43 protein-coding genes and 2 pseudogenes are annotated in these 57671 nt (G+C 72.8%); 20 read left to right on the plus strand and 25 right to left on the minus strand.

The window, feature by feature from the left end:
- Positions 1–490 (plus strand): hypothetical protein (locus ACTYVM_RS30410; protein ID WP_445529046.1); only part of this gene is annotated, 490 nt, incomplete at its 5' end.
- A 91-nt stretch (positions 491–581) separates the two neighbouring features.
- Here ACTYVM_RS30410 and ACTYVM_RS30415 read toward each other — a convergent pair.
- The 3 genes from ACTYVM_RS30415 to ACTYVM_RS30425 form a co-directional block, all read right to left on the minus strand.
- Positions 582–1049 carry a nuclear transport factor 2 family protein gene (locus tag ACTYVM_RS30415; protein ID WP_445529047.1) on the minus strand — a complete coding sequence of 156 codons (468 nt, stop codon included), beginning with the start codon at positions 1047–1049 and terminating at the stop codon, positions 582–584.
- Positions 1050–1089: 40 nt separating this feature from the next.
- On the minus strand, positions 1090–1965 hold the full coding sequence (locus tag ACTYVM_RS30420; RefSeq protein ID WP_445529048.1) for an alpha/beta fold hydrolase: 876 nt from the start codon (positions 1963–1965) through the stop codon (positions 1090–1092).
- A gap of 168 nt (positions 1966–2133) precedes the next feature.
- Positions 2134–2538 carry a hypothetical protein gene (locus ACTYVM_RS30425; protein WP_445529049.1) on the minus strand — a complete coding sequence of 135 codons (405 nt, stop codon included), beginning with the start codon at positions 2536–2538 and terminating at the stop codon, positions 2134–2136.
- 100 nt (positions 2539–2638) lie between these two features.
- Between ACTYVM_RS30425 and ACTYVM_RS30430 the strand changes: the two genes are divergently transcribed.
- Positions 2639–3025 (plus strand): hypothetical protein, encoded by a 387-nt coding sequence (locus ACTYVM_RS30430; RefSeq protein ID WP_445529050.1) that lies wholly within the window; start codon positions 2639–2641, stop codon positions 3023–3025.
- On the opposite strand, the gene ACTYVM_RS30435 is transcribed toward ACTYVM_RS30430, so the two are convergent.
- Positions 3003–4058: an ADP-ribosylglycohydrolase family protein gene (locus ACTYVM_RS30435; protein WP_445529051.1), complete on the minus strand. Its 1056-nt coding sequence runs from the start codon at positions 4056–4058 to the stop codon at positions 3003–3005. The genes ACTYVM_RS30430 and ACTYVM_RS30435 overlap by 23 nt on opposite strands.
- Before the next feature lie 289 nt (positions 4059–4347).
- Between ACTYVM_RS30435 and ACTYVM_RS30440 the strand changes: the two genes are divergently transcribed.
- Complete coding sequence (locus ACTYVM_RS30440) at positions 4348–4731, plus strand: VOC family protein (RefSeq protein ID WP_445529052.1); 384 nt, start codon at positions 4348–4350, stop codon at positions 4729–4731.
- A 55-nt stretch (positions 4732–4786) separates the two neighbouring features.
- Here ACTYVM_RS30440 and ACTYVM_RS30445 read toward each other — a convergent pair whose 3' ends face one another.
- Both ACTYVM_RS30445 and ACTYVM_RS30450 read right to left on the minus strand, forming a co-directional pair.
- Positions 4787–5695 carry a carbon-nitrogen hydrolase family protein gene (locus tag ACTYVM_RS30445; protein WP_445529053.1) on the minus strand — a complete coding sequence of 303 codons (909 nt, stop codon included), beginning with the start codon at positions 5693–5695 and terminating at the stop codon, positions 4787–4789.
- Positions 5696–5697: 2 nt separating this feature from the next.
- The gene (locus ACTYVM_RS30450) at positions 5698–7197 is read right to left on the minus strand and encodes an APC family permease (protein ID WP_445529054.1); all 1500 of its coding nucleotides are present in this window, start codon (positions 7195–7197) and stop codon (positions 5698–5700) included.
- A 188-nt stretch (positions 7198–7385) separates the two neighbouring features.
- Between ACTYVM_RS30450 and ACTYVM_RS30455 the strand changes: the two genes are divergently transcribed.
- The 5 genes from ACTYVM_RS30455 to ACTYVM_RS30475 all read left to right on the plus strand — a co-directional run bounded on the left by ACTYVM_RS30455 (position 7386) and on the right by ACTYVM_RS30475 (position 12118).
- Positions 7386–8021: a TetR/AcrR family transcriptional regulator gene (locus tag ACTYVM_RS30455; protein ID WP_445529055.1), complete on the plus strand. Its 636-nt coding sequence runs from the start codon at positions 7386–7388 to the stop codon at positions 8019–8021.
- Positions 8022–8162: 141 nt separating this feature from the next.
- The gene (locus ACTYVM_RS30460) at positions 8163–8681 is read left to right on the plus strand and encodes an HAD domain-containing protein (protein WP_445529056.1); all 519 of its coding nucleotides are present in this window, start codon (positions 8163–8165) and stop codon (positions 8679–8681) included.
- A 555-nt stretch (positions 8682–9236) separates the two neighbouring features.
- The gene (locus tag ACTYVM_RS30465) at positions 9237–10055 is read left to right on the plus strand and encodes an SAM-dependent methyltransferase (protein WP_445529057.1); all 819 of its coding nucleotides are present in this window, start codon (positions 9237–9239) and stop codon (positions 10053–10055) included.
- A 198-nt stretch (positions 10056–10253) separates the two neighbouring features.
- Complete coding sequence (locus ACTYVM_RS30470) at positions 10254–10856, plus strand: winged helix-turn-helix domain-containing protein (RefSeq protein WP_445529058.1); 603 nt, start codon at positions 10254–10256, stop codon at positions 10854–10856.
- 2 nt (positions 10857–10858) lie between these two features.
- Complete coding sequence (locus tag ACTYVM_RS30475; RefSeq protein WP_445529059.1) at positions 10859–12118, plus strand: MFS transporter; 1260 nt, start codon at positions 10859–10861, stop codon at positions 12116–12118.
- A 368-nt stretch (positions 12119–12486) separates the two neighbouring features.
- Here ACTYVM_RS30475 and ACTYVM_RS30480 read toward each other — a convergent pair whose 3' ends face one another.
- From ACTYVM_RS30480 to ACTYVM_RS30490, 3 genes are read right to left on the minus strand one after another with little or no spacing between them, the layout of a single operon-like run.
- On the minus strand, positions 12487–13011 hold the full coding sequence (locus tag ACTYVM_RS30480; protein WP_445529060.1) for a hypothetical protein: 525 nt from the start codon (positions 13009–13011) through the stop codon (positions 12487–12489).
- 43 nt (positions 13012–13054) lie between these two features.
- Positions 13055–13876, minus strand: coding sequence for an ABC transporter permease (locus tag ACTYVM_RS30485; protein ID WP_445529061.1), 822 nt, complete (start codon positions 13874–13876; stop codon positions 13055–13057).
- Complete coding sequence (locus tag ACTYVM_RS30490) at positions 13873–14487, minus strand: ABC transporter ATP-binding protein (protein ID WP_445529062.1); 615 nt, start codon at positions 14485–14487, stop codon at positions 13873–13875. Before ACTYVM_RS30490 ends, ACTYVM_RS30485 begins: the two co-directional genes overlap by 4 nt.
- 296 nt (positions 14488–14783) lie before the next feature.
- On the opposite strand from ACTYVM_RS30490, the gene ACTYVM_RS30495 reads away from it, so the two are divergent.
- Complete coding sequence (locus tag ACTYVM_RS30495; protein WP_445529063.1) at positions 14784–16160, plus strand: flavin-containing monooxygenase; 1377 nt, start codon at positions 14784–14786, stop codon at positions 16158–16160.
- 115 nt (positions 16161–16275) lie between these two features.
- Here the strand turns inward: ACTYVM_RS30495 and ACTYVM_RS30500 are convergent, their stop codons facing one another.
- Complete coding sequence (locus ACTYVM_RS30500) at positions 16276–16911, minus strand: TetR/AcrR family transcriptional regulator (RefSeq protein WP_445529064.1); 636 nt, start codon at positions 16909–16911, stop codon at positions 16276–16278.
- 120 nt (positions 16912–17031) lie between these two features.
- Between ACTYVM_RS30500 and ACTYVM_RS30505 the strand changes: the two genes are divergently transcribed.
- A complete protein-coding gene (locus ACTYVM_RS30505; RefSeq protein WP_445529065.1) occupies positions 17032–17943 on the plus strand; it encodes an alpha/beta fold hydrolase in 912 nt (303 codons plus the stop codon).
- A 28-nt stretch (positions 17944–17971) separates the two neighbouring features.
- Here ACTYVM_RS30505 and ACTYVM_RS30510 read toward each other — a convergent pair whose 3' ends face one another.
- Entirely contained in the window at positions 17972–19276 is a 1305-nt protein-coding gene (locus ACTYVM_RS30510; RefSeq protein ID WP_445529066.1) for a wax ester/triacylglycerol synthase domain-containing protein, read from the minus strand.
- A gap of 690 nt (positions 19277–19966) precedes the next feature.
- On the opposite strand from ACTYVM_RS30510, the gene ACTYVM_RS30515 reads away from it, so the two are divergent.
- From ACTYVM_RS30515 to ACTYVM_RS30530, 4 genes are read left to right on the plus strand one after another with little or no spacing between them, the layout of a single operon-like run.
- A complete protein-coding gene (locus ACTYVM_RS30515) occupies positions 19967–21190 on the plus strand; it encodes an SDR family oxidoreductase (RefSeq protein WP_445529067.1) in 1224 nt (407 codons plus the stop codon).
- Positions 21191–21229: 39 nt separating this feature from the next.
- Positions 21230–22813 carry a PfaD family polyunsaturated fatty acid/polyketide biosynthesis protein gene (locus ACTYVM_RS30520; protein ID WP_445529068.1) on the plus strand — a complete coding sequence of 528 codons (1584 nt, stop codon included), beginning with the start codon at positions 21230–21232 and terminating at the stop codon, positions 22811–22813.
- A 56-nt stretch (positions 22814–22869) separates the two neighbouring features.
- Positions 22870–29061 (plus strand): SDR family NAD(P)-dependent oxidoreductase, encoded by a 6192-nt coding sequence (locus tag ACTYVM_RS30525; RefSeq protein WP_445529069.1) that lies wholly within the window; start codon positions 22870–22872, stop codon positions 29059–29061.
- 56 nt (positions 29062–29117) lie between these two features.
- Positions 29118–35909, plus strand: a complete 6792-nt coding sequence (locus ACTYVM_RS30530) for a beta-ketoacyl synthase N-terminal-like domain-containing protein (RefSeq protein ID WP_445529070.1) — start codon at positions 29118–29120, stop codon at positions 35907–35909.
- Between the two features lie 84 nt (positions 35910–35993).
- Here ACTYVM_RS30530 and ACTYVM_RS30535 read toward each other — a convergent pair whose 3' ends face one another.
- The 6 genes and pseudogenes from ACTYVM_RS30535 to ACTYVM_RS30560 all read right to left on the minus strand — a co-directional run bounded on the left by ACTYVM_RS30535 (position 35994) and on the right by ACTYVM_RS30560 (position 43679).
- Complete coding sequence (locus ACTYVM_RS30535; protein WP_445529071.1) at positions 35994–37364, minus strand: ATP-binding protein; 1371 nt, start codon at positions 37362–37364, stop codon at positions 35994–35996.
- Between the two features lie 3 nt (positions 37365–37367).
- Entirely contained in the window at positions 37368–38045 is a 678-nt protein-coding gene (locus ACTYVM_RS30540; protein ID WP_445529072.1) for a response regulator transcription factor, read from the minus strand.
- A gap of 135 nt (positions 38046–38180) precedes the next feature.
- Positions 38181–38870, minus strand: a complete 690-nt coding sequence (locus tag ACTYVM_RS30545; protein ID WP_445529073.1) for a BPL-N domain-containing protein — start codon at positions 38868–38870, stop codon at positions 38181–38183.
- A 7-nt stretch (positions 38871–38877) separates the two neighbouring features.
- Positions 38878–41115 (minus strand): Pls/PosA family non-ribosomal peptide synthetase, encoded by a 2238-nt coding sequence (locus ACTYVM_RS30550; protein ID WP_445529107.1) that lies wholly within the window; start codon positions 41113–41115, stop codon positions 38878–38880.
- Positions 41104–42930 (minus strand): annotated as a pseudogene (locus ACTYVM_RS30555) (non-ribosomal peptide synthetase); the annotation flags it as partial. The pseudogene ACTYVM_RS30555 and the gene ACTYVM_RS30550, both read right to left, overlap by 12 nt.
- Positions 42931–43094: 164 nt before the next feature.
- A complete protein-coding gene (locus tag ACTYVM_RS30560) occupies positions 43095–43679 on the minus strand; it encodes a HutD/Ves family protein (protein WP_445529074.1) in 585 nt (194 codons plus the stop codon).
- Between the two features lie 222 nt (positions 43680–43901).
- Here ACTYVM_RS30560 and ACTYVM_RS30565 point away from each other — a divergent pair, with 222 nt between their 5' ends.
- Complete coding sequence (locus ACTYVM_RS30565) at positions 43902–46250, plus strand: SCO7613 C-terminal domain-containing membrane protein (RefSeq protein ID WP_445529075.1); 2349 nt, start codon at positions 43902–43904, stop codon at positions 46248–46250.
- A gap of 51 nt (positions 46251–46301) precedes the next feature.
- On the opposite strand, the gene ACTYVM_RS30570 is transcribed toward ACTYVM_RS30565, so the two are convergent.
- The 5 genes from ACTYVM_RS30570 to ACTYVM_RS30590 form a co-directional block, all read right to left on the minus strand.
- Positions 46302–46784, minus strand: a complete 483-nt coding sequence (locus tag ACTYVM_RS30570) for an amidohydrolase family protein (RefSeq protein WP_445529076.1) — start codon at positions 46782–46784, stop codon at positions 46302–46304.
- 150 nt (positions 46785–46934) lie between these two features.
- Positions 46935–47450 (minus strand): GNAT family N-acetyltransferase, encoded by a 516-nt coding sequence (locus ACTYVM_RS30575; RefSeq protein ID WP_445529077.1) that lies wholly within the window; start codon positions 47448–47450, stop codon positions 46935–46937.
- A 185-nt stretch (positions 47451–47635) separates the two neighbouring features.
- A complete protein-coding gene (locus ACTYVM_RS30580) occupies positions 47636–48586 on the minus strand; it encodes a polysaccharide deacetylase family protein (protein WP_445529078.1) in 951 nt (316 codons plus the stop codon).
- Positions 48587–48614: 28 nt separating this feature from the next.
- Complete coding sequence (locus tag ACTYVM_RS30585) at positions 48615–49844, minus strand: maleate cis-trans isomerase family protein (RefSeq protein ID WP_445529079.1); 1230 nt, start codon at positions 49842–49844, stop codon at positions 48615–48617.
- Positions 49841–51082, minus strand: a complete 1242-nt coding sequence (locus ACTYVM_RS30590) for an MFS transporter (RefSeq protein WP_445529080.1) — start codon at positions 51080–51082, stop codon at positions 49841–49843. Before ACTYVM_RS30590 ends, ACTYVM_RS30585 begins: the two co-directional genes overlap by 4 nt.
- Positions 51083–51414: 332 nt before the next feature.
- On the opposite strand from ACTYVM_RS30590, the gene ACTYVM_RS30595 reads away from it, so the two are divergent.
- Positions 51415–52143: a GntR family transcriptional regulator gene (locus ACTYVM_RS30595; RefSeq protein ID WP_445529081.1), complete on the plus strand. Its 729-nt coding sequence runs from the start codon at positions 51415–51417 to the stop codon at positions 52141–52143.
- Positions 52144–52165: 22 nt separating this feature from the next.
- Here ACTYVM_RS30595 and ACTYVM_RS30600 read toward each other — a convergent pair whose 3' ends face one another.
- Positions 52166–52879, minus strand: a complete 714-nt coding sequence (locus ACTYVM_RS30600) for an SDR family oxidoreductase (RefSeq protein WP_445529082.1) — start codon at positions 52877–52879, stop codon at positions 52166–52168.
- Between ACTYVM_RS30600 and ACTYVM_RS30605 the strand changes: the two are divergent.
- The 3 genes and pseudogenes from ACTYVM_RS30605 to ACTYVM_RS30615 all read left to right on the plus strand — a co-directional run.
- A pseudogene (locus ACTYVM_RS30605) lies at positions 52870–53031 on the plus strand (helix-turn-helix domain-containing protein); the annotation flags it as partial. The gene ACTYVM_RS30600 and the pseudogene ACTYVM_RS30605 overlap by 10 nt on opposite strands.
- Positions 53032–53173: 142 nt before the next feature.
- A complete protein-coding gene (locus tag ACTYVM_RS30610; protein ID WP_445529083.1) occupies positions 53174–54352 on the plus strand; it encodes a GDSL-type esterase/lipase family protein in 1179 nt (392 codons plus the stop codon).
- Between the two features lie 43 nt (positions 54353–54395).
- Complete coding sequence (locus tag ACTYVM_RS30615) at positions 54396–55166, plus strand: class I SAM-dependent methyltransferase (protein WP_445529084.1); 771 nt, start codon at positions 54396–54398, stop codon at positions 55164–55166.
- Between the two features lie 56 nt (positions 55167–55222).
- Here ACTYVM_RS30615 and ACTYVM_RS30620 read toward each other — a convergent pair whose 3' ends face one another.
- Together ACTYVM_RS30620 and ACTYVM_RS30625 are read right to left on the minus strand one after the other, a co-directional pair.
- Positions 55223–55756: a hypothetical protein gene (locus tag ACTYVM_RS30620; protein ID WP_445529085.1), complete on the minus strand. Its 534-nt coding sequence runs from the start codon at positions 55754–55756 to the stop codon at positions 55223–55225.
- 49 nt (positions 55757–55805) lie between these two features.
- Positions 55806–56567, minus strand: a complete 762-nt coding sequence (locus tag ACTYVM_RS30625) for a sulfite exporter TauE/SafE family protein (RefSeq protein ID WP_445529086.1) — start codon at positions 56565–56567, stop codon at positions 55806–55808.
- Between the two features lie 83 nt (positions 56568–56650).
- Between ACTYVM_RS30625 and ACTYVM_RS30630 the strand changes: the two genes are divergently transcribed.
- The gene (locus ACTYVM_RS30630) at positions 56651–57568 is read left to right on the plus strand and encodes a LysR family transcriptional regulator (protein ID WP_445529087.1); all 918 of its coding nucleotides are present in this window, start codon (positions 56651–56653) and stop codon (positions 57566–57568) included.
- The last annotated feature ends 103 nt before the right edge of the window (positions 57569–57671 follow it).

Genomic DNA, 57671 nt, shown 5'->3' on the forward strand with positions numbered 1-57671 from the left:
GACTGATATGAACAATCGCCTGGTGGAGGACGCGAGCGACGACAACTACGTCATGGACATCCTCGACATCACCTGCACCCCCGCGCTACCGCGCCTCGGACACCCGGTCCGCTGGGAAATGGACAGCTACCTCAAAGAGACCGTCGACCTGACCCAGGTCACCTGCAGGGTCATCATGAAGATCGGCCCCATGAAAATACTGGACAAGAGCTACAAGCTGCCCGACCTGCTCGCACACATGGGCACACACCTCTCCGGCGACACCCACCCACCCGCCGGCCCCTGGAAACAGACCTGGGACCTGCAGATCCCCAGGACAGTACCCGTGGCCAGACACCGACTCCACCTACGCGCCCGAACAGAAGACGGGAAGAACTTCCTCGCCCTCGACATCCCCGTCGCCTTCACCCACAGCTGGACCACCACCAGCGACAACATCAACCCGCCACACCGCCACGCACTCGACAGAGACCTCACCGGAGCACTCTGACCGGTCCCGGCAGCAGGCGGTGCTCCGGCGCCGTACGCGGTACGGGAAGGCGGTCGCCCGCGCCTTTGGGGCGCGGGCGGTGGCTGACGTGCTAGAACCCCAGGTCACTGAGCCCCGGGTGGTCGTCGGGACGACGGCCGAGGGGCCAGTGATACTGACGTTCCTCTTCCTTGATCGGGAGGTCGTTGATGCAGGCCAGGCGGACCCGCATCAGGCCCTCCTCGTCGAACTCCCAGTTCTCGTTCCCGTAGGAGCGGAACCAGTTGCCCGAGTCGTCGTGGCACTCGTAGGCGAAGCGTACGGCGATGTGGTTCCCGTCGTAGGCCCACAGCTCCTTGATGAGCCGGTAGTCCAGCTCCCTGGCCCACTTCCTGGTGAGAAAGGCGACGATCTCCTCGCGTCCGTTGATGAATTCAGCACGGTTGCGCCAGCGACTGCCGACGGTATAGGCGAGGGCCACACGCTCAGGGTCCCGGGTGTTCCATGCGTCCTCGGCGAGACGGACCTTCTCGATCGCGCTCTCCCGGGTGAACGGCGGAACAGGGGGCTTCGGTGCCATGGATTCTCCCAGAACGGTGCGAGCAGGGGTCTTCTGGTTCTCAGCCGCCGCCCGCGGTGGAGGCCACCCGCGATGTGTGGGCGGAACCAGCCGCGGTGGCGGCTTGGAGGACGAGGTCGGTGACCGCGTCGGGATGCGAGATCATGGCCACGTGGGAGGAGTCGATCTCCACGGTGTGAGAACCGGCGCGCCTCGCCTCGAAGCGTTCCTGATCCGGGTTGATGCTCTTGTCCTGCTTGGCGACGAGGGCCCAGGACGGAATGGACCGCCATGCTGCCGCCTTGGCCTTCTCGGAGAACGCGGCCACCGCGGCGGGCCGTTGGGTCGCTGCCATCAGATTCGTCATGCTCTGCGGCAGGTCGGCGGCGAAGACCTCGTGGAGCTTGTCCGGCCGAATGTACATGTCCGTTCCGCTGATGCCGCCGGCACGGTAGGGGACCGACGTGGTGGCGTTGGCGAGGGCGGAGGGGAATCGGGCGGCCAGGGCTGCGGGGCTCTCTCCCTTGTCGGGCATCTGGGCCGCCACGTACACCAGGGACTTGACCCGTGGGTTGCCGGCTGCCGCCGAGCTGATGACGGCGCCACCGTACGAGTGGCCCACCAGGACGATCGGGCCCTTGATGCTGTCCAGCACCGAGGCGATGTAGTCGGAGTCGCTGGACAGGCTCCGCAGCGGGTTGGCGGGCGCCACGACTCTGTAGCCGCGGCGTTGGAGTCGCGCGATGACACCGTTCCAGCTGGAGGCGTCCGCGAACGCTCCGTGCACCAGGACCACGGTGGGTTTGCCGCCGCTCGTGTCACCGGCGGCGGCGACCGGGGTTGCCGCGGACGTGCACAGAGCCACCGCGCATCCGGCGACCATGAAGGGTTTCCGACTCGTACGGCGTATGAAGCCGAGTACCAGGGATGCCGTCATGCAGGCCTTCCTTCCCATGGACCCCCACCTCTCGAGCTTTGCGCCATCCGCGTCACGCGGCCCGACGGCAGGGGCCGACGGAGTGAGAACGGCTGAGCATTCGGGTGCAAGAACGCGCCACAGGTTTCCGAGGCGTCGCCGAGGTCGCCGCCGGCTCGCCTTTGGCGATCAGCCGGGGAAGCGCACCGACTCCAGCACCCGGGTTGTCTCAGCGTGCCCCGTGTAGTCCAGAAACAGCACCCGGGAGACGGGCAGGTACCACGCCTGGGGTGAGAAGCCGTAGCCGCTCGCGCAGGCGGCCGTCCAGCGGTCGTAGGCCGCCGTGCGGTCGCCCACCGGACGCAGGCCCGATTCGACCGGCGGCGACGACGTGCCGCTGGTGATGCCGTTGAAGGACCCGTCCGCGAGGGTCGGCCGGACCGGGCAGGGCTGGACGTCGGCAGCCGCGTACCAGCCGCCGGGCTGACGAGCCGCGTAGGGCCGCAGTTCGTTGCCGGCGATGGCGCCGGACTTGACGGCGATTCCGGCGCAGCCGAGCACCGTGGGCAGCCCGGCCCGGTGTACGGGCTGCACGCAGGCATCGTTGCCGTACTGCGTCAGCGTCCAGCCCGGGGGTATCTCGAACGTCAGCCGGGCGAAGGCGCCACGGGGCCAGACGGCGCGCGTGCGGGGCGTGGCCGTGCTCTTGACGGGTGCTGGTTCCGGTGTGGGGCTGGACGTGGTGCGCGCGGGGGCGGGGCTCGGCGATGCGCTCGGCGAGGGGCTTGCCGAGGGGCTCGCCGGTGAACTCGCCGATGTCTTCGGGGTCGTGGAGGCCCCGGCCGTCGGCTCTGCGCCGGCGGCCGCGGGCTTCACCGACGCGGCCCCCTCATCGGCCGGGCCGCACGCGCTCGCGGCGACGGCCACGGTCAGGCTCGCGCCGGCCAGCAGCAGGGGTCTGAGGCGCTTCTTCATGGCGTATCCCTTCATCGCAGGCAGGAGTGTGCCATTCCTCGGCCGGGAGGCATCTCACACGTACGTAACGAAGTCCCGCCTCGTCATGGATGGTTGCCGCGGATGAACGTGCTCCCCTGTGCGTCCCAGAGTGCTCCCAGCGCCAGCAGCTCGGCCCGGTACTCGATCCGGTCGACCCACTGGGCGGGCCAGGCCTCCGCGCCCAGCCAGGCGCCCGCGAAGGCGCCGGTGAGGCAGGCGATCGAGTCCGAGTCGCCGGAGGAGCAGGCGGCTCGGCGCAGGGCGGTGACCGGCTCGTCGGGGAAGAGCAGGAAGCACAGAAGACCGGTGGCGAAGGCCTCTTCGGCGACCCAGCCCGCACCGGTGGCCAGGCACGGGTCGGCCTCCGGTGAGACGGTGCGCACGGCCTCCTGGAGCCGGTCGAGGATCTCCAGGCACTCGTCCCAGCCGCGCGCGATGAAGTGCTCGGGGGTGGGGTCCTGGGAGCGGGTCCACAGGTCGCCGAGCCAGGTGTGGTGGTAGCGGGTGCGGTTGTCGTGGGCGTATGTGCGCAGTCGGGCGACGAGTCCGGCGGGGTCGGCGCCCTGGGCGAGCAGCCGCACGGCGCGGGCAGTGAGGTCCGAGGCCGCCAGCGCCGTCGGATGGCCGTGGGTGAGCGCGGACTGCAACTGGGCCGCGCCGGCGCGCTGTTCGTCGCTGAGCCCGGGTGCGAGTCCGATGGGGGCCACACGCATGTTGGCGCCGCAGCCCTTGGAGCCGATCTGGCTGGCCTCCTGCCAGGCCCGTCCGTCCGCCTTCAGCAGGGAGCAGGCGGTCAGGCAGGTCCTGCCCGGGGCCCGGTTGTTCTGCGGCGACTGGTACCAGTCGACGAACTCCTCGCGCAGCGGCCGCACCAGCCGTTTCGGGGTGAGCACGCCCCGGTCCATGGCGGTCCTGAGCCCGTGTCCGAGCGCGAGGGTCATCTGCGTGTCGTCGGAGACGAACGCGCGCTGCGGGAGTTCCATCTCCCGCCATGGACCGCACTTGGCGAGGATCGAGGGCACGTCGTTGAACTCGGTCGGGAAGCCGAGGGCGTCCCCGAGGGCGAGTCCGGTCAGTGCTCCGGTCGCGGCGCGCTTGCCCACCGTCGTCGTGGTCATCCAGGAAGCCCCTTCCCCCGATTATCGTCAGGACGACCATAAGCCGGGGAAGAGGCTCCTCACAACCCCCGAAGCCGATCCGACCTGGCCCGACCTGACCTGGCCCGACCCGGCCCCGCGGTCGACGATGCCCTGTCGAAGTCGTGCCGTCGGCCTCGACGGCGACGGGCATGGCGCCCCACATAGTGGCGTGCGGCACGGCTCTTCCAGTACGGCGGGCGAAGCCGCCGTCTGATCTCGGTGAGAACGCGCTCGCGTGGCACGTCGTCCCCTACCTACACTGACGGGCATGGCATGCCGCATCAGTGAGCTGGTCCTCGATGCCGCCGACCCCGAACGCCTCGCCGCGTTCTGGAGCCAGGTCCTCGGCTATGTCGAACTCGGCCGGGAAGACGACGGAAGCATCGAGATCGGGCCGCCCGACACCGGCTTCGGCGGCCCGCGGCCCACACTCGTCGTCAGCCCCAGCAGCGACCCGCGGACCGCGAAGCTCCCCCTGCACATCGACGTCAGCCCCACCGACCGCGACCAGGACGCCGAGCTGGAGCGGCTGCTCGTTCTCGGCGCCAGGCCCGTCGACGTGGGCCAGACCGGCGCGGAGACTTGGCACGTCCTGGCCGATCCGGAAGGCAACGAATTCTGCCTCCTGCGCACCCGGCTCCAGCCCCTCTGACCGCGTTCGGCCGCGGCACCGCCGCCGGGCGCCCCGGTGTCCTACCCGTCGGAGGTCAGGCTCCCCCACTCGTGGTGCCCGGCTGCTCATCGGCCCAGTGCGGGGTGCGGAAGGTGCCGCCCTCGTAGGCGGGGAGCTTGATGGTGCCACCGTAGTGGGCCAGTTGGGCCCAGGGGCGGTTGAGTCCGTTGCTGCCCAGGGCGCGTACGCGGTCGACGGTGCCGAGGTCCAGGGTGTCGACCAGGATCTCCTCGCCGGGTCCGGCCTGCTGGCGGACGACGCCCTCGGGGTCGACGATCAGACTCTGGCCCGTGCCCGCCGGGTCCGCCGCGTTGACGTTGACGACGTACACCTGGTTGGTCCAGGCGTTCGCGCGGGCCATGACGAGTTCCATCTCGCGGTCGCGTGTCGTGGTCAGGGTGGGCTGAAGGATGATCTCGGCGCCGAGCCAGGCGAGTTGGCGCGCGGTCTCCGGGAAGGAGCCGTCGTAGCAGATCGCCAGGCCGATCCGGGCCACGCCGGGAATGTCGAAGACGGTGAACTCCCCGCCGGGCGCGGCCTGTTCGTACGGCTGCCAGGGGAAGACCTTGCGGTAGGCCGCGACGATCTCTCCCTCGGAGGACACGGCGAGGGCGGTGTTGTGGACGGTGCCGTCCTCGGCTCGCTCGTAGAGGGTCCCGGGTACCAGCCACAGCCCGGTCTCGACGGCCAGGTCGCGGATGCGGTCGGTCAGCGGTCCGGGCACGGTGACCGCGGCCCGGTCCATCCAGTTCTCGGCGGCCTGGAGCAGGGGGGCCTCGGCGGCGAGCATCAACTCGGGGACGACGACGAGCTGGACGTGCGGGAAGAGGCTCCGGGTGGCGCGAACCCGCTCGGCGTAGCGCTGCCAGGTGGCTTCCGGGTCGTGCGGGACCGGCGTGGTCTGAAGGGCGGCGACGGTCAGGGCACGCGGGGGCGTGGGCATGATCAGTCCTCGGTGACGATGAGCTGGGTGACAGTGGTACGTCCGTCGCTGAAGAAGCGGCGGTAGCGGGAGCGCAGGGCGAGAGCCAGGACGGCACCGAGCACGATCGAGCCGATGCCGAGCAGGAAGACGCCGCCGACACCGCCGATCGAGGTGCTTCCGTAGTGGGGGTCGATCATGTCGACGGCGCTGCGGACGAAGGCGGCAAGCATCATCAGCGCGCCGATGACGGGCAGGACGCCCTTGAGGAACAGGTCGCGCACCGAGGTGCGCAGTTCGGCGCGGAAGTGCCAGGCGCAGGCGAAGCCCGTGACGCCGTAGTAGAAGGCGATCAGCAGGCCGAGGCAGCTGATGGCGTCGCCGAGGAAGTCGGTGGACAGCGCGGTCAGGCCGACCAGGACGAACCCGGCGGCCACCGCCCAGCAGACGGTGCCGAAGGCCGGGGTGCCGAAGCGGGGGTGGATCCGGGTGAGGGCCGGTGGCAGAGCGCCGTGGGCGGCCATGGACAGGGCGCTGCGTGGACTGGCCACCAGGCAGGTGAGCAGCGCCGCGATCGCGGAGACGCAGACGGCGAGTTCGACGACCTTGGCGAGCGCACTGCCGAGCACGGGCGGGGCGAGTGCGGCCAGGGCGTCGGAGGCGGTCTGCGGATTGCCCAGGCCCAGGTTGTCCGTGCCGGTCCCGGCGAAGGCCACGGCGGAGTAGGCGGTGAACACGTAGACGCCGAGGAGTAGCACGGTGGAGAGCAGCGCGGCCCGGCCCGGGGTGCGGGTGCTGTCCTTGGTCTCCTCGTTGACGGTGATCAGGCTGTCCCAGCCCCAGTAGATGAACAGGCACAGCAGCACGCCCTCGGCCATGCGGCCCATGTCGGGGAAGGCGAAGGGGTTGATCCAGGACAGGGAGGGCGTGGCGGCGCCGTCCCGGGCGAGGGCGACGGCCCCGAAGCCGACCAGGGCCACCAGTTGCAGCCCCAGCATGAGGTACTGGGCGCTCGCCGCGAGCTGGATGCCCCGGTAGGCCAGGACGGAGACCGACGCGATGAGCAGCACGGCGGTGGCGGTGACCGCGGCGGGCCGGGCAGCCAGGGAGTCCAGGCCGAGCAGGGTGAGCAGATAGGTCGCGCCGACCTGGGACAGCGCGGCCATCGCGAGCAGCGTGGCGAACTGGGGGACCCACCCACCCGCTATCCATCCGGCGGACGGTCCGAAGGCCCGGGTGTTCCATACGAAGGTGGTTCCGCAGTCGGGCATCTCGCGGTTGAGTTCGCGGAACGCGAACGCCGTCAGCACGATCGGCACGAAGCCGAGCAGGAGTGCGGCCGGGGCCAGTTTGCCCACGGCGAGCGTGACGAAGCCCAGTGTGACGGCGATGCTGTAGGCCGGCGCGGCGGACGACAGGCCCAGGGCCATCGAGGCCATCAGGCCCACGGAGCCGTGGCGCAGTCCCTTGTCGGCGGTGGTGGAGGCGTCGGATGCGACGCCGGTCGGCGGAGCGGTACTCAAGGTGCCTCCCGGAGTGAGGGGTGTGCGACGGTGCGACGCGTCCCCCTTTCGTTAAACGCAGATTTAAGGAACCCTTCGGCTGCAACGTCAAGGGATGAGCGGGTATCTTTTTGGTCAGGTTCAGACTTCCATCACGTCGAACGGTCCGGTCGAGCGGTCCGGTCGGGCAATCCAGGGGGTACGGTTCGGTGGCACGGTCGAAGGATCAGCAGGCGCGACGGACCCAACTGAGCCAGGCGGCCCAGCGGGCGCTGCTCAGAAAGGGGCTGGAGGGGCTGCGGCTGCGCGACGTGGCCGAGGAGGCGGGCGTGACGCCGGCCGCGGTGCTGTACTACTACGACGATCTCGATCAGCTGATGCAGGAGACCTACCAGCAGGCGATCGAGCGCTTCGGCACCGAGCGGGAGTCCCTGGCGGACGCCTTCGACGACGCCCGCGACCAGTTGCGCTCCTGTATCGCCTCAGGGGTGGCCGCCGGCCCCGAGGATGAACTGCCCCGGCTGCTGTTCGAATACTGGCCGCGCAGCCTGCGCGACCCTCGGGCGGCGGCACTCGACAGCAGCCTGACGGAGCGTCAGGTCTCCGCCTACAACGGCATCCTGGTCCTCGGCCGGGCGCAGGGCCACTTCAGCCTCACCACGCCGCCCCGGGTCATCGCGGCCTGCCTCGTCGCCATGGAAGACGGCTTCCAGATGGATATCCTGGCCGGCCGCCGAACCCGCCCCGAGGTCATTTCGGCCCTGTACTCCTACGTGCACGCCGTCACCGGCTGCGACCTCACCGCCGACGAGCAGGGGTCCGGTCTCCACGCCGACCGACCATGACCAGCACCTGACCGCCGGCAGGATGTGCCCCGTGTGCGGGGCGGGCCACTCCCCGAAATCCTCCGGCGCCCACCGGGGAGAACGGACCGCCCAGGGCGGAGAGTGTCACTCACTCCCCCGCCACGCCGCTATCGTGCCACCGTGACAAGCGCAGCGGAGCGCCCCTTCCTCTTCCTCGACGTTGACGGTCCACTCATCCCGTTCGGGTCGTCGTCCGATCCCCTGCCGGCCCCTGCTTCCGGCTTCCACCCGTCCCTCGACGAGGGGAACCCGCTGCTGGCGCGGCTCGATCCCGGTCTTGGGCCGCGCCTCATGGCCCTGGGTTGCCACCTCGTGTGGGCCTCCACATGGATGGAGGAAGCGAACGAGGTCGTCGCCCCACGCCTCGGGCTGCCGAGGCTGCCCGTCGTGGAGTGGCCGGACATCTGCGCCGACGACAGCCCGCACGGCCTGCACTGGAAGACCCGCCGCCTTGTCGAGTGGGCCGACCGCCGGCCGTTCATCTGGGTCGACGACGAGATCAGCACCATGGACCGCCTCTGGGTCGCTGCCCAACATCCCGGGCCGTCGCTCCTGCATCGCGTCGCCCCGACCAGAGGTCTCGTGGACGCCGACTTCCGCGCGCTCACCGATTGGCTCCGTACCGCTGCGCCAAGCTGAGTGCCGGGTCGCAGTCGTCCGGGAGATCGGCGCCGGTCGCATGGCGCCAGGCCGTGTCCTCTCCAGTGGGACCGGACCAGGCTGGGAGAAGGCCGACGTCGTCAGGGGTGGTGGCCGCGTGAAGTCGGGCCAGCGTCTCGGCATAGCCAACGGCCCAGTCGTCGGGCGGCGGTTGACCGTCCAAGTGCTCCACCGTTCGACGGGGTCGGCGCCAAGGAGCTTTGGCACGACGGGCGGGCCAACCCGGCAGGCGAGCCGCAGCGCAGCCACCTCGCGGGCATCTCTCCCAGCGGCCTCCGGGCCCTCGACGAGCTGCTTGACCACCACCAGCGTGCCGGACAGATCGGCCCGTCACACCCGTGATCGCGGACTGCCGGCCAGCCTGCGAGCCCGGCGCGGCGAACCCAGGTCAGCCCGCAGCCCTTCCCCGAACGGCAGCCGTGCTCACATGGCCACATGTTCCCACGCGCACGCGAACAGGTGGAGGAGCGCGATCGGCCGCGGGCTGACGGAAAGTGATGATCGGCGGGCCGCGTCGCGGGCAGGATGGTCGCCATGACCGTTGACGGCTCCTCCATCGACTCCACCAAGCCCAGCATCGCCCGCGTCTACGACTACCTGCTCGGCGGCAAGGACAACTACGCCGCTGACCGGGAGATCGGCGACGTGTTCAAACGCGACCTTCCCGGTTCGGTGGCCATCGCCTTCGCCAACCGCGCGGCGCTGACCCGGGCGGTCGAGGAGATGGCGACGACCACCGGTGTACGGCAGTTCATCGACCTGGGCAGTGGTCTTCCGACCGCCGACAACGTCCACCAGGTCGCGCAACGCCACGCTCCCGAGTCCCGGGTCGTGTACGTCGACACCGACCCCCAGGTGCTGGTCCACGGCCGGGCACTGCTGGAGGAGAACGAGCGGACCCGGGTCGTCCCCCTCGATGTGCGGAACCCCGAGGACATCCGCACCCACCCGGACACCCTGGACCTGATCGACTTCGAACGCCCCGTCGCCGTCGTCTTCAGCGCCATCCTCCACCACGTCAACGACGAGGAGGACCCGGCCTCAATCGTCCGCTACTGGCGCGACCAGGTGCCCTCCGGGAGCTACTTCTTCGTCAGCCACTTCCGTTCCGGCAACAACCCGGAGACGGCGGAGGCCGAGAGAGTCCTCCAGCAGACCTTCGGCCGCGGCCGGTGGCGCACCGACGAGGAGATCGCCTCCCTGCTGGACGGTCTGGAGATCCTGGAACCCGGGATCGTTCCCGCGCCGTTGTGGCGTCCGGACGTGGTGGAGGGCCCGTGGCACGGCGGCGGCGAACGGGAACTCACCGTCTGGGAGCGACTCATCGCCGCCGGGCTGGCCCGGAAAGCGTAGCCCCGTCGCACTACCGCCTCGTGTGCGGTGCTCGGCCGTCGGTCCGCCCGACGTTGCCGACCCGGAGATGCCTGCCGAACACCCGCGGCACAGCACGTGGGGTCAGTCCCCGCAGACCAGTCACGTGATGGTCGCTTCCTGCGCGACCGGAGCACAGCACCTTTCGAAAGACACGTTTCGAGCGTAGAGTCTCGAAACATGTCTTTCGACGCTGCAGGCGCTGCTCCACGTGAGCATCGCAAGCTCACCGACCCAAAGGCCATGCGGGCCGTTGCACACCCCACCCGCCTCGCTCTGCTCGAAGCGCTGAACCGGCGCGAGCCGCTGACCGCGACCGAAGCCGCCGAGATGGTGGGAGAGTCCCCGACGAACTGTGCCTTCCACTTGCGCACCCTCGCGAAGTACGGCTTCGTCGAGGAAGCGGGAGGCGGCACCGGTCGCAGTCGCCCCTGGCGGCGTGCCCACATCGGCTTCACGGTCGACGATTCCGGCCCGGAAGGGGCGATCGCCGCGGCTGCGCTCGGCACCATGCTGTGGGACTCCTGGCTGGAACGGATCCGCAAGATCGGCGCCATGCGGTACGCGTTCCCCGAGCATTGGAGCAAGATCACCAGTGCTGCCGAGTCGGTCTTCTATCTGACCCCTGAGGAAGCCGAATCCTTCAAGGAAGAGCTGACTGCCCTTACCTTTCGCTACCGCGAGCGCCTTGACGATCCGTCGCTGCGCCCCGAGGGCTCCCTTGCAATGGAGCTGATCCAGTTCACGTTCCCCGCCGACGCCCCGCGAACGCTGGAGGATTGACCGTGCGTGCACTACTCGCTCGCCGCGACGTCCGCCTGTTCCTCCTTGCCAGGCTGATCGACACCGCCGGGAGCAATGCCCTGTGGATCGCCCTCGGCGTCCACGTCAAGGAACTCACCGGCAGCAACTCGGCGGCCGGCCTTACCTTCTTCGCCTTCATTCTCGGCACCCTGGGGGCACCTCTGGGCGGCGTGCTGGTGGACCGACTGCGTCGTCGGCCGCTCCTGATCGTCCTGAACCTGGTCTCCGCGGTGCTGGTCCTGCCGCTGTTACTGGTGCACGACCGCCACGGCGTCTGGATCTGCTACGTCGTCATGACTCTGTACGGGCTGGCCAACGGCGCTACCAGTTCGGCCATGACCGCACTCACCCAGACGCTGATCCCGCCGAAGCACCTGGGCGATGTCAACGGCCTCCTGCAGACCTTGCTGCAGGGTCTGCGGCTGATCGCGCCGCTCTTGGGTGCGGGCGTGTTGTCCGCGTTCGGCCTGGGTCCGTTGGTCGTGGGCGACGCGGCGACCTTCGCTCTCGCAGCCCTGCTGATTGCACGGATCCGACAGCAGGAGGATCGCCCGCAGCCGGCTCAGCACGAGGAAACCGGCGCCCAGATCGCCGCCGGCTTCCGTTACATCGCACGGGCCCCCGTCCTGCGCCAGTTGACCGTCGCCGTCGTGCTCGCCATTGTCGCCTTCGGCTTCTCCGAGTCAGTGCTCTTCGCCGTCGTCGACGCGGGGCTGCACCGCCCACCGGCCTTCCTCGGTGTCCTCAGTTCCTTGCAAGGTGCGGGGGCGATAGGAGCCGGGGTTGCCGCCGCAGTGCTCATGCGGCGTGCGGGGGAAGCGCTGACGGTGGTGTTCGGCCTGGCCTTCGCCGCCGCGGGCTTCCTGCTGAGTGCCGTCCCCTCTTTGCTCGCGGTCGCGCCGGGCACCGTGTTCATCGGCGCCAGCCTGCCTTTGATCATTGCGGGCGCCATGACCGCCTTCCAACGGCGCACGCCCGCCTCGCTGATGGGGCGAACCGATGCCGCGTTGAACGTGCTGATAGGGATACCGCAGACGGCGGCCATCGCCGCCGGAGCGGCTTTGATCGCGCTGGTGGACTATCGCGTCATGCTCGCCGTGATGGCGGTCCTGATGGCCTCTTCGGCGCTCTACCTGGCCACGCGCAGCATCCGCCGTCCGACCGAGTCCGTAGTCACCGCGAAACCGGCACAAGAGCCGGGCGAAGCAGCGCCGGAAGCTTCACCACCGCATCGTGGGTGAAGTCAGCGCCCCTCGGCGGCGGCTGCCCGGGGCATCTCCTTGACGCGGCGGGACGCCAGATGCGCCGGGTTGCAGGGCCGGTGGACGCAGGTGTCGCACAGGGTGGCGCACTGGCGTACGACACCGGTGCGCCGGTCGGCGCGAGTTCCTCCAACTGCTTCGCCGTCTGCCGCTTGCGTTCTTCCGAGGCGGCGATCTCCACGGCCACGTCCGGGATGCCGTCTGTCACGGCCGCCTCCCGGACACCTACTTCGACTTCCCCGTCACCAGGCGGTCCCTCACGGCGAGGGGCTGAACCGCCCGGCGCAACCGGGGCGCCGGGGCGCTTCCGTGCCGTCGGCGACGGGGGCGTCGTCCGCCGGGTCCTGCTACCAGCCGGCCTTGACCCCGTTGTAGGCCTTGCGGCAGTCGGTGTTGGTGGCCTCCGTCGAGAGCTTCTGCATGGTGTTCTGCCAGACCTTCTTGGCCACCTTCTCCAACTCCCGCGTCTGGGCGGGGATGTTCGGGGCGTACTTCTTGATCGTCCCGATGGCGGAGGCGGTGAACTTGTTGCACGCGGGTCCGGCGGCGTTCCGGTAGCGGGTGTCCAGGTCCGTGGCCACCGCCTGGCCGTTCTTGGTGGCCCAGTCGTTCCAGGCCGCGCACGCCTCCTGGGTGAAGGCCTGCTGGTCGGCGTCGCTCAGGTTCATGACCTCGACCAGCATGGCGTTCTGGACCTTGTCGGGGACCGTGAAGTCCGTGACGGGGAACTTGTCGAGGGTGGTAAGCAGCGCCTCCTGACACGCGGGCGGCAGCGGGGCCGCCGCCTGCGCGGAGGCGGGGCAGACCAGGGCCGAGGCGGACAGGAAGGCCGTGGTGAGGACCGTGCGCCGGACGGTACGCGACAGCGTCATGGGGGTGCTCCTTGCGTGAAGAATGTGACGGTTCGAGGGGGAATCAACTCCCGGTTGGAGAACGATCATTGGGACCGCAGGACACGGCGGCCCGTGCCCGTACCGGCGGGAGCGCGTCACGGGTGCGGCGGCGGAAGACCATGAGCCCGGCCAGCGCCGCCCCGGTGAGCCAGAGCGACTGGATCGCGAGGCCTTGGGCCACCGGCGCGGTGGAGAAGGCCGCGGACATACTGGCCTGCACGGCTCCGTACGACGGCAGGAAGCGCACGACGGCGCTGTCCGACCCCGAACTCGACAGGGGGTTCTGCAGGGCGACGTCGATGACGCTGATCATCAGGATGGCGAACATGCCCTCCACCTCGCGGCGGAGCACCGAGCCGAAGACCACTCCGAGCGCGCCGTAGGTCAGGGCGGCGCAGAACAGCGCGGCGGTGAGCATGAGGGGCTGCCGGGGGGACCAGGCGAAGCCGGCGGCGGCCGTGGCGTATGCGGCGACGGCGGCGCAGACCAGGGTGAGCGCGGAGAGCTTGGCGAGGACGAGGTGGTGGCGCGGGTACCCCGCCATGGCCAGGCGCCGGTCGAAGGCACCGCCCGTGAAGGTGGCGGCGAACATCATGAACCCGGCGATCAGCGTCACCGCGTTCAGGGCGCCGGTGATCTGGGTGAGGTGGTTGCCCGGTGGGGTCAGGACCTCGCCCGTGGCCCGAAGCCGGAACGGTGCCGGCCGGTCGGGAATGGTCACGTAGGCCAGGGCGATCCACACGGGGATGTACACCACCACCAGCAGCATCGCGAACCGGTTGCGGGCGTGGCCGATCAGCGCGTACCGGGAGGCCGTGGTGAACAGCGACCAGTGCCGCCTCATGCCGCCGCCTCCGCGCACCGGTCCCGGTGGTTCAGGCGCCCGTACTCCAGGCGCCACAGCTGGTCCAGCCGGTCGATGTCGTACGCCAGGTGCGAGACGACCAGCACCGAGCGCCCGGCGTCGCGCAGCCTCGTCGCCAGCTCCCAGAAGCGCAGGTACGTCTCCCAGTCGAAGCCCTGGTAGGGCTCGTCCAGCAGCAGTACGTCCGGGTCGTGCATAAGCGCGAGGGTCAGGTTCAGCTTCTGCCGTGAGCCGCCGCTGAGCAGACCCGCACGCTGGTCGAGGTATTCGGTGAAGGCCAGGGTCTCCATCACCTCCTCGGCCCGCCGCAGGTCCGCGAGCCCGAAGGCGTGCCGGAAGAAGTCCAGGTGCTGGCGGACGGTGAACGCGTCGTCGAGGACGACGGACTGCGGGCAGTAGCCGAACCGGCCGCTGTGGCGCACCGAGCCCCGGTCCGGCCTGAGTTCACCGGAGAGGATCTTCAGCAGCGTCGTCTTGCCGGCGCCGTTCTCCCCGACGATCCCGGCGAGGACGCCGGGCCGCAGCCGGAGGTCGACTCCCCGTAGAACGGCGTGCTGCCGGTAGGAGTGGTGCACATCTGAGACGTCCATCGCGCTGCTCCGTCGTGCCAAGGTCTTCCGGATGGCCACGGAACCGGTCCGCGTCGTCCGAGTCGGCGGCGGAACCGGCCCGCTGGTTCCCAACGAGCAGGCGGCGCAGGGGAAACGGCGCCGGGAACGGCCCGGTTCCACGGCGTCAATCCGGTGCGCACCACGTCACGCGTGCGGCGCTCTCACCGGCGGAGGCGGGTCTCACGGCGACTGGGGGCGACTAGCGTGACCGGGACCGGGGGGCCGGCTGGTCCGCGCGCCCGGGTTCCACTCCGGTCCAGGAAGGTCGGTCAGTCGTGCGGAGAACATGTGTGATCGGCGCCGGCCCGTCCGGCCTGGCCGCGAGCAAGGTCCTCGCCTCGCGGAACGTTCCGTTCGACTGCTTCGAGGCGGGGTCGGGCATCGGCGGACTGTGGCGGTACGGCAACGACAACGGTATGTCGGGGGTGTACGCGTCGCTGCACGCGAACATCTCGAAGGAAAGCATGTCCTTCTCCTCCCTCGCCATGCCCGGGACCTGCCCGGTCTTTCCGCACCACAGCGCGGTCCTGGCCTATCTGGAGGACTACGCCGCGTCGTTCGGCCTGCACCGCCACATCGTGTGCGGCACGGAGGTCACCTCGGTGCGGCCCCTGGACGACGGCTGCTGGGAGGTGGTCTGCCGGCGCCGCGGCGCCGCGGCCGGGGAGCCGCGGCGCTACTCCGCTGTGGTGGTGGCCAACGGGCACCACTGGGATCCGCGCCTCCCGGCACCGGCCGTGCCTGGTGCGGAGGGGTTCGAGGGGACCGCGATCCACTCGCACGACTACCGCACCCCCGCCCCGTACGCCGGTCGGCGGGTGCTGGTGATCGGCATGGGCAACTCCGGGTGCGAGATCGCGGCGGAGATCTCGCGCACGGCGGCGCGGACGTTCCTCTCCGCGCGCGACCCGGCGCACCTCTTCCCCAAGATGCTGCTCGGCCGTCCGGCGGACCATCTGGTGTGGAGTCCGCTGTCCGATGTCCCGAGGTTTCTGAAGGACCCGGGGCTGCGGCTCCTCCTGCGACTCACCCGTGGCGCCCCGGCTCGGTACGGGCTCCCCGAACCGGACCGCGGGCCCCTCGCCCGCCACCCCTCGACCTCCGACGAACTCCTCGTCCAACTGGCCCGGGGCGCGGTCACACCGAAGCCCGGTGTCCGTTCGTTCGGCCGGGACACGGCGGTGTTCACGGACGGCAGCCGTGAACCGGTGGACGCGGTCGTGTACGCCACGGGCTACAAGATCTCGTTCCCCTTCCTGGAGCCCTCCGTGTTCGCCGCCCCCGACGGCCGCACGGAGCTGTATCTGCGGACGGTCCCGCCCCGCGTTCCCGGGCTCTATTTCATGGGGCTCGCGCAGCCCTCCGGTGCGGCCTTCCCGCTGCTCGAACCGCAGGCGGAGTGGATCGCCGAGCTGATCGAGGGCGCGGTCGCCCTGCCGTCACCCGCGGACATGACGCGGGCGATCGCGCGCGAGTGGCGCCGCCATCGCAGGACGTACGTGTCCTCCTACCGCCACGGGATCGAAATCGACTTCCGCTCCTACCGAAGGGCCCTGCGCCTCGAACGGCGAGCAGGCAGACGGCGCGCACGCCGCACCGTCCCGGCTCCTTCCGCGGTGACCGGCGGCGCCCCGGCGGCCGACGCCCTGTGATCCGCTGCGGCTGAGCGCTTCCCTGCGCGCCGAGGCCAGGCAGGCCCTGGCCTGGCGAGTGCAGGCTCTGCGGCAGGCCCCCTCAACAGACGGGGCGTTGTTCCGAGAAGCGACCTCACTCCCGCGTCCGCGTCTTCGCGCCGGCAAGGGTTCCTCGGAAGATTCGGTCCAGGTGATGGTCCAGAACCGCGGCGGCCGACTCCGGGCTGCGCTGGCCGACAAGGATGCTGGTCCCGAGTCCCGCAGACATGGCGAGCAGGCTGACGGCTTCCAGAGGCGCGTCCACGCCGGGCTGGACGAGATCGCCCTCCTGCGCCTGCTGGAGGAGAGCGACCAGGGCGCTCTCGGCCGCATCGGGGTTCGCGATGAAGGGCTGGGCGGCGAGCACCTTGTCGGTGACGGACAGAACGGCGTACGAGGTGTAGACGAGGTGGAAGGTGCGGCTCTCCTCGTCGGTCGGCAAGGCCGCCGTCAGTATCGCCTCGATCACCGCGCGCGGTCCCGGATGGTCGCCGACGGCCCGAACCCGGGCGGTGACCCGCTCCCCAAACCTCTCGGCCAAATGCTGCAGCCCGTAGAGCAGCAGCTTCTCCTTGGTCTCGAAGTAGTACTGCACGAGTCGCAGCGAGACGCCCGCCTCCGCTGCCACATCGCGCATACCCACGGCATGCAGCCCGCGTCGCGCCGCCACCCGAAGAAGCGCCTCGGCGATCTCGGTGCGCCGCTCTGTGTGGTCCACGCGCTTGGGCATCGACCGCCCCTCCGCTCGCTGTTTCCACTGGACGGGTCCGCCCCGTCCCAGCTTGATGATACATCCGTACCATCAAGGTGATACGTTCGTACCACAAAGAATCGACACCCGGAGGTGGACATGCCCCCGACCCCGACCCGCTCCCAGGCCGATGTCGGCCGTTATGTGAGCGACGCCTGGCGCGACCGCTACCTTGCGGCCTGCGACGCGGTCTATGCGCTGGGAGCTCCCGCTCACGCCGAAACGGACGTGGAGACTTCCTTCGGCACCACGCACGTCTACCGGTACGGCCCCACGGACCCGGCCGCCCAGTCACGCACCCCCGTCGTCCTGGTGCACGGAGCGGGCTCCTGCTCTGCCATGTGGTACCCGAACACCCCCGCCCTCAGCGCCGCCCGCCCGGTCTACGCGATCGACACCCCGGGCGATCCCGGCCGCAGTGTCCAGAGCGCGCCCATCCATCAACCCGAACGCGCCGCTCAGTGGCTGGACGAGACGCTTGCCGCGCTGGGGCTTGAACGCGCGCACCTGGTCGGCTCCTCCTACGGCGGATGGCTCGCTCTCAACCAAGCGCAGCGCAGGCCCGACCGCCTCGCCTCGGTCTCACTCCTCGACCCCGGCGGCCTGGAGAGAGTAGGTCTGCGCTTCTTCGTGTGGATCTTCGCCAGCCTGTTCGCGACCTTCGCACCCAAGGCGCTGCGCCCACGACTGGCAGCGTGGCTGGAACAGCCGGTCCTCGTCGTGCCAGAGCTGCGCGCCATGATCAGGCTGGGCGTTCGCGCGTACCGCATACGCCGTCCCGCCCCACTGCCTCTGACCGAGGACGAACTGTCCACCCTCCACACCCCGCTCTACCTGGCGCTCGGCAAGCGAAGCCTCCTCGTGCACCCGCACAGGCAAGTCGAGCGCGTCCCACGCCTGATACCCGGCGCCCGGGCCGAAATCATCTCCGACACCGGCCACGGACCCCAGATCGACCACGCGGACGAGATCAACCGCAGGATGCTGAGCTTCATGGACTCCGTCGACTGACAATGACGTAACCCCCGTGCCGCCCCGGTCACTCCGGTGCCGTGGCCCCTTCCAGCTCGCCCACGGCCTGCTCCCACAGTTCCGGAAGCAGTTCCCCGTGCGGAAGGGCACGGTCGGACACGAAGGCCACCTCGGCCCAGTCGCCGAAGAACGACAGGCCCACTCCGAAGAGGTTCCCGGGCACGAGCAGGGGGAGCAGGGCGACGCCCGTCACCTGGGTGTTCCCCAGGCTGCCCTTGTCGGCGACCGGCATGGACGTGGCCATGACCTGGGTGACGCGCGGGGAGAGCATCCTTCGCAGGTACCACTCGGTCGGGCGGTCGGGCATGTGGCGGACCAGGTCCTGGATGGCCTGCCGCCATGCCTCGCCCCGCAGTTTCCGGGTCGTCCCCATAACGTGCTCCAGGCGCCGCAGGGGCGCGTCGCCCTCCTGGGGCCTGGTCCCGCGTTCCGGGACGGGCCGGACGGGCAGCTCCAGCGGCAGGGCGAAGCAGCGGTTGCCCCAGGTCTGTTCCTCGTCCGGGCGGCGCGCGTCGACGGGCAGCAGTGCCGTCACCCGCGCAAGCGGTACGCCGGACTCGGCCGACCAGGCCGACAACGCCCCGGCGAGAGCGGCCAGATGGGCGTCGTGGGCCGATCCGCCACGCGCCGCGCCGATCCTGCGGAGCGTGTCCGCCGACACGCGGCCCCGCCACAGCCGCCGCTCTCCCGCGGGGACGAAGGGGACGGCCGAACGACGGCCTCGGACGACGAAGGAGCCGGCCATGAACATCGCCGCCAGCCCCACGGCCGTGCCCACCCGCCGGGGCAGACCGGTCAGCCGGCCCTTCCCCGGCACCGGGCGGGCCGAGGGCTCCCCCTCGCCCAGCATGGCCCGGAACGTCATCGCGGCAGCCGAACCGTCCTGGCAGGCGTGGTGGAAGCGGTAGCACAGGGCGTACTCGTCGGGCGCGTGGCCGTGGACCAGCCAGACCCCCCAGTAGGCGCCGGGCGCGAACGACGCGTTGAGGGCGGTGTGCAGGGCGCCGTCCCACCCCTCGGGTCCCTCCGCGACCACCTCGTGGACGTGCCGGTCGACGGCGAAGTCCGCGTCCGGCCGCCACCGGGAGCGCCGTGGGCCGCCCTCGACCCGGCTCGTCAGCAGGGGCAGTTCGCTCAGGCGGAAGCCCACGTACGCGCGGAGGTCCGCCAGGGCCGGGGGCGGCCCGCTCATGTAGGCGACGCCGCCGGCGTCCCAGCGGAGGTCGGGGTGGCGGCGTTCCATGCCGAGGAACGCGCGATCGACCGCGTGGGTGGGGTGGCCGGACCGGGCCGGGGGAACGGACACGGGCATCGGGGAACTTCCAATCGTGCCGACGGGCGGGCGGGGCGAGGCCGGGCACTCGACCGTCCCGACCGACCGGGACGGAACACCGGCCGGAAGGGCCGTCGGCCCGTGCGGATCCGCGGCGGTACCGAACGCGTCACCTCGGCCTGGATCACCACGGTTTATATCCGGCCGCGGTGAGCGGTCGTACGCGCCGGCGGGCGCCGCAGAGCACCGAATTCCCCTGCGCCCGGAGTACGCGCCCTCCCCCGCCCCACCGGGCTCGACGCCCCGCACCGCCCGCCGGCACAGAGGCGGAACCGCCCCGAACCGCCTCCCCGTTGCCGTCGGCGAGATCACCCGAAGGGAGGACAGGCCGTCGAGCGGCCTGCTCCGTCCAGCGGCGACGGTCGCGCCCGTAGGACCGGGCGCCCTGGCTCGCGACCGGGGCTTCGAAGAGCGGTCCGGGGCACCCGCAGAGAGTGGCGTGAGTCATCCGTTCAGGTGAGCCGGCGGGATCGAAGGCGCTGTCGCCGTCCACCATCTGACACTGTGTGACGTGCGCCGACGATCATCAGGCCGCTCCCGTCGGTGTCACGCCACGCCGTGGGACGGTCGGCTGCGTCCCGCTCCCCGGCCGCCGCAGCGACCCGGCCTTCGCCGCCCTCGCCCGCGGTCGCGGTCCTGTCCCTCTTCGGAGCCCTTGGAGCCAAGGTCATGCACGTCGCCCTCACCGGCGCCACCGGATTCCTCGGACTGCGTCTGCTGCGCCGTCTGCTCGACACACACCGGTCGGTGACGGTCCTGGTCCACGCGGGGTCGGGCGACGCGCTGCACCGCATCACCCGGTTCTTCGCACTGACCGGTGCGCCGGAGCCGTTCGTCGCCGGGCTCCCCGGCCGGCTGCGGGTGGTGGAGACCGAGTTGGAGGAGCCCGGGCTGGGGCTGTCCAGGGGCGCGTTCCAGGAGCTGGCCGACGGTCTCGGCACGATCTGGCACAGCGCGGGCAGCATCAACCTGGAGGGAGAGCTTCCCGAGCTGCGCCGGACCAACGTCGAAGGGACCAGGCACGTCCTGGAGTTGGCTGCCGCCGGACACCACAGACCCGTGGTCCACCACGTGAGTACCGCTTTCGTGGCCGGGAGCCGGCGTACCGGGGTGGTGTACGAGGACGAGCTGGACGACGCGTACGGCTTCGAGAACGCCTACGAGCGCTCCAAGTACGAGGCGGAGACGCTGATCCACGGGTGGGCGCGGGAGCACCGCCTTCCGGTCGTGGTGCTGCGGCCGAGCATCCTGGTCACGGACCTGCCGCCGCACCCGGACCTGCCCTCGCATCCGCTTCAGGTCGTCGAGCGGATCCTGCGCGACGCGGGACGCACCGCCGCTGCCGGGAGCGAGAGCGACGCCGGCGGCGGGCCCGACGGCCCCCACGGCTCCGGGCGGGGCGGCCGTCCCTGCGTCCGGATGGTGGGTCATCCGCACGGCCGGCTGAACCTGGTGCCGGTGGAGCACGCGGCCGAGGTCATGGTGCGACTGGCCGGCCGGACCCCCTCGGGCGGAGTCGACACGTACCACGTCGTCCATGACCGCGACGTGCCGCTGCCGACGATCGTGACCCTCCTGGAGCGGGCGGTCCAGCGGTCGATCGACCTGGTCGCCATGAAGCCGGACGACCCGTCGGCGCTGGAGGCGCTGCTGGACTTCTACCCGGGTCTGACGGCCTACCTGACCCACCGGCGGCGCTTCGACGACACCCGGGTGCGGGCCCTGTTCGGGCCGCCGACGGCCTCCGGACGGGTGGACGTCGACTACCTGTGGTCGGGCCTCGCCCCGAGGGACCGGGTTCCCTCCGGGCCGCCGCCCACGCCCGCGCTCACGCCCGCGCTCACGCCCGCGCTCACGCCCGACGCCGTCGTCCCGTCCGCCCCGTACGCCTGACCCGCGCGTCCTCCTCTCCCTCTCCGCTGGAGTCGCTCCGTGCCCGTCCTCCGCGCCCCCGGCGCCCCCGCCGCGCCCCCGCCGGTCTTCACTCTCGGGGAGATCGCCGCCCGTGCCCGACGGATCCGGGAGCCCGTACACGTCGTCAGCGGGCCGAGCGGCCGTGAGCTGGGGCTCGCGACCGGTCCCGTACCGGAAGGCCCGGTGCTCGGCACGCTGCCGCCGCTGTACCCCGAGTGGCTCGGCGGGCGCACCTTCTGCGAGGCGCACGGCGTCCGTTTCCCCTATGTGGCGGGCGAGATGGCGAACGGCATCGCCACCACCGCGATGGTGTCCGCGATGGCCCGGGCGGAGATGCTCGGGTTCTTCGGCGCCGGCGGCCTGGACCACGCCGAGGTGGAGCGGGCCGTGCACGCGCTGGCCCGGGAGTTGCGGTCCCGGCCGAACTGGGGCGTGAACCTCATCCACTCACCGGCCGAACCCGCGCTGGAGTTCCGCGTCGCCGAGCTGCTGCTGCGCTGTGGTGTGCCCCGGATCTCGGCGTCGGCGTTCATGGAGCTGACCCCGGCCGTCGTGTTGTGCTCGGCCCGGGGGCTGCGCCGGGGCGCCGACGGCGGGATCGTCCGGCGCACGCGGATGCTCGCCAAGGTCTCCCGGCCCGAGGTGGCCGAGAGGTTCCTCTCCCCCGCCCCGGCCGCGCTCCTTGACCGGCTCGTCCATGAAGGGAAGCTGACCTCGGAGGAGGCCGCTCTGGCGGCGCTGGTGCCGGTGGCCGAGGACATCACCGTGGAGGCCGACAGCGGAGGTCACACCGACAACCGGCCGTTGTCGGCCCTGCTGCCGAGGATCCTCCTGCTGCGCGACACGCTGTGCCGGCGGTTCGGCTACCCCAAGCCGGTCGGGATCGGCGCGGCCGGCGGGCTCGGCACGCCGGCCGCGGTGGCCGCCGCCTTCGCCCTCGGCGCGTCCTACGTGGTTGTCGGATCGGTGAACCAGACGACCGTCGAGGCGGGCCTGTCCGACGAGGCCAAGGCGATGCTCTGCGAGGCGGACGTCGCCGACGTGGCGATGGCACCGGCGGCGGACATGTTCGAGCTGGGCGTCACCCTGCAAGTGCTGTCCAGAGGGACGATGTTCGCCCAGCGGGCCGCCCGGCTCCACGCGGCCTACCGGGCGCACGGCGCACTCGAGGAGATCCCGCCCGCGGTGCGCGCCGCGATCGAACGGGACGTGCTGCGCGCCTCGTTCGAGGAGGTCTGGCAGCGCACGCGCGCGTTCTGGGAGCGGCGCGACCCCACGGAGATCACGCGCGCGGAGGCCGATCCGAAGCACCGTATGGCGCTGGTCTTCCGCTGGTACCTGGGCAGTTCCAGCCGGTGGGCGATCACCGGCGAGTCCGCCCGGCGTGCCGACTACCAGATCTGGTGCGGTCCGGCGATGGGCGCGTTCAACTGCTGGGTCGCGGGCACGTTCCTGGCCGACCCGGCGAACCGGTCCGTGGTGCAGATCGCCCTCAACCTGCTCGAGGGCGCCGCGGTGCTCACCCGCGCCCACCAACTGCGAACCTACGGAGTCCCGTTGCCGCCCGAGGCATTCACCTACACCCCGTGCGGGCTGGCGTGAGCGGCTCCGGCGCCCCGGAGGCGTCAGCAGCGGCCGGCCGGCCCCGAGAAAACGCCGTGTCCGCCTCCGCCACCGGGCAGGCCACCTCCCGGCAGGTGCCCGTCGCCGTGGTCGGTGTCGGCGCCCTGGTGCCCGGCGCGACGGACGCGGCCGGCTACTGGCGGATCGTGACCGGCGGCCGGGACCAGTTCACCGAGGTACCCGCCTCCCGCTGGCTGGTGGCGGACCACTACGACCCGGACCCGGCCGCCCCCGACAAGACGTACGCCCGCCGGGGCGCCTTCCTGCCGGAGGTGGACTTCGACCCGTTGGCGTACGGTGTGCCGCCCGCCAACCTGTCGGCGACGGACACCTCCCAACTGCTCGCCCTGCTGGTCGCCGACCAGGTGCTGGCCGACGCCGGCGGCCTGTCGGGGGTGGACCGGGACCGGGTGGGCGTCGTCCTCGGCGCGGCCGCCCTGGAGCTGCTCCCGCACATGTACGGGCGCGCCCATCGCCCGGTGTGGCTGAAGGCGTTGCGGGAGAGCGGTCTCGCCGAGGCCGAGGCGCGGGCCGTGTGCGACCGCATCGCGGCGCACTTCAGCCCGTGGCAGGAGTCGACCTTCCCGGGCCTGCTCGGCAATGTCGTCGCGGGCCGGATCGCCAACCGGTTCGACCTGCACGGCACCAACCACACCACCGACGCCGCCTGTGCCAGCTCCCTGGCGGCCCTGTCCACGGCGGTCGGTGAACTGGCGCTCGGGCGGGCCGACCTGGTGATCAGCGGAGGTGTGGACACCGGGAACGACATCGGCATGTTCCTGTGCTTCTCCAAGACGCCCGCCCTCTCCCGTACGGGTGACTGCCGTCCGTTCTCGGAGACGGCGGACGGGACCATGCTCGGCGAAGCGGTCGTCATGTACGCACTGAAGCGGCTGTCCGACGCGGAGCGGGACGGCGACCGGATCCACGCGGTGATCCGGGGCATCGGCACCTCGTCCGACGGCAGGAGTACGGCGATCTACGCGCCGCTTCCCGACGGTCAGGCACGGGCTCTGCGGCGCGCGTACGAACAGGCGGGCTACGGTCCGCAGACCGTGGAGCTGGTCGAGGCGCACGGGACCGGCACGAGGGCCGGGGACACCGCCGAACTGACCGCGCTGCGCGAGGTGTTCGAGACGTCGGGCCGTACGGACGGGCAGTGGTGCGCGATCGGCTCGGTCAAGTCGCAGATCGGCCACACCAAGTGCGCGGCGGGCGCGGCGGGGCTGCTCAAGGCGGTCATGGCCCTGCACCACAAGGTGCTGCCGCCGACCATCAAGGTCGACCGGCCGATCCCGGCGGCCGCCGCCCCGGACGGCCCGTTCTACGTCAACACCGAGACCCGGCCGTGGGTGCGGCCCGCCGGTCATCCGCGCCGGGCGTCGGTGTCGAGCTTCGGCTTCGGGGGCAGCAACTTCCACGCAACGCTGGAGGAGTACGTACCCTCGGGCAGCCCGGCCCGGGTGCCGCCGCGCCATCGCTCAGCGCCCAGCGAACTGGTCCTGTTCAGCGGCGCGTCACCGGCCGACCTGGTGCCGCTCGCGCCAACGGGACCAGGCGGTGACCGTCCGCTGGCCGCGCTCGCCCGGGAGAGCCAGAACGCGTTCTCGCCCACCGACCCGGTGCGGCTGGCCGTCGTCGCCACCAGCACCGAGGACCTGCGGGAGAAGTACGCGCGGGCGCTCACGCTGATCCGGCAGCGGCCCGGCACGACGTTCGCGACACCGAACGGAGTCCGGTACGCCTTCGGGGATCCCGCGCCCGGCCGGCTCGCCTTCCTGTTCCCGGGGCAGGGTTCCCAGTACGTCGGGATGGGCGCCGACCTCGCGATGCTGTCGCCCGCCGCCCAGGCCGTGTGGGATCGGCTGGGCGGCATGACGTTCGACGGAACGCCCCTGCACCGGGTGGTGTTCCCGCCGCCCGCCTTCGCCGACGAGGAACGCGCGGCCCGGGCGACACGTCTGGCCGCCACCGAGTGGGCGCAGCCGGCGCTCGCGGTGCAGGCGCTCGCGCTGCTGGACGTCCTGCGAGGTCTGGGACTGCGACCGGACTGCGTGGCGGGCCACAGTTTCGGTGAGCTGGTGGCGCTGCACTGCGCGGGTGTCCTGGACGCCGACGCACTGGTCGGCCTGGCCCGCAGGCGCGGTGAGCTGATGCGGGACGCGGCCGTCGTCCCGGGCGCGATGCTGGCCGTGGCGGCGGAGCGCGAGCACGTGGCGGCGGTGCTGGCCGGCGGCGACTTCGGCGCCCTCTGGCCCGCCAACCACAACTCCCCGCGGCAGGTGGTGCTTTCGGGCACGACGGGGGCCGTCGAGCGTGCCGAGAAGGCGTTCGCGGCCGAGGGTGTCGGCACACGCCGGCTGGCCACGTCGACCGCCTTCCACAGCCCGCTGGTCGCCCCGGCCGGTGAGCCGCTCGCCGCGTTCCTGCGCACGGTCCCGCTCTCGGAGCCCCGGATCGAGGTGTACGGCAACGCGGACGCGGCCCCGTACCCGTCGTCGCCCGACGAGGTACGCGACCGGATCGCCGGCCATCCGGCCTCACCGGTGTTCTTCCAGGACCAGATCGAGGCGATGTACGCGGCCGGGGTGCGGACCTTCGTCGAGGTCGGCGCGGGCACCGCGCTGACCGGCCTGGTCGGGCAGATCCTCGGTGGCCGCGAGCACGCGGCCGTCGCCCTGGACCGGCCGGACCGGTCGGGCGTCACCACCTTGCACACCGCGCTCGGCGAACTCGCCGTACGCGGTGTCCCTCTCGACCTCGATCCCCTCTGGGCGCCGTACGCCTCGCCCGGAACCCCAGTGAAGGAGCGCGCGCCCCGGATGACCGTGAAGATCAGCGGAGCCAACTACGGTCAGCTCTACCCGCCCCGCACCGAAGCCGCCGGACCACCGGCGCCTGAGCCTGCACCTGCGCCTGCGCCTGCGCTGGATCGTGGGCTCGAACGCCCCCACCCGCATCCCGTGCCCGCGTCCGAGATCCCGGCGGTTCCCATGTCCTCGTACGTCCCCGCTCCCGCCCACGCCCGGAAGCCGTCGGTGCACGAGACGGCGCCGCACACCGGGGAACCTGCGTCCGTGGACGGCGCCGTGTCCACGTACGGTGCCGAACCCGGGGCCGCGCTCGGCGCCGAATGGTACGCCGCGGTGGAGAGTGTCCAGCGGCAGACGGCGGAGACCCATGCGGCCTGCCAACGCATGCTGACCGACAGCCATATGGCCTTTCTGCGGATGACCGAGACAACCCTGGCCGCGATGCTCGGGGTGCAGGGCGTCGGTGGTGTGCTCGACGCGCCGGCTCCCCCGGCGCCTCCGGCTCCCCCGGCACCGCTGCCGCTCCCCCGGCCTTCGGCTCCCCGGCGGGACCCGGCACCCGTGACCCCGCCTCCGGTCGCGGCGGGAGGTCCCGGGGCAGTGCCCGCCCTCGTACCCACCGCACTCGCCGAGACGTTCTCGCCCGCGCCGGTCACCGGCGAAGACCGAGCGCCGGCCGCCGCCCCGGCGGGCTCTCCAGCACCGGCCACCGTCCCGGCGGGTCCTGCGGACCCGGCCGCCGATGCCGTGCCGCTGTCCGCGCCCGAACTGGAGCAACTGCTGCTCTCGGTGGTGGCCCGGCTCACCGGCTACCCGGCGGAGATGCTCAACGTGGACATGGAGCTGGAGGCGGATCTGGGCGTCGACTCGATCAAGCGCGTCGAGATCCTTTCGGCCGTACGCCGGAGCGTGGGCGAGGTGGCGACGGGAGACGTCGCGGAGCTCGGCAAGCTCCGCACGCTGCGCGAGATCGTCGAGGCGCTCACCGCCGGCGGCCGGCCGCCCGCGACTCCGGCGCCGGACCCCTTGGCCGTGACCGGGTCTCCCGCCGTTCCGGAGCATCCGGCCGCCCCGGAAGTCCCCGTCGACCCGGAGGTTCTCACCGCCCCGGAGATCCCCTCCATGCGCACCGGGTCGCAGCAGGGGGCGGCGGAGCTGACGAGGCTGGTGTCGCGTGCGGTGGAGTCAGCGGCGTCCGGCCTGGCGACGGCGGGGCTCTGGGACGGACCGCTCGTGGTGACGGGCGGGGGTTCCCACGGCGCCGCGCTCACCGCCCTCGTCGCGCGGAAGCTGGCGGAGCACGGCGTGGACGCCACCGCCATGGCGGAGGTGCCCGAGGACGCGCGCGGTGTCGTGCACCTCGGCGGGCTGACCGGGGGCGGTGCGCCGGACGATGCCCGCGAGGTCCACCGGTCGGTGTTCCACGCGGCGCGCACGGTGGCGGCCCGGGCGGCCGAACAAGGCGGGCTGTTCGTGACCGTGCAGGACACCGGAGGCGACTTCGGGCTCGGCGGTCACGCGCCCGACCGCGCGTGGCTGGGCGGCGTCGCCGGTCTGACCAGGACCGCGGCGAAGGAGTGGCCGGGCGTCTCGGTCAAGGCCGTCGACTGCGAGCGGGGCGCCCGGAGCGACGAGGAGGTCGCCGAGGCGATCGTGCGGGAGTTGCTCGACGGCGGCCCCGACCCGGAGGCGGGCCTCCGCGCGGACGGCACCCGCACCGTCCCGCGGTCCGTACCCGCGCCGGTGACGCCCGGCGGCACCCGGCGGATCACGTCGGAGTCGGTGGTCGTGGCCACCGGAGGGGCCCGCGGGGTGACCGCCGCCGCGCTCCTCGACCTGGCCAGGACCCACGGTCCGCGGATCGTGCTGCTCGGCAGGACGGCACCGGCTCCCGAGGCCGAAGGCCTCGCGTCGGCCGCGGACGAACCGGCGCTCACCCGGCTGCTCGCCGAGCGTGCCACCGAGGACCCGGCGAACTCCTCGCCCGCCCAAATCACGGCACGGGCCCGCGAGATCCTGGCCGCACGCGAGGTGCGGGCGACACTGGCGGCGCTGGAGGAGGCGGGCTCCCCCGTCCGGTACGTCCAGGTGGACGTCCGCGACGAGGACGCCGTCGCCGCCGCCCTGCGCGACGTACGTGACGTGTGGGGGCCGGTCACCGGCATCGTGCATGGTGCGGGCGTGCTGGCCGACAAGCTGATCGCCGACAAGACCGACGAGCAGGTCGAGCAGGTGATGTCCACCAAGGTGGACGGTCTGCGCGCGCTGCTGGCCGCGACGGCGGACGATCCGCTGGACGTGATCTGCCTGTTCTCCTCGGTGGCCGCCGTGTTCGGCAACGCGGGGCAGAGCGACTACGCCATGGCCAACGAGATCCTGGGGCAGGTGGCGTCCGCCGAGCAGGCCCGCCGCCCCGGCTGCCTGGTGCGGTGCGTCGCCTGGGGTCCGTGGCGCGGCGGCATGGTCACCCCCGCCCTGGCCGGGCACTTCGGCCGGTCCGGGGTTCCGCTGATCCCGCTGGAGCAGGGGGCGGCCGCCTTCACGGCCGAACTGGACGGCACGGCCGGTGAGGCCCGCGTCGTCCTGGTGGCCGGGGACGATCCGGCCGCCCTGTCCCCGGCCGGCGATCCGCGTCCGGCGCAGGTGCTGGTCCGGGCGGACAGCGCGCCGCAGCTGGCCGACCACGCGGTCACCGGAGTTCCCGTACTGCCCGTGGCGATGGTCCTGAACTGGTTCGCGGGGGCGGCCACCGCCTGGCTGCCGGACACCGGCCCCCTCACCCTGCGCGACCTGCGGGTGTACCAGAAGTACGCCCTGCCCGAACTGGCCGACACGGGCCACCGGCTCACCGTGCACGGCGGGCGGGGCGCGGCCGGGGCGCCGTCTGGGCTGGAGGCGGAACTGCGCGGGGAGAGCGGGGTGGCGCACTTCCGGACCGTACTGGACGCCGGGGCCGAAGCGCCGGATCCGGCCGCGTGGGGCGGTCCGGACGGCCTCAAGCCGCTGGACCGCACCGAGTTGTACGACGGGGAGAGCCTCTTCCACGGCCCCCGGTTCCACTCCGTCCGCTCCCTGCACGGTGTTTCCGAGCACGGGGCCGAGGCGGTCGTCGCGGGCGTGCGCGCCCTTCAGTGGCCGGGCGAGCACTGGCCGCTCGACCCGGCCGCCGTGGACGGCGCGCTCCAACTCGCCCTGGTCTGGGCGCAGGAGCAGCTGGGTGGGGCAACGCTGCCGATGGCCGTCGCGGAGTGCAGGGTGCACCGGCGCGGCGCCGTGGACGGCACCGTGCGGTGTGTGCTGCGGGGCCGGAAGGTGCACAGCACGGGAGCGCGCTGCGATGCGGCGCTGCTCGACGCCGACGGAGCCGTCCGCCTGGAACTGCTCGGCGTGGAACTCGTCCGCCGCCCCTCCTGAGCCCCCGGCCCCCGCGCACCTGCCCTGCACTGGCCCTGCCGTGAAGTGAGACCTGCATGCAATGCGAACCGATCGCCGTCGTCGGCCGGGGCTGTGTGCTGCCCGACGCGCTCGATCCGGACACGTTCTGGGACAACATCGCCGCGGGCCGCACCAGCCTGTCGGCCGTCCCGGACGGTCGCTGGCGGCTGCCGCGCCACTGGGCCATGGGCTCGGTGGACGACCACCTCGACCGCACCTGGACCGATGTCGGCGGGTACGTACGGGGCTTCGAGTCCGTCTTCGACCCGAGCGGCTTCCGGATCGCCCCGGAGCGGATCCTGTCGCTGGACCCGCTCTTCCACTGGGTCATGTACGGCGTCCGGCAGGCGCTCACGGAGGCCGGCCGCGAGGGCCCGCTCCCGCGCGCGGGTCTTGTGCTGGGAAACCTGTCCTATCCCACGCCCTCGGGGGCGGCTTTCGCCGAGCACGTCTGGCTGTCCGCCCAGCGACCCGAGCTCCGTGACGCCCTGCTGACGGGAGAGCGCAGGGCGCGGCCCGACGCCCGCAACCGCTTCTCGTCCGGGCTGCCCGCCCGGCTCGCGGCCCGGGCCCTCGGGCTTGGCGCGGGCGCGTGGTCCCTCGACGCCGCCTGCGCGTCGTCGCTGTACGCGGTCAAGCTGGCGTGCGACCGGCTGCACGACGGCACGGCGGACCTGATGGTGGCCGGTGCGGTCAGCCGGGCGGACCCCCTCTATCTGCACGTGGGGTTCTGCGGGCTGTCCGCGACGAGCCGTACCGGGCGCAGCCGGCCCTTCCACCGGGACGCGGACGGGCTGGTGCACGGCGAGGGCGCCGGGTTCGTCGCCCTGATGCGGTGGTCCGAGGCCCGCGCCGCCCGTCTGCCCGTGCTCGGGGTGATCCGCGGTGTCGGACTGTCCAACGACGGGCGCGGCGCCGGGCTGATCAGTCCGTCGGAGGAGGGTCAGGTCCGGGCCATGCGCCTGGCGTACGAGGCGGCGGGCGTCGCGCCCGAGTCCGTGTCGCTCGTCGAGTGCCACGCGACGGGGACGCCGGTCGGGGACGCGGTGGAGGCGCGCGGCATGGCCCGGGTCTTCGGGGCCGGTGACGACGTGCCGATCGGTTCGGTGAAGTCGAACGTCGGGCACCTGCTGGCGTCCGCGGGCGCGGCGGGGCTGCTGAAGGTGCTCGGCGCGCTGCGTGCGGGGATCCGTCCGGCGACGCTCGGCGCGCAGCGGCCGCTTCAGGCGCTCGCGGGTACGCCGTTGCGGGTGCTGACCGCGCCGGAGACGTGGCCGGGGCCGCGTCGGGCGGCGGTGAGCGCGTTCGGGTTCGGCGGGACCAACGCCCATCTGGTGGTGGACCTTCCGGACGGCGACCCGGTGTCCGCCGCATCGCGACCGGTCCGCCCGGCCGCCGCGTCGCGACCGGCCCGCCCTGCTGCCGTCGTGCCCGCCCCGGCCCGGGTGCGGGAGTCGCCGGGCGGCCGTACGCGGGTGGCGATCGTCGCCCTCGGCGCCCGCGTCGGCGACGGCAGCCTTACCGAGGACTTCCGGCGGGCGGTGCTGGGCGGTGAACGGTGTGGCCCCGCCACGGAGATCGCCGTGGAGTTGCGGAACCTCTGCTTCCCGCCCCTGGCCCTGAAGCGAACGGTGCGTCATCAGCTCCTGGTGCTCGAGGCCGCCCGGGAGGCCGTACGGTCGGTGTCCCTGCCCCGGGAGCGGACCATGGTGGTCGTCGGCATGGGGGTGGACCCCGAGGTCGCCCGGGCGGGCGCTCGCTGGCGGGTTCCCCACTGGCTGGAGCAGGCCGGGCTTCCCACCACGGAAGTGTCGGTGGGCCCGGCCCGGGACGCGTTCGTGCCGCCCATGACCGCGGAGGCGGTGGTGGGCAGCATGCCGAACCTTGCGGCGAACCGGATCAGTACCCAACTCGACCTGGCGGGGCCGGGATTCGCGGTCTCGGCGGAGGAGGCGTCCGGGCTGGTGGCGCTGGAGCTGGCGGCCCGGGCCGTCCGGTCGGGGGAGGTCGACGCCGCGCTCGTCGGGGCCACCGACCTGTCCTGCGAGGCGGTGCACCAGGCCGCCCTGCGGGAACTCGGACGCGACGACGAGCCGGGGGACGCCGCGGTCGTCCTGGTCCTCAAGTCCCTGGACACCGCGCGCAGGGACGGCGACACCGTCGTCGCCCTGCTCGACGACGCCTCCGACGGCGACTCGGACGACGCCTGCGACGGCGCACCCGACATGGTCGTCGGGGACGGCCCCGACGCGGTGTTCGACCCGGCGTCGGCCTTCGGGCGCGCGGACGCCGCGCACGGGCTGGTCTGCGTCGCGGTCGCGGCGCTCGCGCTGCAGCACCGCGCGGTGCCGCGCACAGGCGGTCCGGCGGACGCCGCCGCCGTCCCGCAGACCGCGAAGGCCGTGGTGACACCGTGGGAAGGGCCCGCCGCGAGTGTCCGGCTGCGCGCGGGAGACGCCCGGCCGTGGCTGCGGGGCCCGGCTCCGCGGCTGCACGTGTTCTCCGGGGCGGACCGCCGGCAGGTGCTGGCCGCGCTGGAGGCCGGTGCGGAGTCCGACACCGGGCCGGCCCGCCTGGTGCTCGTTGCCGACGACGACGCGCTGCCGGGCCGCGAGGAGGCCGCCCGCCGCTGGCTGGCCGAGGGCGGGCCCCGTCCCGCCGATGTGCTGTACCGGGACAGGCCGGTCACCGGGCAGACGGCGTTCGTCTACACCAACGGCTCGGCCGCCTACCCGGGTATGGGGCACGCGTTGATGCTCGCGCTGCCGTCGCTCCGCGAGGCCGTCCGGGCCCGGCACGGGGCGATCGGCGCGCGGCTGCGGTCCCGGGCGGAGCACGGGGTGCTCGACCAGATCTGGGCCGCCGCCGAACTCGCCGTCCACCACACCGTGTTCACCCGGGAGGTGCTCGGGCTGCGGCCGGACGCCGCCCTCGGGTACTCCTCGGGCGAGTCGGCGGCCCTGGTGGCGCTGGGTGCCTGGCCGGACGCCGCGGGGTTGTACGACGCCACGAGGGACAGCGGTCTGTTCACGACCGAGCTCACCGGTGAACTCCGGGCGGTCCGGCGCCACTGGGAGCGTGTGGGCGTCCGGGGCCGGCGCTGGTCGAGCCATCTGGTCAGTGCGCCCCTGGAGGTGGTCCGTGCCGAACTCGCCGCCGAGGTCGCGGTTCATCTGATGGCTGTGAACGCGCCCGGAGTCTGCGTCATCGGCGGCGAGTCCCGCGCGTGCGCGGCCGTCGTGGCCAGGATCGGCGCCGACCGCGCGATCGAGCTCGACTACGACCTGGCCGCCCACGCACCGGAGTTGGCGGAGATCCGAGAGGTGTGGCGTCAGACCCACCGGCAACCCACCGTCGATGTGCCGGGGGTGAGGTTCTACAGCGGGGCCACCGGGCAGTCGTACCGGCCGACGGCCGAGCGGGCCGCCGAGGCGCTCACCGCGCAGGGGCTGAACACGATCGACTTCGCGGCCACGGTCGAGCAGGCGTGGGCCGACGGTGTCCGGGTCTTCGTGGAGCACGGGCCGCGCAAGCTGTGCACCGGCTGGATCAAGCGAGTGCTCGGCGACCGGGACCATGTGGCCGTCGCCCTGGACGCCCCGGGCGACACCGGGCTGCGGCAGCCCTGCCTCGCGGTGGCGGAACTCGTCGTCGCGGGGGTGCCGGTACGCGCCGACGAGTTGTTCGCCCGGCTCGCGGAAGCCGCCACCGAGGTCCGGCGTCCCGGGCCCACCGTCACCGTGCCCGTACCCGCGTCTCCGTGTCTGCCGCCGCTGGAGCCGGCCCTGGTGACCCTGCCCCGGGCCCCCGAACTGGCGCCGGTGCCGGACCGGGAGGCCGGCCGGTCCGCGGCGCGGGCCGACATCGCCGTGCCCCGCCCCGGTGCCGCGACGCGGCGCCTGCGGCCCGATGTCGGGCCGCAGGCGCCGGACGAGCGGGAGCCGGAGGGGCAGGAACCGGAGAGGCGCGACCCGGACAGGCGGGAGTCGGACGAGCAGGACCCGGAGAGCCGGGACCCGGACAGGCAGGACCCGGACAGGCGGGACCCGGACAGGCCGGAGTCGCGCGCGGCCGGAGCCCGTGCCGCGGTCCTCCGGCAGAGCGAGCGGGTCGCCGCGCTGCACCAGGAGGTCGTCGCCGGGCACGCCGAGGCCCATCAGCGGTTCCTGCGGCTGTCCGCTCTCGCCGTCACCGTGCTGGGGAGCGGCGCGCCCGTTCCCGTACGGCCGCCGGGCCTCCCGGCACCGCGTCCGGTGGCCGGGCCGCCACCGGCCCCCGTACGGCCCGTGCCCCGCCCGGCGGAGTTGCCCGCTCCCCCGCCGGAAAGGGCCGCACCCGCGCCGCCGCCCTCGAGACCCGGGCCGAAGTTCGACCGCGCCCAGTTGGAACACCTCGCCTCCCGGGAGGTCTCCGCGCTGTTCGGTCCCCGGTTCGCCGAGCAGGACGCGTACGCGGTGCAGACCCGGATGCCCGAGCCGCCCATGCTGCTCGCGGACCGGGTCACCGGCATCGACGCGGTGCCGGCGGCGCTCGCCGCGCCGGGCCCGGCGCGCACCGACGGGACGATCTGGACGGAGACCGACGTCCGGCCCGACAGCTGGTACCTGGACTCCACCGGGCGCATGCCCGCCGGGCTGCTGATCGAGGCGGGCCAGGCGGATCTGCTCCTGCTCAGCTGGCTGGGCGTCGACCTCCTCAACCGGGGCGAGCGCGCCTACCGGCTGCTCGGCTGCGAGGTGACGTACCACGGCAGCCCGCCGGAGGCGGGCGACACCCTGCGCTACGAGATCCACGTCGACGGCCACGCGGAGCACGACGGCGTCCGGCTGTCCTTCTTCCACTACGACTGCTCTGTGGACGGCGAACTCCGGCTCAGCGTCCGGGAGGGCCAGGCCGGGTTCTTCACCCCTGAGGAGCTCGCGGGCAGCGGAGGCGTGCGGTGGGATCCCGCCGAGCGGCCGCCCGGCGACGACCTGCCGCTCGACGCGCCCGCCGTGCGCTGCGGGCGGACCCGCTTCGACGCCGACCGGGTCCGGGCGCTGGCGCAGGGGCGGCCGGCGGACTGCTTCGGCCCCGGCTGGGAGGCGACGGCGGCGCACGTCCGCTCACCGGGGCTCGACGACGGCAGGCTGCGGCTGCTGCATGAGGTGACCGCGTTCGACCCGGCCGGAGGGCCGTGGGGCCGCGGCTACCTGCGGGCCGAGACCCCTCTGTCGCCCGACGACTGGTTCTTCGGCGGGCACTTCAAGAACGACCCCTGCATGCCAGGCACCCTGATGCTCCAGGGCGGTCTCCAGGCGATGGCGTTCTACCTGGCGGCCATGGGCTTCACCGTGGACCGGGACGGCTGGCGTTTCGAGCCCGTCGACGGCCGGCCCGTCAGGGCCATGTGCCGGGGCCAGGCGACTCCGGCCGGCCGGCGGGTCGTCTACGAGGTGTTCGTGCGCGGCGTCTCGGCCGGGCCGGTGCCGACGCTGTACGCCGACGTGCTGGGCTGGGTGGACGGGACGAAGGCGTTCCTGGGCCAGGACGTGGCGCTGCGGCTGGTACCCGACTGGCCGCTGTCGCACTGGCGGCGCTCGGGCCCGCCTGCCGTGCAGGGCAGCGGTACGCCCGTGCCGCTCCCCCTGCTCGGCGGGCTGGCCGGGCACCGGGAGGAGAAGCCGGTGGCGACGGGGGCCGACGGGTTCCCCTTCGGCTACGCCTCGTTGCTGGCCTGCGCCTGGGGACGTCCCAGTGAGGCCTTCGGCACCGCGTACGAACCCTTCGACGGCACCCGCAGGGTCGCGCGGCTGCCCGGTCCCCCCTACCACTTCATGAGCCGGATCGTCTCGGTGGACGGCCCGCAGGGCGGTATGCGGGAGGGCAGCAGTGTCGTCGCGGAGTACGACGTGCCCGCGCGGGCCTGGTACTTCGAGCAGAGCGGCGGCCGTGCGATGCCGTTCGCCGTCCTGATGGAGATCGCGCTGCAACCCTGTGGATGGCTGGCCTCGTACGTGGGCAGCGCGCTGACCACCGACACGGATCTGCTGTTCCGCAACCTCGACGGGTCGGGGACGGTCACCGGTGAGGTCACCCCGGCGACGCGCACGGTCCGCACCCATGCCGAACTGACGCGTGTCTCCCGCGGCGGCGACATGATCGTCGAGTCGTTCCGGGTGCGGTGCACGGCCGACGGGGTGCCGCTGTTCGACCTGTCCACGGCCTTCGGCTACTTCCCGCCGTCGGCGTTCGACCACCAGCAGGGCCTCACGGTGCCGGCCGAGGACCGGGCCCGTCTCGACGAGCCCTGCGACCGCACCGTCGACCTGACCGCCCGGCCCGCTCGGTACTGCGCCGGGGAACTTCGGCTGCCGGGCCCGATACTGCTGATGCTCGACCGGATCACCGGCTCCTGGCCGGACGGGGGCAGCCGGGGGCTCGGGCGGCTGCGGTCGGAGAAGGACGTTTCCCCGGACGAGTGGTTCTTCCGGGCGCACTTCTTCCAGGACCCGGTGCAGCCGGGGTCGTTGGGTGTGGAGGCCATGTGCCAGCTGCTCCAGTACCACCTGCTGGAGCGCGGCGCGGCACACGGCATCCCCCGGCCCCGTTTCGAGCCGGTGCTGCCCGGACGCGAGACGGCATGGACGTACCGCGGCCAGATCACCCCGGCCAACCGGCTGATCCGGGTGGACATGGACATCGTGGAGAGCGGTACGGACGCACGCGGGCCCTATGCGACGGCGGACGCGTCGCTGTGGGGCGACGACAGGTGCATCTACCGCGTGCGCGGGCTGGGTGTGCGCGTGGTGTCCGACGCCGCTCCCGGGCCCGCGCCCGCGCCGTGACGTGGGTGCCCGGTCGTCCCGCGCCGGCTCCCCGGGCCTGTCGTCCGGCGTCCCGCCGGGCCGGCGGCGGGCCCGGGCGGCTCTTCACGGGCCCCGTTCCGTCGTCGGCAGCAGGACGACCAGCCGGGCGCCGGGCCGGTTGTCCTCGATGCGCGTGCTGCCGTGGTGAGCCGTGACGGTGTCACGGACGATGGCGAGGCCGAGACCGCTGCCGCCGGTGTCCCGGGCCCGGGCGTCGTCGAGCCGGGTGAAGCGCCCGAAGACGCGTTCACGGTCGGCCTCGGGGATGCCGGGCCCGTCGTCGGCGACGATCAGTTGCGCGGTGTCGCCGAGGGTGCGGAGGCTGACGTCGATCCGGGTGCCCGCATGGCGCGCCGCGTTGTCGAGCAGGTTGCGTACGACACGGGCGAGGGCGTCCTCGTCGCCCGCCACACGTGCCGCGCCGACGGCGTGCTGGTCGATGACGAGCCGGGTGCGCCGGCGGGCTTCGCGCACTTCGGTGAAGACGATCTCGTCGAGGTCGACGGGGCGGGCCCGCGGCCGTGGCCGGGCGTCCAGCCGTGCGAGGTGGAGCAGGTCGTCGACGAGCCGGGTGAGCCGTTCGGTCTGCGGGAGGAGCCCGGTGGCGAGGGACCGCCCGTCGGTCAGGCCGGGGTGCTGGGCCGCGACGGACAGACGGGTGTGCAGGGTGCTCAGCGGGGTGCGCAGTTCGTGGGCCGCGTCCGCGACGAACCGCCGCTGCCGTCGCGTCGACGCGTCCAGCCGGGCCAGCAGGTCGTTGAGGGTCGTGGCCAGCCGGCCGAGCGCGTCGTCGGCGGGCGGTACGTCGAGGCGGCGGCTCAGGTCGGACGCGGTGATCTCGGCGGTCTGGGCGCGCATGCCCTCCACGGGGCGCAGCGCGCGCCCGGTGAACAGCCACACGACTCCGGTGAGGGCGGCGACGACCGCCGGCACGCCGGTCGCCAGACCGACGGTGAGCCGGGCCAGACCGCGGTCGACGCTCCCCGTGGGGAGGGCCACGTAGACGGTCACCGGGTCGCGGGCGGTGCCCGCCGGTATGCCGACGGCTCGCCAGGTCCCGCCCGGCCCCACGGGGATGTCGGCGACGGTGCGGGCGTGCGGGGTGGCGGACCGGCTCGCCGGGAAGGTGAACGCGGGCGGGCGGCCCCGCAGGTTGGCCGAGCTGGCCAGCACCTTCCCCTTTCCGGCGATCACCTGGACGGCGGCTCCCCCGTGGTCGGCGACGGGCACGTCCGCGCTGTCCCTGTCCGCCGCGACGACCTGGGCTCGTTGCAGGGCGGCCTGGTCGAGTTCGCCGATCAGGCTGGCGTGCAGCCAGACGACGAGCAGCACGGCGGCTCCGGCCAGCCCGGTGGCGATGACCGCGGCGGCGGCCGCGGTCAAGCGCAGCCGCAGTGACCGGCGGGCCCACCAGTATCGGATGCCCCCGGTCATCGGTCACCCCGCGCCGTCGCGCAGCCGGTAGCCGGCGCCGCGGACGGTCTCGATGGTCCGGCGGCCGAACGGGGCGTCGATCTTGCGGCGGAGGTAGCCGACGTAGACCTCGACGATGTTGGTGTCGCCGTCGAAGTGCTCGTCCCACACGTGGATGAGGATGTCCGTCTTGCTGATCACCTCGTCGGGGTGCCTGAGCAGGTATTCGAGCAGCGTGAACTCGCGCGCGGTCAGGTCGATCTCGCGGTGTCCACGACGGCAGCGGCGGCGCGCTGGGTCGAGGGTGAGGTCTCCGGCGGTGAGGACGGCGGGGCGGGCGGGCGCTCCGCGCCGCAGCAGGGCCCTGAGATGGGCGACGAGCACGACGTAGGAGAAGGGCTTGCTCAGGTAGTCGTCGGCGCCGAGGTCGAGGGCGTCGGCCTCGTCGTACTCCCCGGCCTTCGCGCTGAGTATCAGCACCGGTGTCCAGGTCTGGGCGGCCCGCAGGCGTTTGAGGACCTCGTACCCGGACAGGCCGGGCAGCATGATGTCGAGCACGATGACGTCGTACGGCTCGTGCAGGGCCCGCCACAGTCCGTCCGGGCCGTCGTGGACCACGTCCGAGACGAATCCCTCGGCGGCAAGCCCGTCGGCGATCGCCTCGGCGAGTGCCTGCTCGTCCTCAATGATCAGCGTCCGCATCGCAGCCTCTCAGGAACCACGATAGCTCCGGACCGGAGCGGCTTCCTGGGAGGCGGTCGAGGAGTGGGGCGGCCCACGGGCAGGGGCCGTACTCACGGGGTGGGCATCCCCTCCATCCTTCAGTCCTTCCGTCGTTCAGTCCTTCAGTGCCGATTCCACCAGGTCCACGGCCAGGTCCAGGGTGTGGTGCACGGGCAGGCCGTGGTCGGTGTACCAGGCGGTCGTGGCCTCGGGGTGGGGGCCGGTGACCGCGACCCGTCCGCGGCCGAAGCGGGTCGCGAGGGCGGCGGGGGCGCCGTTGTCGTAGGTGGCGAGGACGGTGGCCTCGGCATGCTCGTCGAGGACGAAGAGCGGGCCGTCCTGGAAGAACACAGTGCGGGGCCGGCCTCTCCAGACCACCGTGACCAGGGTGTCGCTCTCGTCGTGGACGGTGGCCCCCGGGGAGGAGATGTACTGGTCGGTGTCGCCGGGGAGCAGGCCGAAGCCCGGTGTGGCCCCGGCGAGGTAGCCGCCGAGGCAGAACCCGAGGTAGCGCCCGCCGTCGCGGACGAAGTCGCGGATCTCCCGGCGCCGCCGCCGCAGTCTCCGGTAGGCGGAGGCGAGCGTGCCGCCGCCGGGCTGGGCGTACAGCAGGGCCTGGGAGAGGGTCTCGGCCGACAGCGCGAGCGCCTCGTCCGGGCCGGTGAAGCGGACGTCCAGGTCCCACGGCCCCGAGGAGAGCAGTCCGGCGACCGCCTCGGGGCAGCCGGGCAGCGAGGCCGGGCCGCGGTAGACGAGGGCGAGGGGACGGCGTCCGGCTGCCCCGGAATGCGTCAGGTGTGTCATGGCGGCCTCACGGTGGGTACGTCGCCGGCTCGGCGGGGGCCGTCGCTCCGCCGTCTCCTTCGTCTCCTTCGGCGGGGAGTCCGTGCCAGCTCGTTCCCGGCGTCAGACGCTCGCCCTTCATCACCAGGGACAGCGCCCCGAGCCGGACACCGGCGCCCACCTGCGTGTCGTAGAGCACGACGGTCCGGGTACCGACGCTCGCGGCGGGTCCGACGGTCACCGTCGACATCTTCATCACACGATCCTCGAACAAGTGGGTCTGCAGGGACACGTGCATGCCGATCGAGGCGTCGTCGCCCACCTCGACGAGGTCGAACTCGGTGAGGTACGTGGTGCCGATCCAGGTGCGCCGTCCGATGCGGGCACCGAGGCCGCGTAGCACCGGCGGCAGGAAGGGCGTTCCCACCAGGGCGCCCACGCCCGCGGGTACCGCGGCCGCCTCGAAGAGGCCGGTGACGAATTCCGTGCGGCGCACGAACAGGCTCCACAGGGGCTCCACCCGGGGCCGGTACCGTCCGGCGACGGCCCACTTGGCCAGCACGCAGCACCCGATGACGGCCAGCACCGCGCAGGCGCCGAACAGCGGCGACACGAGCAGCGGCACCCACGGCCCGGCGCGGCGGGCGGTGTCCGACAGGGCGAGCAGGTACAGGAACGCCGCGGCCGTGAGCACCGACATGGGCAGGGTGGTGCGGAAGAACTCGATGGCCAGGCGGCCGAGCACGGCCCCGCGGGTGGGCCGGAACGTCTTCTCCTCCGGATAGGACCCGCTGTCCTGGCGCACCGGCAGCCGCAGGGCCGGTGAGCCCAGCCAGGTGCTGCCGGCGGGCACGCGCGCCGGGGGCGGCACCGTGCCCACACCGACGAGCGAGCCCGGGCCGAGCCGCGTGCCGGCCGGGACCAGCGCCGCGTTGCCCACGAAGGCGCGTTCGCCGATGTCGGTGGGCTCGACGGCCATCCGCCCGGCCGCGAACGCGGCGACGCCGACGCCGGCCATGTCGGCGACGAAGCTGCCGTCGCCGAGGGTGAGCAGGTCGGGGTCGAGGTGCGCCGCGGTGGAGACCTCGGCGCGCCGGCCGACGCGGGCGCCGAGCAGCCGCAGCCAGGGGACGGTGTAGAGCGTGGCGTAGAGGGAGTTGGTGAGGGTGAGGCTCTGCTCCAGCAGCTTGTCGGCGATCCACTTGCGCACGCCCAGCGCCGAGCGCGCGGGATGGATTCCGGTGGGTGTCCTCGGCAGGACCGCCCGCTTCCCGGCGGCGACGACCAGGCACACCGTGACCACGAGGACCGGGCCGGACAGCGCGGCCGCGGCGAGACCGGCGGGCGCGCCGCCGTGCGACCAGGCCCACCAGAGCAGGGCGGCACTCGGCAGGGCCGTGACGACCACGACGGACTCCAGCAGGACCAGACCGAGCACGACGGCGGCCAGGTGCCGGGGCCGCCAGCGGTCCGCCTCGGTCCGGTCGCGCAGCATCGTCTCGACGAGCGGGGCGAGTGCCTCGACCGGGCGGGCCGGCGATCCGGCGCGGCGCGCCCCGGCCGGGACGGCCTCGTCCGGGCCGGCCACGGACTGCTCGCCGAGCGCGGATCCGGGGCCCAGGCGGGCGCCCGGTTCGAGGACCGCGTTGGCACCGACGTACGCCCTCTCGCCGACGGTGATCGGGGCGACGGTGACCCATCCGTCGGCGACCTGCCAGGGGCGCAGCGTGGCGCCGTAGCCGATGGTGGCGTCCCGGTCGACGCGCAGCAGCGTGGGCAGGCCGACGAAGCCGGTGGCGATGGCGGTGCCGGGGCCGACGCGGGCACCGAGGAGCCGCAGGTACGGGCCCATGAGCGGGGATCCGCTGAGCATCCGCAGTGGGCTGATCCCCAGCAGCAGCACGTCCAGCAGCCACAGTCTCAGGTAGGTCGCCCCCCAGAGGGGGTACCGGCCGGGCCGGATGCCCGCCGCCAGGGGCCGCGCGAGGAGGACGGGGACCAGCCAGCGTACGGCGAACCAGCCGGCCAGCACCGCGAGGGCCGGTCCCGTGGCCTCGCCGCCCGTCACCTGCCCGTGGTCCAGCCCGAAGGACGCGGCCACCGGTCCGGTGAGCAGGAGGAGCAGCGCGTAGAAGGCCGCTGCCTGGGCGAGACCGGCCCGCGCGACGCGGGCGCGGCCGTGCCGCAGGGGGGCGGGGCGGGGCGGTCGCCGCACGCCGCGGGAGGCGTCGGCGGTGGCGCGCAGCCGGGCCGCGAAGCCGCTCACGGTCGGGTTCTCGTACAGGTCGCGCAGGGTGGGGCCGGGGCCGCCGCCCGGGTCGCGCAGCAGCGACACCGCTCGGGCGGCGAGCAGCGAGTGGCCGCCGAGGTCGGTGAAGAAGTCGGCATCCGCGGAGAGTTCGCCGGGTGGCATGCCGAGCGTCCGGGCCCATGCGTCGCGCACCCTTTCCTCCAGCGGGTCGCGGACCGGTGCCACGGGGCCGGTGCCGGCGAGCCGGCGGCCGGTGGGTGCGGGCAGTCTCGTGCGGTCCGTCTTGCCGCTGGGCATGACCGGCAGCCGGTCGAGGAAGTCCAGCGTCGCGGGCACCATGTAGGCGGGCAGCGACCGGCGCAGGCGCCGGTTCAGCCGGGCGGTGAGGTCGTCGCCGGGGACCGCGCCGTCCCCGGCGGGCACGACATAGGCGGCGAGCACGCGGTCACCGTCGTGTCCGTCGCGCGGTGACACGGGGGTGGTGGCCGCCTGGGCCACGCCGGGGTCCTCCAGCAGCACGTTGTCGATCTCCTCCAGGGACACCCGGTAGCCGCGGATCTTCACCTCGGCGTCGGCCCGGCCGAGGTACTCGATCTCCCCGTCGTCGGTGATCCTGCCGAGGTCTCCGGTGCGGTACAGGCGGCCCGAGCCGGGCGCCGAGGGGTGCTGGACGAAGCGCTCGGCGGTCAGGTCGGGCCGTCCCGCGTAGCCGCGTGCGAGGCCTGGACCGCCCAGACAGATCTCGCCGACGGCGCCGTGCGGCACGGGGTGCAGCCGCTCGTCCAGGAGGACGGCCGAGCAGGTCGGCAGCGGGCGGCCGATGGTCACCGCACGCCCCGGCCTGAGTTCCTGCCAGGTGGCGGTGACGGTTGCCTCGGTCGGCCCGTAGGTGTTGAGGATCCGCCGTCCCGGCCTGCTCCACCGCTCGACGAGCGGGGCGGGGCACACCTCGCCGCCGACGACGATCTCGCGGAGCCGCGGGAGGTCACGGGAGATCGTCGCCAGCAGCGTCGGGACGCAGTACAGAGCGGTGACCCGGTGCTCCTCGAGGAAGTCGGCGAGGTCGTCGCCCAACTGCCCGGCGCCGCCGGGTCCGGCGACGAGCGTGGCACCGGCCGCCCAGGTGGGCCAGATCTCCTCGATCGAGAAGTCGAACGAGAGGGTCATGCCCTGGTACACGCGATCGTGCGACCGTATGCCGTAGACGGGTGACACGACGCGCAGAAAGTTGCAGATGCTCGACTGCGCGATCTCCACGCCCTTCGGCCTGCCGCTGGACCCCGAGGTGTAGATCACGTACGCCAGCGGATCGTCCGCGTCCGCCACCGTGCAAGGCCGCTCGGGCGGCAGGGCGGCGAGTTCCCCGGCACACGTGTCGACCTCGATGACCGGGCACGTTTGGCGTCGCTGCGCCCAGGCGGCACCGGACGCGAGCGCCGACGTGGTCAGCACGGCGGACGCGCCCGCGTCGCCCAGGATGAAGGCGACCCGGTCGGGCGGCGCGGCCGGGTCGATCGGCACGAACGCCGCGCCCGCCTTGCACACGCCCAGAAGGCACGCGTACATGTCCACGGACCGGGGCAGCAGGAGGGCCACGCGGCTGCCCGGACCGATGCCGGCACGGTGCAGATACCGGGCGACGCGATTGGCCGCCGCGTCGAGATCGGCGTAGGTCACCAGCCGAGGTCCGCATTCGAGGGCCGGGGCCGTCGGAGTGCGGTCGCAGGCGTCGTCGAAGAAGCGGTGCAGCCTGTCACCGGTGCCCCCGGTTCCCGGGGCCGTGGGGCCCCGGCGGGGAGTGACGGGTGGGGCTGCGGTGCGAAAAACCATGGACGCCTCCTCTTCGATGCGCGTTCGATGCGAGATGGACTCGCTTCCTCCGTGCGAAAAGGACCACCGTCCCCGGGACTCCTCCAGCCTCGGTGACGCCCGCTGAGAAGACACTGAGAAGCCACCCGCGCGCGCGGCGACGGCACGGTCGGGGAAGGGCTCGGTCAGGTCCCGGGCGAGCCGGACGTAGTGGTGACGGTGATGACCGCCGCCGCCCCGTCGACACGAAGGGCACCAGCGTCGCGGTCCGAGAACAGGACCGCGTCGAACCGGCCGAGGCCGGCGTCGGACTCCTCGACGGCCACCGTCCCCGCCAAGGCGATCACGAGAACCAGGACCCCGGTCCGCGGGACGACGGAGAACCCCTCACGCGCCACTCGGACGTACGCGGTCGCGCGGGCGCGCCGCGTCATCACGTTGAGAGCGACGACCGGGCCGGAGAGCAGCCGGCAGCCGGTGACCGCGTCGCCGGGAAAGGAAAAGGGCTGATAGCAGTCGGCGACGGTGTGCGGGACACCGTCGACGGTCAGCTCCATCCCGGCCCCGTCCACGACGGTGATGATCCGGTCCACGTCCGCGAAGGAGGAGAACGGGCCACCACGGGCGACGTCGGCGAGACTCACACGCCAGACGAGGTCCTCCAGACCCGCCCCGGAGGCGGCGGCGGCGACCTCCCGGGTCAGGCCGCCGCCGTTCTTCCAGCGCGTCGCCGGCCGGTCGTGCGCCCGCAGCACCTGGCTGCCCGTCATGCCGTCATCTCCTTCACAGCGGACTCGGTGAAGACCCGGTAACCGGTGTCTGTTGCGCAACACAGTCTCGTCGATCCGGCGTGACGAAGGTGGCCGAGCCGACTTTCCGCCCGGCCGCCACGTGAGAGCGGGGACAGCCGCAGCCTGGCGGCCGTTGTCTGAGTACGGGTCTGAGTAGGCGCGCTCATGCCGCGCCGCGTGGGACACGCCACACTCCAGGGCATGACCCACCTACCGCCACCGGCCGAGGAGTTGCGGATCCTCGACGCGGAGTTGTGGCAACTCGACGCCCGCCGGGCCCAGTTGCTGGCCCGCCGGGCCCACCTGATCGGTCTCCTCCAGCAGGCCTTCCCGCCCCCTCCGCCGGTGTCGGCGCAGCCCGAGACCACCGCGCCCCGCGTGCAGAACGTGCTCCTCGTCCTCGGCGGCGTCCTGCTGACCGTCGCCGCGCTCGCGTTCACCCTGGTCAGCTGGGGGCACCTGGGGATCGCCGGGCGGTCTCTGGTGCTCGCCACGGTGACGGTGGCGGCGCTCGGCGCTCCCGTGCCCCTGCTGAGGCGCGGGCTGCGCTCGACGGCGGAGACGCTGGCAGGCCTCGGTCTGGCGCTGACGGTGCTCGACGCGTACGCGGTGCACGAGGTCGCGCTGACGGCCGCCGACGGCACGGGATACGCCGCCGTCGCGGCGGTGTTCCTGGCCGGGCTGTGGTGGGGGTACGGCAAGGCGCTCGGGTCCCTGCGCATACCCTTGCCCGCCGCGCTGGCCGCCGCCCAGTTCCCCCTGCTGCTGTGGGCGGTGGCGGCCGGCGCGGGCCCGTCCGCGATCACGGCCGCCTTGCTGGTGACGGCCGCGTTCGACACGGTCGTCGCGCTCCGGACGTCCGCGAGGTCCCTGCGCGTCGCCGCCGCCGTCGGCGCGTACGGGACGGGCGGCTGGGGCGTGGCGGCGGCCGGCGTGCTCTCCTGGGAGGCCTCCGGACCGGGCGCTGCCGCCCGGGCGGCGGCGCTCCTCGCCCTGGCGGCGGCGCTCGCGCTGTACGCCGCGTGGCGCGCCCCGCGGCAGGGCCTTGCCACCGGCGCCGCGGTGACCGGCGGGCTGCTTCTGGTCGCGGCGCTCGGCGGCGTCCCTCGCGCGTCGTTGCCCGGTGTGTGGACGGTGCCCGTCCATCTGGCCTGCGGGGTCGGGCTGCTGTCGGCCGTGCGCGCCCCGTTCCCGGAACCGGTGCGGCGCGGTGTCGCCCGGGCGTCGGCCTGCGTCCAGGCCCTTGCGGTGGTGTGGGCGCTGCCCCTGGTCCTCGTGGCGCTGCTGGGTCCGGTCGGATGGACGGTACGGGTCTGGTCCGGGGCGCCGTCGGACCTGCGCGCCGCGGTGACGGTCTGGACACCGTGGCCGGCGGACGCGGCGGCCGCGCCGCTGGTGCTCGCGGTCGTCGCGGTGGTGCTGGCCGGGGCGGCCCGCGCCACCTCGGCCTGGCGTGACCCGGCCGCGGCCGGGGTCGTGGTCCTGGTCTGGGCGACCGCGCTCGTCCTCCCGGTCGCACTGCACCTCCCGTACGTGGCCGGGCTGTTCGCTCAGGGTCTGACGGTCGTGGCGGCGCTGGCCATGGCGGCTTTCGCCCGTCGGACGCCGACGTCCCGCACCGCCGTCCTCCTCTCCCTGTTCACCGCGGGCGGCCTCACGCTCCTCTCGCTCGCTTCCGAGGGCGCGACCCTGGTCGTGCTCGCCACGCTGACGGCGCTCTTCGTGGTGGCCGCCGCACACCCGCGTCTGACCGCTGTCTGCGCGAGCGCGTCCCTTGCCGGTGCGGCGGGTCTGGCGTGTGCGGTGGGTGCCGCGGCAGGCCTGTCCGCCGCGCACACGGCGGTGCTGGTCCTGGTCGTTCCGGCCACGGCGGCTCTGCTGGCGGCGCGGGTCCCGCGGACCGCGGTTCCGGTCGAGGCGACGGGCGCCGCCGCGGGGCTCCTGGCCGTCGGGCTGGCCGTCACCGACGCACCCGTGCTGTCCCTGGTGCTGGCCCTGTGCGGGGTGATCGCCGCGGGCACCGCCGTGCGCGGGGACCGCCGTCAGGCCGGGTACGCGGCCGCCGTGTTGTTCGTGCTGGCCACCTGGGTGCGGCTCGGCTCGATGGCGGTGGGCGCCCCGGAGGCGTACACCCTGCCGGTGACCGTCCCGGCGCTGGTCGTGGGCTTCGTCCGGCGCCACTGGGACCCCAAGTCCTCGTCGTGGACGACGTACGGTCCCGGGCTGTCGGTGACGCTCGTGCCGAGCCTGCTCGCGGCGTGGGCCGACGCGGACTGGCCGCGCCCCCTGCTGCTCGGCACGGCGGCCCTCGTCGTCACCCTGCTGGGTGCCCGCCATCGCCTCCAGGCACCGCTCGTCCTCGGCGGGAGCGTGCTCGTGCTGGACGCGCTGCACGAACTCGCCCCCTACCTGGTGCAGTTGGCGGACGCACTCCCCCGCTGGCTGCCTCCCGCGCTCGCCGGGCTGCTCCTGCTCGCGCTGGGCGCGACGTACGAGCAGCGGATCCGGGACGCGCGGCGGGTGCGGGAGGCGCTGGGGCGCATGGGCTGAGGGACGGCCGGGCTTGCTCTTCGGCCTTCCCTCCGCGCTGCGTCGGTCGTGTCACGAGACGGCTGTCCGGAGAGCTTCGGGCGAAAGTGATCCGTCGACGGCGACCACTCTGCCGGCTCGCAGCACTGTCCGCCGCTTCGGTCGGTCCATGATCGCTGACGTCACTGTCTCGCCGGGCAGCAGCAGAAGATCCGCGCGATCGCCTCGCCGCAGCCCCGGGCAGGTGTCCGCGGTGTCGGTCCACGAAGCGGCGGCGGGTCCACCGGTGCCGACGACAGCACGCCCTCCGACGGTCGCGATCGCCAGGCACCGTTCGATCAGGCGGTCGTGGCGGAGTTGCTGTGTGAACGCCAACTGCCACGTCCTGCCCAGCATGTCGCCGTCACCGAAGGGAGACCAGTAGTCCCGCATGCCGTCCTGGCCCAGGCCGAGTCGGATCCCCGACGCGGCCAGTTGGTCCGCGGGCAGGACGCGCTGTCCGCTCGGGGCGATGGTCGTCAGTGCGATGTCGAGGTGTGCGAGCTGTTCGATCACTGCCTGGATTCGAGGGGGCGGAGCGGTCGCCGGCGCGAAGGCCGGCGTCGTTCGCGCCGACAGGTGGTGTGCATGTGGTGGTCTCCCCGCGGTCAGGCACCCGTGCCAGGTCCTCCCACACCCCACGGGCTCTGAGCAGCAACGGATCCATCAGGTGCGAATCTCGAGAACCTGACCCGGCCAGGGTTCCTGGTCGGGCCGCTCGACCTCGAACCCGTCGGTCGGTGTGAAGCCGAGGCGCTGATACTGCTCGACCAACCGGCGGTCGCCACCCGCGTAGCAGTCGACGCGGAGCAGGCCGATGCCCCGGCGGCGGGTCTCGTCAAGGGCGTCCGCGATCAGCGCGGCGCCGATTCCCGAGCCGGTGCGGGCCCGGTCGGTTACCAGGTTGCGGACGTAGAGTTCGCGCTCCTCCACCGGCGGAACACTCGCGGGCGGCTCCTCGGCCAGGACGGCGGCCCCGATCGTGCGGCCATCCTCCTCCGCGATCCGGACCAGGTAGTCGCGGGTGTAGGCCTGGATGCGGTCGACGGCCGCCGGGCGGGCGGACCAGGGCTGGTCGCCCCACTGCCCCGTGCGGCCGTGGGCGGCCAGCCAGACGACCGCGGAGTCGAGCAGGGTGAGGATGTCGGCCGCGTCTTCTGGGCCACCTGTGCGGATCATCATGCGAACGGTTGTACACGACCGGGCACGACCCGTGGCACGTCCTCGGGATCACCTCGATCCGGCTGCGGCTTCGGCGTGCACGCGGCGCCGGTTTCCTGATCGGCGAGCGCCGACGACCACGGTCGGTGGAGGGCCGCACGCCCGCCCTCCACCGACCGGTTCAGGCGGCCGTTCCGCACGCGGGCTCAGCGCATGTCGGCCGGCCGGTCGGGTCCGTCGAAGGGGAAGCGGCGGCGGAAGTCTTCCGCCGCGTCCTCCAGCGTGCAGAAGCCGACCCCGTCGTGGCCGGAGACGTAGTCGATGAAGCGTTCCAGCATGAGCAGCACCTGGGGGCGGCCGCTCACATCGGGGTGCAGCGTGATCGGCAGGACCGCGTAGTCCAGTTCCCGGTAGACCCAGTCGAACTGGTCCTTCCAGTCCTGTTCCAGAACGCGCGGGCTGACGTAGCCGTGGCTGTTGTGGGCGTGCTTGTTGAACATCATCGGCGGCAGGTCGTCGACGTACCAGTTGCCGCAGAACTCGACGAGATCGACCTCGTGGCCGTGGATGAGGGGCTTCATCCAGTCCTTGGCCTCCGCGGTGTAGTCGATCTTGGTCCAGGCGTCACCCACGCGCGCATAGAAGGGGGTGAAGTCGCGGTAGTTCTGCGAATGGTCGTAGGAGAAGCCGTACTTGTGCAGGAGCTCCGCGGTGTACGGCGACATCTCCCACCAGGGAGCGACATAGCCGCGCGGCTTGCGTCCGGTGTACTGCTCGATGAGTTCCACGCACTTGGCGAGGACGTCCTCCTCCTGCCGGGGGGTCATCGCGATCGGGTTCTCGTGCGAGTAGCCGTGGGCACCGATCTCATGGCCCGCCTCCACCACCATCCGGGTCTGCTCGGGGAAGGTCTCGATGGAGTGGCCCGGGATGAACCAGCTGGTGCGTATGCCGTACCGCTCGAACAGCTTCAGCAGCCGCGGGGTGCCGACCTCGCCCGCGAAGACGCCGCGCTGGATGTCGTTCGGGGAGTCCTCGCCGCCATAGGAGCCGAGCCAGCCGGCGACGGCGTCCACGTCGACACCGAGGGCGATCTTGATGTCCTTGGTGGCCGCGGGACCGGTCGTCGTGGCCTGGGTGATGCCTTCCTGCGTCACGGTGCGGTTCGCCTTTCGTGCGAAGAGGTCAGAGTCGGTGGTCGAGGGCGCTGTGGATGCGGGCCGTGGCGGTGGCCAGCGCGGCGGTGTCGGCGTCGGACCAGTCGCGTTCCTCCATGCTGTGCACGGAGAGCCAGCCCGCGAGGGCGCCGTCGCATTCGACGGGGCCGAGCATCTGGGCGTGCACTCCGTAGACGTCGATCAGCGCCTGCGGCGGGTGCGGGACCGCCTCGAAGTGCGGCTGGACGAGAGGAGTCCGGTTGCACTCCAGCCACTCGACGGTGTTCAGCCGCCGCTGGTCGAGGGAGGCGTCACGGCGGATGGACCGCACCCCGTCGCGGTGCGCCTCGCCCGCCGTGAGGTCGACGTGCAGCCCGTGTTCGGGCAGGTCGACGCGGAAGGTGGTGCGGTCGGCGCCGGTCGCGGCGAGCAGATCCGCCAGCACCTCCTGGAAGCGGGCGCGCAGGCTGCCGGTGCGCAGCAGGGTGCCCTGGCCGGGGAGCGCGGGGGCGGCGCCGGCCAGGTCCAGCGACTTCCACAGGGTCACGGTGACACTGTCGAACACCGGGATCCCCAGCTCCTGTTCGAGCCTTTCGGCGCCCCGGGCGCCGTGCACGTTGGTGCACACTACGGCGACCGCGTGGGCGTCACCGCGCGCGGCGTCGCGGAGCTGGCGGGCGACCTCGCCCTCCGGGATGCGGGCGAAGGCCTCGTTGTCGCTGATCCCGAACGGCTCGGCCTCCAGGGCGCACAGGACACCCTCCTCGCCGTACGTCGCCACGATCCGCTCGGCCACATCGCGGGTGTACGGCAGGGCGAGCCCCAGCCGGGTCACGCCGTACGCGGCGCAGGCGTCGAGCAACGCGAGGGTGGAGGTGGTGGCGGGAACGCCGGTGGCCTCAGTGATCGCGGCGCACAGCGCGCGGTCGTGGTCGACGCCGAGCCAGGAGCCGGAGGTGCCGTTCCAGGCGATCACATCGACCTTGGCGTCGGCGAGCCGCCGGGCGGCGGCGAGCATCGGCGCGGTGTCGAACTGCGCGTCGCAATCGCCGTCCAGCGCGATGCGGGTGACGGGCACGCGGGCAAAGTGCGCCGTCACGGCGGCGTCGGCGCCGGTGGTCCCCAGCAACCGGTATGTCACCGGTTCGAGACAGGTGTTGGAGGACGGGGTGAGCATGCCGAGCCGATGGGGCAGCCCGTCGGGCTTCGCGCGCATCGGCACGGTCGTCACCGTGGAGGTCGTCGGGAACGTCGTCATCGGGTCGTCAGCCTCCTGCTGCAGTCGAGGGCGAGGGACGACGCGGTGAAGAGCACACCCGCGCCGACGAAGTACAGAAGGGCCCAGGTGTAGGAGCCCGTGCCGCCGACGATGAAGCCCACGGCGATCGGTGTGACGATGCCGGCGATGTTCCCGGAGAGATTCATGGCGCCGCCGACGATCCCGGCGTTGGCGCGGCCCGCGAGGATGGACGGCAGCGACCAGTACAGGCCCGCCCAGCGCAGGAAGAACAGCACGGTGGAGAGCAGGACGACGGCCGTGAGGGCGTCCGGCACCAGCACCACGCCGAGCAGTCCGGCGACGACGACGGCACCGGCGACTCCCAGCAGGGTGCGCATGACCGTGTTGACCGGGGTGCCCGTGGCCTGCCAGCGGTCGGACAGCCATCCGCCGGCGAGTTCCCCGACGAATCCGGCGCCGAAGATGGCGAGAGTCGACCAGCCGAGCGTCGAGATGTCGAAGCCCTTGGCCTCGGAGAGGTAGAGGGGCCCCCAGGTGAGCAGCCCGTAGAAGACGCCGTTGAAGCCCATCCAGCCCAGGCACATCGCCCAGAAGGAGCGGTGCTTGAGGTACGGCAGCAGTCCGGCGCGACCGCCCTTCTCCCCTTGCGCATCCTCCACCGCGTGGGCCTGTTCGATGTACCTGGCCTCGACTTCGTTGACCTGGGGATGCTCGCGCGGAGTGTTGCGGATGTACCAGGCCGCGTAGAACCCGACGGCGGAGGTCAGCACACCGGCGACGACGAAGCTGGCACGCCAGCTGCCGGTCCAGGTGATCAGGCCGGAGATGATGACGCCGCCGAGCGCCGCGCCGAGCGGGGCACCGCCGTCCAGCAGCACCGCGCCCCTCCCGCGCTCCCGGGCCGGCAGCCACTGGGCGTTGAGCTTGCCGCCGGCCGGCATCACAGGGGCTTCGACGGCGCCGAGCGCGAGTCGCAGCCCGAGCAGGGAGCCCGCACCCGTCGCGCCTGCGGTGAGCGCCTGGACGACGCCCCAGCTGATGCAGGAGCCGGATGCCATGAACCGGGGGCCGAAGCGGTCGATCAGCCAGCCGCTGGGCAGTTGCATCAGCGCGTACGTCCAGAAGAACGCGCTCAGGACGAAGCCGGTGCTCTCCTTGGAGAGGCCGAGATCCTTCGTGATCAGTGGCAGGGCCACCGAGATGGAGCTGCGGTCGATGTAGTTGAGCGCGACGACACCGAGGAGCAGCACGAACATGGTCCAACGCACCCGGCTGGGCCGGGCACCCCCGGGGGAGGCGGAACCGGGTGCGGTCTCGACGTCCGCGTCCCGGGTGCTGGCCGGGGCAGCCCCTGGGGCGGGCTGTCTTGCTGAGGCACTCATGGTGAACCCTCGATTCGGCAGGGGAAAGGAGGTGAAAGGGCACGGTCCAGCGCCGGGGCAGGACGGGGTCCAGGCGGGACCAGGACAACGGGCAACAAGGTCACAGCCAGGCCGTTCGTCGGCTTGGTATACCTAAAATGGAGGTGCGGGATCTCCCCGTCAAGGTTTTGGTATACCTTAATTTCCTCGACCCGCCCGGAGGGCTTGTGAACCCGAAGAAGACCGCAGCGGCCGACGCCGCCCCGACGGCACAGCAGCCCGCCGCCTCGGCCGACGGTTCGATGTGGCTGCGCGACCAGGTCTGCGAGGGCCTGCGCGACCGCATCATCACCGGCCGGCTGAGACCGGGAGACCGCCTCATGGAGCGCGAGGTGGCGGAGGAGTTCGGGGTCTCACGCGTGCCGGTGCGTGAGGCGATCCGCATTCTGCTGTCCGAGGGGTTCCTCCAGGCACTGTCGCCCCGCCGTATCGTCGTGCGCGGCATGACCCGCGAGGACGTCGAGAACCTCTTCGACATGCGCGAGGCACTGGAGGTCCTGGCGGCACGCCGCGCGACCGAGCGTGCGACCGCGGACCAACTTCAGCACCTGGCCAAGCTGTTGCAGGCGGCACGGCAGGCCACCAGGTCCGGCACACCGGAGCGCATCTCGCGCGCCAACGCCGCTTTTCACCACCAGATCATGGAACTCGCCGGCAACGACCTGCTCAGCACCACGCTCGGCTCGCTCGAGGGACGACTGCGCTGGCTCTTCCAGCAGATCGACGACCCCCACCCGTTGTGGGACGACCACCGCGGGCTGTACGAGGCGATCGCGGCCGGAGACGCGGAACGCGCCGCGGACCTCTCCTTGCGGCACATCCAGCACTACCGAGAGGTCGCGTTGAGAGTGCTGTTCGAGGAGCCGCCCCGCGCGGCCCGAGCCTCGCAGGCGTAACCGGCCTCGCTGCCGCAGGCGTTCACCAGGGCAACGGCCCCGTCATGTCGAAGTACCCGCCGCTGGGGCCGTCCGGGCCGACCTGTGCCATGCGGACGATGATCTCGGCGCCCTCCTCGACCGTCTGGATCCCGGTGTTCCCGTTCAGGTCCGTCTTGGTGAAGCCGGGCTCCACCGCGTTGATCCGCATGGCCGGGAACGCCTTCGCGTACTGCACGGTGATCATGTTGACCGCGGTCTTCGACGCCGGGTACGCGACCCCCGGATAGAAGGCTGCGGGGTGGCCCGGGTCGGACAGGTGCGTGAGCGAGGCCAGCCCGCTGCTGACGTTGACCACGACCGGCGACGCGGACCGCCGCAGCAACGGCAGGAACGCGTGGGTGACCCGTACCGTGCCGAAGACGTTCGTCTCGAAGACCTCCCGCATCATGTCGGCGGTGACGTCCGCCGCTCCCGCCACCTCGTTGTTCGGACCGCGCGCCTCGATACCGGCGTTGTTGACCAGCACGTCGAGGCCGCCGTTGGCCTCGATCGTCTTCACCGCGGCCGCAACGGACGCGTCGTCGGTGACGTCGAGTTGCACCGCCCGGGCCCCGGCGCCCAGCCGCTCGGCGGCGCGGCGGCCCCGGGTGGCGTCCCTGCTGCCGACGTAGACGGTGTGGCCCGCGGCGATCAGGCGGCGGGCGGTCTCGTAACCGAGGCCCTTGTTCGCTCCGGTGATCAGTGTTGTCGTCATGCCTCCACGATCCGCCCCGCCCGCCCGCGCAGCCAGGCGTCCCGTCTTCGGCCGGGCTGCGGCGCGAGGAGCCGGCCATGCCGGCCGGGATCTCCGTCGACTACGTCACCCGGCTCGAGCAGGGCCGTGCCACCAACCCCTCGTCCCGGGTGGGCACCGTCCCACGTGCCGACTCTCCCCAAGGCGTGCGGGGAACACAGACAGTTTTTGCCTAAAGGTATTAGGTAGCTGCATAATCGCTATCGGATCGAGGGTTCCCTCGATGCTCCGCCCCTTGAACAACAGGCTGAGACGATGAACACCGAACACGGCTGGATCACCACACCCGTCACCACGGACCTCCTGCGCGGCGCCCTCGACGTGGAGCGCACGGCGCACGGCCTGCTGCCGCACCGGCTGCCCGCCGGGGCGCGTCGGCAGATCCCCGACGACCAACTGGCCATGGCCGAGGCCCAGCCGTCCGGCGTACGGCTGGCCTTCCGCACCCGGGCGACCACCGTCGAGCTGGACACCCTGCCCACCAAGAGGGCCTACCGCGGGCTCCCGACCCCGGCGGACGGCGTGTACGACCTGCTGGTCGACGGCCGTCTCGCGGGCCAGGACACGGTGACCGGCGGCAACGTCCGCGTCCTCGACATGGCCACCCAGTCCGCCGAACTCCTCGAAGGGCCTCCCGGCACCGCCCGGTTCACCGATCTGCCCGCGCGGGACAAGGACGTCGAGATCTGGCTTCCCCATACGGAGATCACCGAGCTGGTCGCCCTGCGCACCGACGCCCCGGTCGAGCCGGCACCGGTCAGCGGGCGCAGGGTGTGGCTGCACCACGGCAGTTCCATCAGCCACGGCTCGAACGCCGCCCACCCGACCGCCATCTGGCCGGCCCTGGCCGCGGCACAGGGTCGAGTGGAGCTGGTCAACCTGGGATTCGGTGGCAGCGCGCTGCTCGACCCGTTCACCGCCCGTGCGATGCGGGACACCCCCGCGGACCTCATCAGCGTGAAGATCGGCATCAACGTCGTCAACACCGACGCGATGCGCCTGCGCGCCTTCGTCCCCGCCGCCCACGGCTTCCTCGACACCATCCGCGAGGGGCATCCGACCACGCCGCTGCTGGTCGTGTCCTCCATCCTGTGCCCGGTCCAGGAGGACACGCCCGGCCCTCTCGCGCCCGACTTCCAGGGCGGGACCCTGCGGTTCAAGGCCACCGGAGATCCGGCCGAACGCGCCGCCGGGCGCCTGACGCTCAACGTCATCCGCCGCGAACTCGCCCGGATCGTCGAGCAGCGGGCGGCCGACGACCCGAACCTGCACCACCTCGACGGCCGCGACCTGTACGGCGAGGCGGACTACGCCGAACTCCCGCTGCCCGACGAGGTCCACCCCGACCCCGCGGGACACCGCCGCATCGCCGACAACTTCGCGCGGCTCGCGTTCGGGCCCGGCGGCCCCTTCACCCGCGAGAGCGGCGGCTGACCACATCGCGGTCGACTCCCCGTCCGGGGGCTGGCCTCGGGCCATGCCCGAGACATCGGTGGCACGCTTCTACGACGAACTGGCCGACGACTACCACCTGATCTACGCGGACTGGGACGCGAGCACGCGGCGGCAGGGCGAGGCCCTCGACGCGCTCATGGGCGAAGGCCGCGCGGCGGTGCTCGACTGCTCCTGCGGCATCGGCACGCAGGCCATCGGCCTGGCACTGCGGGGGCACCGCGTCACAGGGACGGACCTCAGCCCCCGCGCCGTCGCCTGCGCCGCGCGTGAGGCCGCCCACCGGAATCCGACGCTGCCCACGGCCGCCGCCGACATGCGCCATCTGCCGTTCCCCGACGCCCGGTTCGACGCCGTCGTCTGCGCCGACAACGCCCTGCCCCACCTCCTGACCGAGCAGGACGTCCGCACCGCCCTGGCGGACATGCGCCGCGTGCTGCGCCCCGGTGGCCTGCTGCTGATCAGCACGCGCCCCTACGACGACCTGCTGCGCACCCGCCCCGCCTCGGCGCCTCCGCAGGTCCACCGGCCCGCGGACGGCTCCGAACCGACCATCGGCTTCCAGCTCTGGCACTGGCACGAGGACGGCGACCACTACGGCCTGGAGCACTTCCAGCTCCCGCCGGACGGCGGGCGATGGCGGGTCGCGGTCCGGCGGACCGCCTACTGGGCGCTCGGCCGGGACCGGCTGTCCGCCCTCGTGGCCGATGCGGGATTCGTGGACCCCGGGTGGCGGATGCCCCAGCAGACGGGCTTCTTCCAGCCGCTGCTCATGGCGCACGCCGGCACGCGGTGAGGGCCGCGGAACCCGCGCGGCACCCCCTGACACTCCACGGCTCCCTGAGCAGCCGGTCAGGAGCGCTTCCCGGCGTCCCGCACGGGATCGGCGCGGGCCAAGCCGCCGGAGACCGGTGCGGTGCCGAGATCGCCGTCGCCGTCCTGATGGCGCAGTACCCACTCGTCGAGGTCGAGGGCCGTTTCCAGCGGCTCCCTGGCCATGTGGGCCCGCAGGCAGCCCGCTTCGCCGGCTTCGGTGCAAGTGGTTCCCCCGGCCGGGAGCAGGTCCTCCCGGAAGCCGGTCTCGGCCATGGCGAAGCGAGCCCGGGCCGCTTGCGCGGACACCCCCAGGACGTCACCGATCAGTTGCCAGTCAGCGCCGCCCAGGCGCTCGAACACGGCGGCGCTCTCGAAGAACCGCCGCGCGGCCGCGAGCACACGCGCGGCGTCCGCGAGCACGGCCCCCGGCGAACAGGTGGTCCCGTCGCCGTTCAGCTCGTGCGCGCCGACGGGAACCGCGGCCCGCGCGAGGTCGGCCAGGACGCAGGCGTCGTAGGCCGTCACCAGCCTCGCTCGCGCCGCATCCGTGTACGGCGTGGCCTCACCCATGTCGCCTTCACTCCTCTCGGTCAGCCACGCGGAAATTCGCTCATCTCGGTCAGCCACGCAGAAAGTAGAGAACGGTCATGATGACGGCGGTGGTGAGGATGAGGCCGCGGAGCAGCCGGGCGGGCAGACGGCGCGCCACGTGGGCGCCGACGAAGCCGCCGGCCATCGCCCCGGCCAGGGTGGTCGTGAGGACGAGCGGAGCGCTCAGCGCGTCCGAGGCCATGAGGAACAGCACGGTCGCGCCGAGATAGACGGCCGCGAGCTGCACGATCCGCATCGGGTTGCTGTCCGCGGCGTCGAGGCCGAGACCGACGCTCCACAGGGCCAGCATCATGATGCCTACGGCACCGCCGAAGTAACCGCCGTACACGGACAGGCAGAACTGTCCGATCAGGACGGCTCGGCAACTCATACCGGCCGGGCGGCCCCGCACCGCGCGCACCGCCCGGGAGATGTGGCGCCCGAAGGCGAGGACGACCGTGGCCAGGGCGAGCAGCCACGGCGCCGCGGCGTCGAACGACGAGGCCGGCAGCGCCAGCAGCAGACCGGCACCGATGACACCTCCGGTCGCGCTGACCCCTGTCAGCGCCCTGGTCGGCGTCGCCCCGACCGGGGTGAGTTCGCCCCGGTAGACCCACGCACTGGCCACGGCTCCCGGCACGAGGGCCACCCGCGACAACGCGTTCGCGGTCACCGGCGGCAGACCGGACGCGACCAGAGCGGGCAGCGCCACGAAGGTGCCCCCGCCACCCATGGCGTTCAGCACCCCCGCGGCGACACCGGCGAGCAGGACAGGAAACAACTCCGACACCCGCTGAGCATCGCCGCGCGACCGGTGGGTCCACAATGCGTAATCGGCACAGTCAGCCTAAGCCGGAGCCTTAGGCTGGGAGGGTGCGCTATGACCTGGACGACCTGCGGCTCTTTCTCCACATCGTGACGGAGGGGTCGATCACGGCGGGCGCCGAACGGATGCACCTGAGCCTTCCTTCGGCCAGCGCGAGGGTGCGTTCGCTGGAGCACCACGCCGGCGTGGCCCTGCTGATCCGCGGACGACGGGGAGTGCGGCCCACGCCGGCGGGGACGACGCTGGCGCGCCACGCACGCGATGTGCTGGACCAGACCGCGCGGCTCGAAAGCGCCGTCGCCAGCTACACCCGGTCCCCGACCGCCCCGCTGACCCTGCTGGCGGGCGGATCCGCGATGCACCGGCTCGTGCCGCAGGCCCTGGTCTCGTTCCTCCGCGCACACCCGGACGTCGACGTCACGGTGTGCGAGAGCCGGACGCCGCAGACGGTGCGGATGCTCGCCGACGGCGAGGCGGACCTGGGGGTCGTCGTCGACGACGAGGCCCGCGACTGCGGCCTGCGCATGGAGCCCCTCGGGGACGACTCCCTCGTGGTGATCGGCCAGGCCGGAGGAATCATCGCCGGCCGGACCTCGCTGACCTACAGCGAGGTCGCCGAGCACCCGCTCGTCGGGCTCGACGCCGGCTCCTCGCTGCGCCGCTGGATCGAGAAGCACCTCGGGCCGCACGCTCCGGTGGCGCGCTACCGCACCACCGTCGCCGACCTCGGCGTCCTCGTCGCCCTCGCTGTCGCAGGCGTGGGGCTGGCCGTCGTACCCCGCCGCGCCATCGACCCCGGCCAACCTCTCACCGTGTGCGAACTCCAGGATCCCTGGGCCCGCCGCCACCATCTGCTGGCGTGGGGCGTCAAAGGCCGCGGGGCGTCGACGGCCACCGCGGCGCTCGCCGAGCACCTGCGCGGCGCGGCGCTGTCCGAGGGGAGCGTCCCGGACCACGGCCAGTGATCGACGGGGCGTCGGCGGGAGGCGGTCCCGGACCACCTGGTGCAAGCTGCGAGAGGAGGCAGCACATCGCCGGTCGCGGTGGGAGCGGGCGGCGGACGCGATC

The organism is Streptomyces cyslabdanicus (genome assembly GCF_052663305.1).

Excerpts from the sequence above, each read along its gene's own strand:
- ACTYVM_RS30535 (WP_445529071.1), bottom strand. The coding sequence starts at position 37,364 with ATGACCGGGGGCATCCGATACTGGTGGGCCCGCCGGTCACTGCGGCTG.
- ACTYVM_RS30490 (WP_445529062.1), bottom strand. The coding sequence starts at position 14,487 with ATGGACGTCTCAGATGTGCACCACTCCTACCGGCAGCACGCCGTTCTA.
- ACTYVM_RS30585 (WP_445529079.1), bottom strand. The coding sequence starts at position 49,844 with ATGACGACGTTCCCGACGACCTCCACGGTGACGACCGTGCCGATGCGC.
- ACTYVM_RS30560 (WP_445529074.1), bottom strand. The coding sequence starts at position 43,679 with ATGACGGGCAGCCAGGTGCTGCGGGCGCACGACCGGCCGGCGACGCGC.
- ACTYVM_RS30445 (WP_445529053.1), bottom strand. The coding sequence starts at position 5,695 with ATGCCCACGCCCCCGCGTGCCCTGACCGTCGCCGCCCTTCAGACCACG.
- ACTYVM_RS30610 (WP_445529083.1), top strand. The coding sequence starts at position 53,174 with ATGAACACCGAACACGGCTGGATCACCACACCCGTCACCACGGACCTC.
- ACTYVM_RS30505 (WP_445529065.1), top strand. The coding sequence starts at position 17,032 with ATGCCCCCGACCCCGACCCGCTCCCAGGCCGATGTCGGCCGTTATGTG.
- ACTYVM_RS30575 (WP_445529077.1), bottom strand. The coding sequence starts at position 47,450 with ATGATGATCCGCACAGGTGGCCCAGAAGACGCGGCCGACATCCTCACC.
- ACTYVM_RS30620 (WP_445529085.1), bottom strand. The coding sequence starts at position 55,756 with ATGGGTGAGGCCACGCCGTACACGGATGCGGCGCGAGCGAGGCTGGTG.
- ACTYVM_RS30590 (WP_445529080.1), bottom strand. The coding sequence starts at position 51,082 with ATGTTCGTGCTGCTCCTCGGTGTCGTCGCGCTCAACTACATCGACCGC.
- ACTYVM_RS30615 (WP_445529084.1), top strand. The coding sequence starts at position 54,396 with ATGCCCGAGACATCGGTGGCACGCTTCTACGACGAACTGGCCGACGAC.
- ACTYVM_RS30480 (WP_445529060.1), bottom strand. The coding sequence starts at position 13,011 with ATGACGCTGTCGCGTACCGTCCGGCGCACGGTCCTCACCACGGCCTTC.
- ACTYVM_RS30500 (WP_445529064.1), bottom strand. The coding sequence starts at position 16,911 with ATGCCCAAGCGCGTGGACCACACAGAGCGGCGCACCGAGATCGCCGAG.
- ACTYVM_RS30435 (WP_445529051.1), bottom strand. The coding sequence starts at position 4,058 with ATGACCACGACGACGGTGGGCAAGCGCGCCGCGACCGGAGCACTGACC.
- ACTYVM_RS30565 (WP_445529075.1), top strand. The coding sequence starts at position 43,902 with ATGACCCACCTACCGCCACCGGCCGAGGAGTTGCGGATCCTCGACGCG.
- ACTYVM_RS30485 (WP_445529061.1), bottom strand. The coding sequence starts at position 13,876 with ATGAGGCGGCACTGGTCGCTGTTCACCACGGCCTCCCGGTACGCGCTG.
- ACTYVM_RS30420 (WP_445529048.1), bottom strand. The coding sequence starts at position 1,965 with ATGACGGCATCCCTGGTACTCGGCTTCATACGCCGTACGAGTCGGAAA.
- ACTYVM_RS30515 (WP_445529067.1), top strand. The coding sequence starts at position 19,967 with ATGCACGTCGCCCTCACCGGCGCCACCGGATTCCTCGGACTGCGTCTG.
- ACTYVM_RS30465 (WP_445529057.1), top strand. The coding sequence starts at position 9,237 with ATGACCGTTGACGGCTCCTCCATCGACTCCACCAAGCCCAGCATCGCC.
- ACTYVM_RS30540 (WP_445529072.1), bottom strand. The coding sequence starts at position 38,045 with ATGCGGACGCTGATCATTGAGGACGAGCAGGCACTCGCCGAGGCGATC.
- ACTYVM_RS30415 (WP_445529047.1), bottom strand. The coding sequence starts at position 1,049 with ATGGCACCGAAGCCCCCTGTTCCGCCGTTCACCCGGGAGAGCGCGATC.
- ACTYVM_RS30510 (WP_445529066.1), bottom strand. The coding sequence starts at position 19,276 with ATGCCCGTGTCCGTTCCCCCGGCCCGGTCCGGCCACCCCACCCACGCG.
- ACTYVM_RS30600 (WP_445529082.1), bottom strand. The coding sequence starts at position 52,879 with ATGACGACAACACTGATCACCGGAGCGAACAAGGGCCTCGGTTACGAG.
- ACTYVM_RS30530 (WP_445529070.1), top strand. The coding sequence starts at position 29,118 with ATGCAATGCGAACCGATCGCCGTCGTCGGCCGGGGCTGTGTGCTGCCC.
- ACTYVM_RS30440 (WP_445529052.1), top strand. The coding sequence starts at position 4,348 with ATGGCATGCCGCATCAGTGAGCTGGTCCTCGATGCCGCCGACCCCGAA.
- ACTYVM_RS30545 (WP_445529073.1), bottom strand. The coding sequence starts at position 38,870 with ATGACACACCTGACGCATTCCGGGGCAGCCGGACGCCGTCCCCTCGCC.
- ACTYVM_RS30470 (WP_445529058.1), top strand. The coding sequence starts at position 10,254 with ATGTCTTTCGACGCTGCAGGCGCTGCTCCACGTGAGCATCGCAAGCTC.